Origin of the sequence: Mesorhizobium sp. M0293 (assembly GCF_040321735.1) — a bacterium.
GTDB lineage: Bacteria > Pseudomonadota > Alphaproteobacteria > Rhizobiales > Rhizobiaceae > Mesorhizobium.
Genome location: NZ_JAMYSA010000008.1, coordinates 1 through 54,493, shown reverse-complemented (window position 1 = coordinate 54,493; position 54,493 = coordinate 1). Strand labels below are relative to the sequence as shown.

Annotated in this window: 59 protein-coding genes and 1 tRNA gene (1 of these 60 cut by a window edge); 40 read left to right on the top strand and 20 right to left on the bottom strand. The window is 62.2% G+C overall.

All coding sequences use genetic code 11. The features are described from left to right. Positions 1-410 carry the beginning of a pyridoxal phosphate-dependent aminotransferase gene (locus tag NKJ06_RS05460; protein WP_352626883.1) on the bottom strand. It extends 703 nt beyond the left edge of the window, so only the first 410 of its 1,113 coding nucleotides appear in the window; it begins with the start codon at positions 408-410; its stop codon lies off the left edge, out of view. Between NKJ06_RS05460 and NKJ06_RS05455 the strand changes: the two genes are divergently transcribed. Both NKJ06_RS05455 and NKJ06_RS05450 read left to right on the top strand, forming a co-directional pair. Next, entirely contained in the window at positions 409-693 is a 285-nt protein-coding gene (locus NKJ06_RS05455) for a hypothetical protein (RefSeq protein ID WP_352809320.1), read from the top strand. The genes NKJ06_RS05460 and NKJ06_RS05455 overlap by 2 nt on opposite strands. Before the next feature lie 35 nt (positions 694-728). Then, positions 729-819: transfer RNA gene (locus NKJ06_RS05450), tRNA-Ser, on the top strand. A 259-nt stretch (positions 820-1,078) separates the two neighbouring features. Here NKJ06_RS05450 and NKJ06_RS05445 read toward each other — a convergent pair. Continuing rightward, positions 1,079-1,978, bottom strand: a complete 900-nt coding sequence (locus tag NKJ06_RS05445; RefSeq protein ID WP_352809318.1) for an alpha/beta fold hydrolase — start codon at positions 1,976-1,978, stop codon at positions 1,079-1,081. A 390-nt stretch (positions 1,979-2,368) separates the two neighbouring features. Beyond that, positions 2,369-4,441, bottom strand: a complete 2,073-nt coding sequence (locus tag NKJ06_RS05440) for a lytic transglycosylase domain-containing protein (protein ID WP_352809317.1) — start codon at positions 4,439-4,441, stop codon at positions 2,369-2,371. A gap of 292 nt (positions 4,442-4,733) precedes the next feature. Here NKJ06_RS05440 and dapA point away from each other — a divergent pair, with 292 nt between their 5' ends. The 3 genes from dapA to NKJ06_RS05425 are packed head-to-tail and all read left to right on the top strand — an operon-like array spanning position 4,734 to position 6,863. Continuing rightward, positions 4,734-5,615 (top strand): 4-hydroxy-tetrahydrodipicolinate synthase, encoded by an 882-nt coding sequence (gene dapA, locus NKJ06_RS05435; protein WP_352809316.1) that lies wholly within the window; start codon positions 4,734-4,736, stop codon positions 5,613-5,615. A gap of 25 nt (positions 5,616-5,640) precedes the next feature. Continuing rightward, entirely contained in the window at positions 5,641-6,120 is a 480-nt protein-coding gene (gene smpB, locus NKJ06_RS05430) for an SsrA-binding protein SmpB (protein ID WP_013532594.1), read from the top strand. 32 nt (positions 6,121-6,152) lie between these two features. Beyond that, a complete protein-coding gene (locus NKJ06_RS05425) occupies positions 6,153-6,863 on the top strand; it encodes a glycoside hydrolase family 25 protein (RefSeq protein ID WP_352809314.1) in 711 nt (236 codons plus the stop codon). A 42-nt stretch (positions 6,864-6,905) separates the two neighbouring features. On the opposite strand, the gene NKJ06_RS05420 is transcribed toward NKJ06_RS05425, so the two are convergent. Together NKJ06_RS05420 and NKJ06_RS05415 are read right to left on the bottom strand one after the other, a co-directional pair. After that, on the bottom strand, positions 6,906-7,562 hold the full coding sequence (locus NKJ06_RS05420; RefSeq protein ID WP_352809313.1) for a uracil-DNA glycosylase: 657 nt from the start codon (positions 7,560-7,562) through the stop codon (positions 6,906-6,908). An 11-nt stretch (positions 7,563-7,573) separates the two neighbouring features. Then, on the bottom strand, positions 7,574-8,155 hold the full coding sequence (locus tag NKJ06_RS05415; RefSeq protein WP_023762095.1) for a LabA-like NYN domain-containing protein: 582 nt from the start codon (positions 8,153-8,155) through the stop codon (positions 7,574-7,576). A 329-nt stretch (positions 8,156-8,484) separates the two neighbouring features. Between NKJ06_RS05415 and rpoZ the strand changes: the two genes are divergently transcribed. The 15 genes from rpoZ (at position 8,485) to NKJ06_RS05340 (ending at position 23,574) form a co-directional block, all read left to right on the top strand. Further along, positions 8,485-8,886: a DNA-directed RNA polymerase subunit omega gene (gene rpoZ, locus NKJ06_RS05410; protein ID WP_023762094.1), complete on the top strand. Its 402-nt coding sequence runs from the start codon at positions 8,485-8,487 to the stop codon at positions 8,884-8,886. A gap of 128 nt (positions 8,887-9,014) precedes the next feature. Further along, positions 9,015-11,243 (top strand): RelA/SpoT family protein, encoded by a 2,229-nt coding sequence (locus tag NKJ06_RS05405; protein WP_352626895.1) that lies wholly within the window; start codon positions 9,015-9,017, stop codon positions 11,241-11,243. A 127-nt stretch (positions 11,244-11,370) separates the two neighbouring features. Next, positions 11,371-11,949, top strand: a complete 579-nt coding sequence (gene pyrE, locus NKJ06_RS05400; protein ID WP_352809312.1) for an orotate phosphoribosyltransferase — start codon at positions 11,371-11,373, stop codon at positions 11,947-11,949. A gap of 10 nt (positions 11,950-11,959) precedes the next feature. After that, positions 11,960-12,352 carry a VOC family protein gene (locus NKJ06_RS05395; protein WP_352809310.1) on the top strand — a complete coding sequence of 131 codons (393 nt, stop codon included), beginning with the start codon at positions 11,960-11,962 and terminating at the stop codon, positions 12,350-12,352. A gap of 14 nt (positions 12,353-12,366) precedes the next feature. Then, positions 12,367-12,777: a RidA family protein gene (locus NKJ06_RS05390; RefSeq protein ID WP_352809308.1), complete on the top strand. Its 411-nt coding sequence runs from the start codon at positions 12,367-12,369 to the stop codon at positions 12,775-12,777. A gap of 258 nt (positions 12,778-13,035) precedes the next feature. After that, positions 13,036-13,635 (top strand): DUF2062 domain-containing protein, encoded by a 600-nt coding sequence (locus NKJ06_RS05385; protein WP_352809306.1) that lies wholly within the window; start codon positions 13,036-13,038, stop codon positions 13,633-13,635. Continuing rightward, a complete protein-coding gene (gene acpS, locus NKJ06_RS05380; RefSeq protein WP_352809304.1) occupies positions 13,632-14,045 on the top strand; it encodes a holo-ACP synthase in 414 nt (137 codons plus the stop codon). The genes NKJ06_RS05385 and acpS overlap by 4 nt, the downstream gene beginning before the upstream one ends. Positions 14,046-14,123: 78 nt before the next feature. Beyond that, positions 14,124-14,873 carry a signal peptidase I gene (gene lepB, locus NKJ06_RS05375; RefSeq protein ID WP_352626907.1) on the top strand — a complete coding sequence of 250 codons (750 nt, stop codon included), beginning with the start codon at positions 14,124-14,126 and terminating at the stop codon, positions 14,871-14,873. Beyond that, positions 14,873-15,628: a ribonuclease III gene (gene rnc, locus NKJ06_RS05370; RefSeq protein WP_352626908.1), complete on the top strand. Its 756-nt coding sequence runs from the start codon at positions 14,873-14,875 to the stop codon at positions 15,626-15,628. Before lepB ends, rnc begins: the two co-directional genes overlap by 1 nt. Then, entirely contained in the window at positions 15,625-16,551 is a 927-nt protein-coding gene (era, locus tag NKJ06_RS05365; RefSeq protein ID WP_352626909.1) for a GTPase Era, read from the top strand. Before rnc ends, era begins: the two co-directional genes overlap by 4 nt. Before the next feature lie 87 nt (positions 16,552-16,638). Next, positions 16,639-17,532, top strand: coding sequence for an aminoglycoside phosphotransferase family protein (locus tag NKJ06_RS05360; RefSeq protein ID WP_352626911.1), 894 nt, complete (start codon positions 16,639-16,641; stop codon positions 17,530-17,532). A 670-nt stretch (positions 17,533-18,202) separates the two neighbouring features. Beyond that, complete coding sequence (locus NKJ06_RS05355) at positions 18,203-19,297, top strand: porin (RefSeq protein ID WP_352626912.1); 1,095 nt, start codon at positions 18,203-18,205, stop codon at positions 19,295-19,297. Between the two features lie 136 nt (positions 19,298-19,433). Beyond that, entirely contained in the window at positions 19,434-20,210 is a 777-nt protein-coding gene (gene recO / locus NKJ06_RS05350) for a DNA repair protein RecO (protein WP_352626913.1), read from the top strand. After that, entirely contained in the window at positions 20,207-20,725 is a 519-nt protein-coding gene (locus NKJ06_RS05345) for a PaaI family thioesterase (RefSeq protein WP_352626914.1), read from the top strand. The genes recO and NKJ06_RS05345 overlap by 4 nt, the downstream gene beginning before the upstream one ends. 83 nt (positions 20,726-20,808) lie before the next feature. Continuing rightward, entirely contained in the window at positions 20,809-23,574 is a 2,766-nt protein-coding gene (locus tag NKJ06_RS05340; RefSeq protein ID WP_352626915.1) for a DUF2339 domain-containing protein, read from the top strand. 2 nt (positions 23,575-23,576) lie between these two features. On the opposite strand, the gene NKJ06_RS05335 is transcribed toward NKJ06_RS05340, so the two are convergent. Both NKJ06_RS05335 and NKJ06_RS05330 read right to left on the bottom strand, forming a co-directional pair. After that, a complete protein-coding gene (locus tag NKJ06_RS05335; protein WP_352626916.1) occupies positions 23,577-24,005 on the bottom strand; it encodes a type II toxin-antitoxin system VapC family toxin in 429 nt (142 codons plus the stop codon). Further along, complete coding sequence (locus NKJ06_RS05330; protein WP_023762078.1) at positions 23,995-24,249, bottom strand: type II toxin-antitoxin system VapB family antitoxin; 255 nt, start codon at positions 24,247-24,249, stop codon at positions 23,995-23,997. The genes NKJ06_RS05335 and NKJ06_RS05330 overlap by 11 nt, the downstream gene beginning before the upstream one ends. Positions 24,250-24,539: 290 nt before the next feature. Between NKJ06_RS05330 and NKJ06_RS05325 the strand changes: the two genes are divergently transcribed. The 4 genes from NKJ06_RS05325 (at position 24,540) to NKJ06_RS05310 (ending at position 28,617) form a co-directional block, all read left to right on the top strand. Beyond that, positions 24,540-25,058 (top strand): sigma-70 family RNA polymerase sigma factor, encoded by a 519-nt coding sequence (locus tag NKJ06_RS05325; RefSeq protein ID WP_352626917.1) that lies wholly within the window; start codon positions 24,540-24,542, stop codon positions 25,056-25,058. Further along, positions 25,055-25,846: an anti-sigma factor family protein gene (locus NKJ06_RS05320; RefSeq protein WP_352626919.1), complete on the top strand. Its 792-nt coding sequence runs from the start codon at positions 25,055-25,057 to the stop codon at positions 25,844-25,846. Before NKJ06_RS05325 ends, NKJ06_RS05320 begins: the two co-directional genes overlap by 4 nt. A gap of 204 nt (positions 25,847-26,050) precedes the next feature. Beyond that, positions 26,051-27,148 carry a peptidase C39 family protein gene (locus tag NKJ06_RS05315; RefSeq protein WP_352626921.1) on the top strand — a complete coding sequence of 366 codons (1,098 nt, stop codon included), beginning with the start codon at positions 26,051-26,053 and terminating at the stop codon, positions 27,146-27,148. Positions 27,149-27,153: 5 nt separating this feature from the next. Next, on the top strand, positions 27,154-28,617 hold the full coding sequence (locus NKJ06_RS05310; protein WP_352626923.1) for a RimK family ATP-grasp domain-containing protein: 1,464 nt from the start codon (positions 27,154-27,156) through the stop codon (positions 28,615-28,617). Positions 28,618-28,746: 129 nt separating this feature from the next. On the opposite strand, the gene NKJ06_RS05305 is transcribed toward NKJ06_RS05310, so the two are convergent. Beyond that, positions 28,747-29,658: a LysR substrate-binding domain-containing protein gene (locus NKJ06_RS05305; protein ID WP_352626924.1), complete on the bottom strand. Its 912-nt coding sequence runs from the start codon at positions 29,656-29,658 to the stop codon at positions 28,747-28,749. 111 nt (positions 29,659-29,769) lie between these two features. Between NKJ06_RS05305 and NKJ06_RS05300 the strand changes: the two genes are divergently transcribed. Further along, on the top strand, positions 29,770-30,660 hold the full coding sequence (locus tag NKJ06_RS05300) for a fatty acid desaturase family protein (RefSeq protein ID WP_352626926.1): 891 nt from the start codon (positions 29,770-29,772) through the stop codon (positions 30,658-30,660). A 12-nt stretch (positions 30,661-30,672) separates the two neighbouring features. Here NKJ06_RS05300 and NKJ06_RS05295 read toward each other — a convergent pair whose 3' ends face one another. The 3 genes from NKJ06_RS05295 to ygfZ all read right to left on the bottom strand — a co-directional run bounded on the left by NKJ06_RS05295 (position 30,673) and on the right by ygfZ (position 34,371). Then, positions 30,673-32,814, bottom strand: coding sequence for a putative bifunctional diguanylate cyclase/phosphodiesterase (locus tag NKJ06_RS05295; protein WP_352809298.1), 2,142 nt, complete (start codon positions 32,812-32,814; stop codon positions 30,673-30,675). Positions 32,815-32,878: 64 nt separating this feature from the next. Beyond that, positions 32,879-33,511: an HD domain-containing protein gene (locus NKJ06_RS05290; protein WP_352626928.1), complete on the bottom strand. Its 633-nt coding sequence runs from the start codon at positions 33,509-33,511 to the stop codon at positions 32,879-32,881. After that, positions 33,511-34,371, bottom strand: a complete 861-nt coding sequence (ygfZ, locus tag NKJ06_RS05285) for a CAF17-like 4Fe-4S cluster assembly/insertion protein YgfZ (protein WP_352626930.1) — start codon at positions 34,369-34,371, stop codon at positions 33,511-33,513. The genes NKJ06_RS05290 and ygfZ overlap by 1 nt, the downstream gene beginning before the upstream one ends. A gap of 75 nt (positions 34,372-34,446) precedes the next feature. Between ygfZ and NKJ06_RS05280 the strand changes: the two genes are divergently transcribed. From NKJ06_RS05280 to NKJ06_RS05270, 3 genes are all read left to right on the top strand, one after another. Further along, positions 34,447-35,778 carry a dihydroorotase gene (locus tag NKJ06_RS05280; RefSeq protein WP_352626931.1) on the top strand — a complete coding sequence of 444 codons (1,332 nt, stop codon included), beginning with the start codon at positions 34,447-34,449 and terminating at the stop codon, positions 35,776-35,778. 53 nt (positions 35,779-35,831) lie between these two features. Beyond that, entirely contained in the window at positions 35,832-36,059 is a 228-nt protein-coding gene (locus NKJ06_RS05275) for a hypothetical protein (RefSeq protein ID WP_352626933.1), read from the top strand. Positions 36,060-36,129: 70 nt separating this feature from the next. After that, entirely contained in the window at positions 36,130-36,858 is a 729-nt protein-coding gene (locus NKJ06_RS05270) for a nucleotidyl transferase AbiEii/AbiGii toxin family protein (RefSeq protein ID WP_352626934.1), read from the top strand. Between the two features lie 5 nt (positions 36,859-36,863). Here NKJ06_RS05270 and NKJ06_RS05265 read toward each other — a convergent pair whose 3' ends face one another. The 4 genes from NKJ06_RS05265 to NKJ06_RS05250 all read right to left on the bottom strand — a co-directional run bounded on the left by NKJ06_RS05265 (position 36,864) and on the right by NKJ06_RS05250 (position 39,251). Further along, positions 36,864-37,652 (bottom strand): hypothetical protein, encoded by a 789-nt coding sequence (locus NKJ06_RS05265; RefSeq protein WP_352809297.1) that lies wholly within the window; start codon positions 37,650-37,652, stop codon positions 36,864-36,866. Positions 37,653-37,722: 70 nt separating this feature from the next. Next, positions 37,723-37,980 (bottom strand): hypothetical protein, encoded by a 258-nt coding sequence (locus NKJ06_RS05260; protein ID WP_008874920.1) that lies wholly within the window; start codon positions 37,978-37,980, stop codon positions 37,723-37,725. Positions 37,981-38,341: 361 nt separating this feature from the next. Beyond that, positions 38,342-38,719: a TIGR02301 family protein gene (locus tag NKJ06_RS05255; protein WP_352626937.1), complete on the bottom strand. Its 378-nt coding sequence runs from the start codon at positions 38,717-38,719 to the stop codon at positions 38,342-38,344. Between the two features lie 97 nt (positions 38,720-38,816). Beyond that, a complete protein-coding gene (locus NKJ06_RS05250) occupies positions 38,817-39,251 on the bottom strand; it encodes an NUDIX hydrolase (RefSeq protein WP_352626938.1) in 435 nt (144 codons plus the stop codon). 127 nt (positions 39,252-39,378) lie between these two features. On the opposite strand from NKJ06_RS05250, the gene NKJ06_RS05245 reads away from it, so the two are divergent. Continuing rightward, positions 39,379-40,140, top strand: coding sequence for an SOS response-associated peptidase (locus tag NKJ06_RS05245; RefSeq protein WP_352626939.1), 762 nt, complete (start codon positions 39,379-39,381; stop codon positions 40,138-40,140). 129 nt (positions 40,141-40,269) lie between these two features. Here the strand turns inward: NKJ06_RS05245 and NKJ06_RS05240 are convergent, their stop codons facing one another. Then, positions 40,270-40,425 carry a hypothetical protein gene (locus NKJ06_RS05240; RefSeq protein ID WP_111549195.1) on the bottom strand — a complete coding sequence of 52 codons (156 nt, stop codon included), beginning with the start codon at positions 40,423-40,425 and terminating at the stop codon, positions 40,270-40,272. Positions 40,426-40,812: 387 nt separating this feature from the next. Between NKJ06_RS05240 and cysS the strand changes: the two genes are divergently transcribed. The 9 genes from cysS (at position 40,813) to NKJ06_RS05195 (ending at position 48,776) form a co-directional block, all read left to right on the top strand. Further along, entirely contained in the window at positions 40,813-42,249 is a 1,437-nt protein-coding gene (gene cysS, locus NKJ06_RS05235) for a cysteine--tRNA ligase (RefSeq protein ID WP_352626942.1), read from the top strand. Between the two features lie 298 nt (positions 42,250-42,547). After that, a complete protein-coding gene (locus NKJ06_RS05230; RefSeq protein WP_352626944.1) occupies positions 42,548-42,955 on the top strand; it encodes an endonuclease domain-containing protein in 408 nt (135 codons plus the stop codon). Further along, positions 42,952-43,338: a VOC family protein gene (locus NKJ06_RS05225; RefSeq protein ID WP_352626946.1), complete on the top strand. Its 387-nt coding sequence runs from the start codon at positions 42,952-42,954 to the stop codon at positions 43,336-43,338. Before NKJ06_RS05230 ends, NKJ06_RS05225 begins: the two co-directional genes overlap by 4 nt. 6 nt (positions 43,339-43,344) lie before the next feature. Then, positions 43,345-43,836, top strand: a complete 492-nt coding sequence (locus NKJ06_RS05220; protein ID WP_352626947.1) for a GFA family protein — start codon at positions 43,345-43,347, stop codon at positions 43,834-43,836. Then, positions 43,833-44,309, top strand: a complete 477-nt coding sequence (locus NKJ06_RS05215) for a GFA family protein (protein WP_352626949.1) — start codon at positions 43,833-43,835, stop codon at positions 44,307-44,309. The genes NKJ06_RS05220 and NKJ06_RS05215 overlap by 4 nt, the downstream gene beginning before the upstream one ends. Beyond that, positions 44,306-45,265 carry a prolyl aminopeptidase gene (gene pip / locus NKJ06_RS05210; protein ID WP_352809296.1) on the top strand — a complete coding sequence of 320 codons (960 nt, stop codon included), beginning with the start codon at positions 44,306-44,308 and terminating at the stop codon, positions 45,263-45,265. Before NKJ06_RS05215 ends, pip begins: the two co-directional genes overlap by 4 nt. 197 nt (positions 45,266-45,462) lie before the next feature. Beyond that, positions 45,463-47,079: a citramalate synthase gene (gene cimA, locus NKJ06_RS05205; protein ID WP_352809295.1), complete on the top strand. Its 1,617-nt coding sequence runs from the start codon at positions 45,463-45,465 to the stop codon at positions 47,077-47,079. 83 nt (positions 47,080-47,162) lie between these two features. After that, positions 47,163-48,080 (top strand): EamA family transporter RarD, encoded by a 918-nt coding sequence (gene rarD / locus NKJ06_RS05200; RefSeq protein WP_352809294.1) that lies wholly within the window; start codon positions 47,163-47,165, stop codon positions 48,078-48,080. A gap of 9 nt (positions 48,081-48,089) precedes the next feature. Continuing rightward, positions 48,090-48,776 (top strand): glutathione S-transferase family protein, encoded by a 687-nt coding sequence (locus NKJ06_RS05195; protein ID WP_352809293.1) that lies wholly within the window; start codon positions 48,090-48,092, stop codon positions 48,774-48,776. A 12-nt stretch (positions 48,777-48,788) separates the two neighbouring features. On the opposite strand, the gene NKJ06_RS05190 is transcribed toward NKJ06_RS05195, so the two are convergent. Together NKJ06_RS05190 and NKJ06_RS05185 are read right to left on the bottom strand one after the other, a co-directional pair. Then, positions 48,789-49,787 carry a transporter gene (locus tag NKJ06_RS05190; protein WP_352809292.1) on the bottom strand — a complete coding sequence of 333 codons (999 nt, stop codon included), beginning with the start codon at positions 49,785-49,787 and terminating at the stop codon, positions 48,789-48,791. Positions 49,788-49,965: 178 nt separating this feature from the next. Continuing rightward, the gene (locus NKJ06_RS05185; protein WP_352809290.1) at positions 49,966-50,256 is read right to left on the bottom strand and encodes a hypothetical protein; all 291 of its coding nucleotides are present in this window, start codon (positions 50,254-50,256) and stop codon (positions 49,966-49,968) included. 111 nt (positions 50,257-50,367) lie between these two features. On the opposite strand from NKJ06_RS05185, the gene NKJ06_RS05180 reads away from it, so the two are divergent. Next, on the top strand, positions 50,368-51,261 hold the full coding sequence (locus NKJ06_RS05180; protein WP_352809289.1) for a LysR substrate-binding domain-containing protein: 894 nt from the start codon (positions 50,368-50,370) through the stop codon (positions 51,259-51,261). Positions 51,262-51,541: 280 nt separating this feature from the next. Here the strand turns inward: NKJ06_RS05180 and NKJ06_RS05175 are convergent, their stop codons facing one another. After that, positions 51,542-52,153, bottom strand: coding sequence for an LOG family protein (locus NKJ06_RS05175; RefSeq protein ID WP_352809288.1), 612 nt, complete (start codon positions 52,151-52,153; stop codon positions 51,542-51,544). A 143-nt stretch (positions 52,154-52,296) separates the two neighbouring features. Here NKJ06_RS05175 and NKJ06_RS05170 point away from each other — a divergent pair, with 143 nt between their 5' ends. Next, positions 52,297-53,850, top strand: a complete 1,554-nt coding sequence (locus tag NKJ06_RS05170; protein ID WP_352809287.1) for a LysM peptidoglycan-binding domain-containing protein — start codon at positions 52,297-52,299, stop codon at positions 53,848-53,850. Between the two features lie 46 nt (positions 53,851-53,896). On the opposite strand, the gene NKJ06_RS05165 is transcribed toward NKJ06_RS05170, so the two are convergent. Further along, positions 53,897-54,493 (bottom strand): IS481 family transposase (locus NKJ06_RS05165; RefSeq protein WP_352809286.1); only part of this gene is annotated, 597 nt, incomplete at its 5' end.

Genomic DNA, 54,493 nt, shown 5'->3' with positions numbered 1-54,493 from the left:
GGGACCGTGACGAGCCGTCCGCCGACACCGGCGATGTGGAAGTTGAAGGTGGGATAGGCGCCGAACGACGTGACCACGGCATCGCCGGGCACCACATACATGCGTGCCACCAGGGCGAGCAGGCCGTCTATGCCCTCGCCGACAACGACATTCTCGGCCTTCACCCCATGATGCGCGGCGATCGCCACCTTCAGATCGTGATTGTCGGGATCGCAATACATCCACATGTCGCGGGCAATTCCAGCCATCCGGTCGATGACGCGCGGCGACGGCCCAAAGCTGCTCTCATTGGCACCGATGCGGGCGCGAAAAGCGCGGCCCCGCTCGCGCTCCTGCGCTTCGGGGCCGACAAAAGGTACGGTCGACGGAAGCGCTGAGACGAGAGGCGTGAGGGGAGGGCGCTGGCGCATGGCAAAAAGCTCAGTTGAAAAGGGCCTTCTTGCTAGCGCGCCCGCCGGGCTGGTGCAAGTTGCCGAGCGAACTGCGTTTCGATGCAAAAACCCGGCGGTTGCCCGCCGGGTTTTCGATTTCGATAAGTCGAAATCGTTAGACGCCGAATCCGGCGATCAGCCAACGGAATCATGGCCAGGCCCCGAGTTGCCAGCCAAGGAATTGCCGCAGAACCGCCGCATCGCGGAAAGCCGCGGTTCGGCGTCTTCGTTATTTTTCCATATAATGACGCGGGCTTGTTGATTGTGCCGGCGCTTTTCTTTATCCAGCGGCGCAACGGAGAGGTGGCCGAGTGGTCGAAGGCGCTCCCCTGCTAAGGGAGTAGAGGTCAAAAGCTTCTCGTGGGTTCGAATCCCATCCTCTCCGCCATCCTGCTTCGCGCTGTGCGCTTTGGCGGACCGTCGCGTATATCGGCTTCTCGAATCGAGCCAAGGCGACTTCATTCGGGCGTTATCTCAAATCCAGTTCTTCTCGGCTCCGTTGCGGCCCTGACCGCAGTTTCCGGTGCGCGCGCCGCAAACGTCGCCTGCCACGTGGTGCCTGGCTTCACGGTTACGGCCGAAGTCGACTACTTCAACCTTGGCGATAGCGACTGGCATGATAGCGACGACGGCGTCGGCGGCAGGGTCTACTTCAGGCTACTCTGCCGCTCGGCCCGATCAAGAAAAGTTGCAATGTCGTTGGGCAGGCTGCCGGTCTCGAGGAATGGCGCGTGGCCCTGACCCGCGACGGTGATCGTTTCGATGCCAGGATGGCGCTTTCGCATCTGCTCCAGTGTTCCCGCCGACAGAAGCCTCGAATTGGCGCCGCGAATGGCGAGCAAAGGAACGGTCGCCAATGCCTCGAATTGTGGCCATAGATCAGGCAGCGGCTGCGTCAGATCGAGGCTGGCAACGGTATCGACCAGCTTCGGGTCGAAATCCGGCACCAGGCCACCGTCCGTTTCGCGGTAGAGAGCCCATACCATCCGATCCCAATCCGCCCCGGCAAGGGCAGCGAAGTCCTTGCCATGCACGCTGCGCTGGGCGGCAGTCGCCTGTACGCGGGTCTTCGGTGTCGGATCACGTTCGAGATAAGACTGGATATGGGCAAGCCCAGCCGCCTCGATCACCGGCCCGATGTCGTTGAATACAATGGCTTTCAGAACGGCCGGCCGCATCATCGCGAGCACATGGATGATCAGCCCGCCGCGCGACGTGCCGATGAAGGCAGCGTCCTCGATGTTCAGCGCCGCCAGCCCGGCAAGGACGTCGCCGGCTTCAATGCCGACATTGTAGTGACCGATATCGGGATCCCAGGTGGATTGCCCGCGCCCGCGAAAGTCGAAGGCGATGACCTTTCGCGGATTTGCCGCACGCGTCGACAGATAAAGCGCCAACTCATGAAAATCCCGGGCATTGCGGGTCAGGCCAGGCAGGCAGACGACCGGCCAGTGGCCAGTATTGGCCTCGCCGTAGACGCGCGCATGAAGGCTAAGCCCATCGGGTGCGGCGTAGAAGAAATCGGAAAAGCCTTCGTGGTTTGGCATGCGGACTCCTCCGTCGTGTAGATGGTCTGCGACTGCTACAGGCGGGGGCACGGACGGTCAAATTGAAGGACGCGGCGCGGGAAATTTTGAAATTTGGCGGGACAGTCCCCCCCTCTGGCCTGCCGGCCATCTCCCCCGCAAGGAGGGAGATTGGCAGCGTCGGCGCTCAGCCCATCCTGTTGCGTTGGAGATTGGCGAAGGCCAACGTGACATTCGATTTCCCCCTTGCAGGGGTTGAGGAATGGTCCGCGAAGCGGATGGAAAGCCAATTGCTTGGCTTTCCAAAGGACGAACGCCCGGCAGGGCAGAGGGGGTGTGAAGGGACTTGATTCAAAGATGTCGAGCGCTGTGCAAATACCGCAACAAGAAGGTGGCCACACCTATCATGCCTCAGCTCCGCCCGTTTACCAGATCGCCAACGATGTCGTATTTGCCGGAAATACGCATCTTGTACACCTCGTAATTCTCCATCACGCGCTGCACGTAACTTCTTGTTTCCGTGTAGGGAATCCGCTCGATCCAGTCGACGATCGCGTCGATGTCCTTGCCGCGCGGATCGCCGTACCGGGCCACCCACTGACTGGCCCGGCTGGGGCCGGCATTATAGCCGGCGAAGGTCAGCACATAGGAGCCGTTGAAGCGATCGAGCTGCTCGCCGAGGAAGGCCGAACCAAGCGTCGCGTTATAGCCGGCGTCGGTGGTCAACCGTGCCTGTGAAAACTGCAATCCGGCCTTCTTCGCCAACTGCTTGGCGGTGCCCGGCATCAGCTGCAGCAGCCCGCGCGCGCCTGCGCTGGACACGGCGCCGATGTTGAATTCGCTCTCCTGGCGCGCGATCGCATAGGCCAGCGCCTTGCCTGAGCCGGAAATGTCGGCCGAATCGGGAATGACGCCGAGCGGATGCGACAGCGCACCGACATCGATGCCACGCGCGCCGGCTATCTTGCCGATTTTCAGCGCCATGAAATGGTTGCCTTGCTTTTCCGCAAGGACAGCCAGCAGCGCCAGCTCGCCCGGACTGATTAACTGCCCGGCAAGGTCGCGATAGAGCGTCTCGGCATAGCGGTCGTAGCCCGCTTCTTGCAGCCGCTTGATGGCGCTAACGGCCTCGCGGCCAGCAAAATTCTGCCGGTCGGCGGCACTTGGCGAGGGGTAGACGATGTTCAGCGCCTGCCGGCCGACGCGCTCTGCGGCAAGCTGGCCGTAAAATGTCGTGCCGTAGGCAGCGGCGCGTCCAAAATAGTCCTTGGCATTGCCCGGACCGCCAACTTCGGCGGCACGGCCGAGCCAGTAGTAGGCGCGCGACAGCGTCATCGGCCCCTGCGCTAGGTCGGCGATGCGCTCGAAATGCGTTGCCGCGGTTTTTGGGTCGTTCAGGCCGCGCAGCGCGTACCAGCCGGCGTGGAATTCAGCATCCGCCGCATTGGTGGCACTTTCAGCGGCGTGGGTGGCGACGATCCGGTAGGCCGTCTTCATGTCGCCTTGGTCGACCAGTTCGCGCGAAAGCACCCGGCGCTCGACCCACCAGGCATCCGGATCGACCAGAGCATCGCGATCGGTCGGCGCCTGCATGACAATGGCCGCGGCGCCGGAAAAATTCTGCTGTTTGCGCAGATATTCGGCCTGCGCGAAGAAATAGCCTGCCGAACGTTGGGCTGCCGGCACTGCCTTCAGCAGTTTGGCTATGTTCTTGTCGCCTTTGTCGACCGCTGCCCAGGCATCGGCGAGTTGCTGGGCTCCGGCGAGACCGGCGACGCGCAGTGCGGAATTCGCGCGGTCGGCATAGAACATGCGCTCCATGCGAAAACGGTGATCCGCAGCAGCGATCAGGTTGCCGAATTCCTTGATCAGCGCCGTCTCGTCCTTGGCCTCCAGGATCGCGGTGCGCCAGAACGGCGACAGCACCGAACGCGCCGCCTTGATGTTACCCAACGTCACATAGGCGCGGGCAAGCACCATCACGCCTTCGAATGTCTGCGGCTGGCTGCCGTCGAATGCCGCAACGACGATGTCGGGGGCAGGGTTCTCGCGATAGAGCGCGCGCTCGCTGTTCTTGCGCAGGGCGACGGTGCCCGGCCAGTTGGGCAGCATCTTCGCCGCGGCGGCAATGTCGCCGCTCGGAACCTTGTCGCCGCCGTAGAGCGCGATCGCCCAGGCGAGGATGTGCTGGTCGAGCGAATGGGCGGGAAGGGCATCGCGCACGGCACGGGCGCCGGGACTGTCGCCAGCCGCCAGCGCGTCCAGTCCACTCTTCAACAGAGCGACGCTGGGTGAGGTATCCTGTTGCGCCTTGTCCTGCAGGCCGGGCACCGGGATATCCGAGCCTGGCATCGCGATGGCCGAGCCTGGCATCGGGATGGCCGAAGTGACCTGTACATCGACGCTGCCGCCAGTCGCCATGCCCGGCATCAGCGCGAGCGTGGCGCCAAGCAGCGCGAAGAGGTGAGGCCGACTGCCCGGCATGATCTTTACGTCTTCCCCTATCCTGGCATTGTACCAGCAGGCCGAGAAGCCTCGAAGCCTAAACTTAGGTCGTGAAGAGCCCGTAAACAAAGAGTTAGCGAGGTCGTTCGAATTGCGCTTGCTGGCACCATGGCAATGCTTGCCGCGCAACAATGTCGAGACTATGGTGCGCCGCTTCGCTTTCGGCTAGAAGGCGCGCACGACAAAACACCGATGCATGTCGCCCAAAAGTGGGTACCGGTTTTGGGACGACGACTTGCATGAACAAAGAAGTCCCAAGGAGTTGGACGATATGCTGAGAGGCTCGCTTACTGCGCTCGTGACACCGTTCGAAAAGAGCGGGCGTTTCGACGAGAAAGCTTTTCGCGCGTTCGTCGAATGGCAACTCGCCGAGGGCACGACGGGACTGGTTCCCGTGGGCACGACCGGCGAGTCGCCGACGCTGTCGCATGACGAGCATCGCCAAGTCGTCAAGGTCTGCATCGAGGTTGCCAAGGGACGCGTTCCAGTCGTCGCCGGCGCCGGTTCCAACAACACCGAGGAAGCCGTTGGCCTCGTGCAGTATGCCGAGAAGGCCGGCGCCGATGCTGCCCTGGTCGTCACGCCCTATTACAACAGGCCGACACAACGCGGCCTGTACGAGCACTTCGCGACCGTCGCCAGGGCAACCAAGCTGCCGATCATTATCTATAATATCCCGCCGCGCTCGGTGATCGACATGATGCCGGAGACGATGGGCCGGCTCGTGCACGACTTCAAGAACATCGTCGGCGTCAAGGATGCCACCGGCAAGGTCGAACGGGTCTCCGAGCAGCGCGCCACTTGCGGCAAGGATTTCATCCAGCTTTCGGGCGAGGATGCTTCGGCACTTGGTTTCAATGCGCATGGCGGCGTCGGCTGCATCTCGGTGACCTCGAATGTCGCGCCGCGTCTGTGCGCCGAATTCCAGGAGGCGACGTTGTCCGGCGACAGCGCCAAGGCACTGGAATTGCAGGACCGTCTGCTGCCGCTGCACAAGGCGATCTTCGTCGAGCCTGGCGTTTCGGGCGCGAAATATGCGCTGTCGCAGCTGGGCAAGGTCGAGAATGTGCTGCGCTCGCCGCTGGTCACGATCGAACAGTCGACCGCCGAAAAGATCGATGCGGCGATGAAGCACGCCGGCTTGATTAATTAGCGATGAGGCGCCACCTCTCCACATCATGAATCAAGTCAGAAAAGCCGATCCCAACAACAAGACCGTTTCGGAAAACCGCAAGGCGCGGTTTTCCTACGAGGTGCTCGACACGGTCGAGGCCGGCCTGGTGCTGACCGGCACCGAGGTCAAGTCGCTGCGCCAGGGCCAGGCCAACATCCAGGACAGCTATGCCTCGGTCGAAGGCGGCGAGATCTGGCTGATCAATTCCTATCTGCCGGAATATCTGCAGGCCAACCGCTTCAACCATGAGCCGCGACGTCGCCGCAAACTGCTGCTCAACAAGCGCGAGATGGCAAAACTGTCGCAGAGCGTCGACCGCGAAGGCATGACGCTGGTGCCGCTGAAAATCTATTTCAACGACCAGGGCCGTGCCAAGCTGTTGCTCGCGGTCGGCCGCGGCAAGAAGCTGCACGACAAGCGTGAATCCGAGAAGCAGCGCGACTGGTCGCGCGAGAAGGGTCGGCTCCTAAAAGAGCGTGGATAGGTAAAGAGCGTGGGTAGGCTGGGGCCATTCGTTTGAAGAACCGGATTGTCCTCTTTGGTTTGGCCAGCCTGGTCTTGGTATGTTTCGTTGCAGCAGGCGGATATCTCTATTTCAGATCGTTCTCGCCGGACCGCAATAAGTATCCCGTCAGAGGCATCGACGTCTCCCATCATCAGGGCCAGATCGACTGGCGGCGTGTAGCCGCCGATGATATCGCCTTTGCCGTCATCAAGGCGACCGAAGGCGGCGATCATGTCGATGATGCCTTTTCCACCAATCTGCGTGAGGCTCGCGCCGCCGGTCTGGCTGTCGGCGCCTATCATTTTTTCACCTTTTGCCGGCCTGGCGCCGACCAGGCCAAGAATTTCATCTCGGTGGTGCCGCACGATCAGCCGCTGCTGCCGCCGGTCGTCGACATCGAGTTCGGCGGCAACTGTCCGCAGCGACCAACGCCCGAGCAACTGAACGCCGAACTGGCCGCATTCCTCGGCCCCGTCGAGGCGGCGTTCGGCAAGCCGGCGATTGTCTATCTGACCGACGAGGCGGCACAGATCTTTGCCGGGCGCATTGCTGCCCGCCGGCTCTGGCTTCGCTCCTTGCTTCTGGAGCCGGACCGCGACGACTGGGTCTACTGGCAATACCACAACAGGGGCCGTGTCGACGGCATCAGCGGCGATGTCGATCTGAATGTGCTGCAGGGTGGGCCGGCCGTTTTGGCCGCGCTGTCTGCGCCGCCACGCTGACAAGCCTGCCGACACCCGTCTCTATTTCTGCAGAAACAGCCTCTATGTCCGAAGGAACGTCGCTATCTGGCTGAAAACGCTGACGAACATCGCTTCGGTCAGCACACCGGTATTGGTGTTGTAGCGTGAGCAGTGATAGCTCGAAAACAGCGTGATGCCGTCGGCCGGCAATTGTCCGCCATGCTTGAACGGATAGGCGGCGACGCGACCGCCCAGCGCCCGCACGGTCGACTGGTGCGCGATCGATCCCAGTGTCAGCACGGCGCGCAGGTTGGGGAACCGGGCGATCGTCGGCACCAGGAACGTCCGGCACGTGGCAATCTCGGCGCCTACAGGCTTGTTCTCAGGCGGCACGCAGCGCACCGCATTGGTGATCGCCGTGCCGACAAGCTCCAATCCGTCGTCGGGTCTGGCCTTGAATTCACCGCGCGCAAACCCGTGCGAAATCAGCGTCGAGTAGAGCAGGTCGCCGGCAAAGTCGCCGGTGAAGGGACGCCCTGTGCGGTTCGCCCCGCGCAGCCCAGGCGCCAGCCCGACGATCAGCAATTGAACCGCGGCGTCGCCCTCCGGCGGCAAAAAAGTCGGCACCGGCGCGTTGAACCAGGATGGTTCGCGCTGCCGCCACTCGGCGATGAAGTCATGCAGCCGTGGGCAGAGCGGGCAGTCGCGATCGGGTTCGGAGGCGGAAAGGGCGGTCAAGGCGACCGGCCTCAATAGTCGTCCTCGTCGACTTCGGCGGGCTCGGGCCTGCGCACCGGCCGCTCGGATGGATCGCGGCCAACCTCGTTCTTCAGTGTTGTCAGGTCGATGAAATGGTCGGCCTGGCGGCGCAGATCGTCGGAGATCATCGGCGGCTGCGAGGCCATCGTCGAGACGATCGAAACCTTGCGGCCGCGCCGCTGCAGCGCCTCGACCAGCGTGCGGAAATCGCCGTCGCCGGAAAAGATGACGTAGTGGTCGACGACATCGGCGAGTTCCAGCGCATCCACCGTGAGCTCGATGTCCATATTGCCCTTGATCTTGCGGCGGCCGGTCGAGTCGGTGAATTCCTTGGCCGGCTTGGTGACCACCTTGAAACCGTTATAGTCGAGCCAGTCGATCAGCGGGCGGATCGAGGAGTATTCCTGATCCTCGACAAGTGCCGTGTAATAATAGGCGCGCAGCAGATAACCGCGCTTCTGGAAGCTCGCCAGAAGCTTGCGATAATCGATGTCGAAGCCGAGCGCGCGCGACGTCGCGTAGAGATTGGCGCCGTCGATGAATAGGGCGATTTTTTCACGAGGGTCGAACATGGAAAATATTCCTTCTCGAAATAAACGGCCGTCTAAACGAAATGCGATAGCGACGTTCGGTCAGGCTCATAATAAACCGGCTGACCTCAAACGCCATTCGAGATAGCGCCAGTTTCGCGGCAATCCAAGGGCGTGTTGCGGCACCGCAAGCAATTGTGATCGGAACACCGAATGCGTAAAGCACAGGCTGGTTTTGCGGAATCGGGTGTTTGACCGAGAGATTGGGCGCCCTGCAGCCCAGCCATTGCCATGATGCTTGTATTTTGGCGGCGTTCGGGTTATGGACCGCGCCTGTTTTCCATCAAATCCATCGTATGAAAGGGGCATCCATGGCCCGCGTAACCGTTGAAGATTGCATCGACAAGGTCGACAACCGCTTCGAGCTGGTGCTGTTGGCCGGCCACCGCGCCCGGCAGATCAGCCAGGGCGCGCCGATCACCGTGCCGCGCGACAACGACAAGAACCCGGTCGTGGCGCTGCGCGAGATCGCCGACGAGACGTTATCGCCCGACGACCTCAAGGAAGATCTGATCCATTCGCTGCAGAAGCATGTCGAGGTCGACGAGCCCGAGGCCGATGGCGAGGCGATTGCCGATCAGACCGGCGCCGCCGTTGCGGCCACCGACGCCGATGACACCGAGGAGAACATCACCTTCGACCGGATGACCGAGGAAGACCTCCTGGCCGGCATCGAGGGTCTGGTGCCGCCGGAAAAGAGCGACGACTACTAAGCGAGCGCTCTGGACCTGCCTGGAATACGTTTCCGGCACTTCCGTCCAGTCAGTTTCGTGGCTATCTATGAGGTGCGCCGTACGCTAGTGCGGCGCATCAATCATTTCAGCACCGCGAGATTCCGCCCATGATGCGTCAGTATGAGCTTGTCGAGCGCGTCCAGCGCTACAAGCCTGACGTCAACGAGGCGCTGCTCAACAAGGCCTATGTCTATGCCATGCAGAAGCATGGCCATCAGAAGCGTGCTTCCGGCGATCCCTATTTCTCGCATCCGCTCGAAGTCGCTGCCATCCTCACCGAAATGCATATGGACGAGGCGACGATCGCGGTCGCCCTGCTGCACGACACCATTGAGGACACCACGGCGACGCGGGCGGAGATCGACGATCTGTTCGGCCCCGAAATGGGCAAGCTGGTGGAGGGCCTGACCAAGCTGAAGAAGCTTGACCTCGTATCGAAGAAGGCCGAGCAGGCGGAAAACCTGAGAAAGCTTCTGCTGGCGATTTCGGAAGATGTCCGCGTGCTTCTTGTCAAGCTCGCCGACCGCCTGCACAACATGCGCACCCTCGACCATATGCCGGAGGCCAAGCGCCTGCGCATCGCCGAGGAGACGATGGACATCTATGCGCCGCTGGCCGGGCGCATGGGTATGCAAGGCATGCGCGAGGAGCTGGAGGAGATCGCCTTCCGCTTCATCAATCCTGAAGCCTATCGCGCCGTCACTGCACGGCTTGTCGAAATCTTCGAGCGCAACAAGGGGGTGCTGACGGACATTGAAAAGGCGCTGTCCACGCTGTTCGAGAAGCATGCGATCAACGCCAGCGTTAAGAGCCGCCAGAAGAAGCCGTGGTCGGTCTTTCGCAAGATGGAGGCGAAGGCGCTGTCCTTTGAGCAGCTGTCCGACATTTTCGGCTTCCGCGTCGTCGTCGATACGGTCGAGGACTGCTACCGGGCGCTTGGCGCCATCCACACCGCGTGGTCGATGGTGCCGGGCCGCTTCAAGGATTACATCTCGACGCCGAAGCAGAATGACTACCGATCGATCCACACCACCATCGTCGGGCCGTCGCGCCAGCGCGTCGAACTGCAAATCCGCACCCGAGAGATGAACAAGATTGCCGAATACGGCGTTGCCGCCCATTCGATCTACAAGGATACCGGCGGCAAGACGAACGGTGCCGCCCACGCGATCTCGAAAGAGACCAACGCCTACGCCTGGCTGCGGCGCACCATCGAGCAGCTTGCCGAGGGCGACAATCCGGAAGACTTTCTCGAAAACACCAAGCTGGAACTGTTCCAGGACCAGGTGTTCTGCTTCACCCCGAAAGGCATGCTGATTGCGCTGCCGCGCGGCGCGACACCGATCGACTTTGCCTATGCGGTGCACACCGATGTCGGCGATACCTGCGTCGGTGCCAAGGTCAACGGCCGCATCATGCCGCTGATGACGGAGCTGAAGAACGGCGACGAGGTCGAAATCATCCGCTCCAAGGCGCAGGTGCCGCCGGCGGCGTGGGAATCGGTCGTCGTCACCGGCAAGGCGCGCTCGGCCATCCGCCGCGCCACCAAGAACGCCATCCGCAAGCAGTATTCGGGTCTCGGCATCCGCATCCTGGAACGCGCCTTCGAGCGCGCCGGCAAGACTTTCACCAAGGAGAGCCTGAAGCAGGTGCTGCACCGGCTGGCGCGCAAGGACATCGAGGATGTGCTGGCCTCAGTCGGGCGGGGCGAGCTTGCCTCCGCCGACGTCATGAAGGCGGTATTCCCCGACTACAAGGACGAGCGCGTCACCACGGCCGCACCCAAGCCGCGCGAGGAGGGCTGGTCGAAGATCCGCAATGCCGCCGGCATGCTGTTCCAGATTCCGGGCCGCGCCGCGCGCAAGGACAAGGATCAGCCGCGCGACGGCGCCGTGCCGATCCGCGGCGTGCGTGGCGACTTGCCGGTGCGTTTCGCGCCGGAAGGGGCAGTGCCTGGCGACCGCATCGTCGGCATCGTCCAGCCGGGCACCGGCATCACCATCTATCCGATCCAGTCGCCGGCGTTGCAGGCTTTCGACGACCAGCCCGAGCGCTGGATCGACGTGCGCTGGGACATTGACGAGCGCACCAAGGAGCGCTTTCCGGCGCGCGTCTCGGTCACCGCCATCAATGCGCCGGGTTCGCTCGCCGATATCGCCCAGGTGGTTGCGTCGAACGACGCCAACATTCACACGCTGTCGATGGTTCGCACCGCGCCCGACTTCACCGAAATGCTGATCGATCTCGAAGTCTGGGATCTGAAGCACCTCAACCGGCTGCTGTCGCAGCTCAAGGACAATTCGAGCGTCAGCGATGCACGGCGTGTGAACGGGTGAATAGTGAATAGTGAATAGTGAATAGTGAATAGTGAATAGTGAATAGTGAATAGTGAAAGAAGGTGCTCACTACCATTCACCATTCACCATTCACCATTCACCATTCACCATGGTCATGGAGAAAACAATGAACACTGATGAAGTGCTGGGCATTTTCCGTGAGGCCGGTGCTGTTCTAGAAGGGCATTTCATTTTAACCTCGGGCCTGCGCAGTCCGGTCTTCCTGCAGAAGGCGCGCGTGTTCATGCATGCCGACAAGACCGAGCGTCTGTGCAAGGCGCTGGCCGAGAAGATCCGCGCTGGCGTGCCCGGCAAGATCGACTACGTCGTCGGCCCGGCGATCGGCGGGCTGATCCCGGCTTACGAGACCTCGCGCCATCTCGGCGTGCCGGCGATCTGGGTCGAGCGGGAAGGGGGCGAGTTCCGGCTGCGCCGTTTCGAGATCGCCAGGGGCGCGCGTGTCGTCATCGTCGAGGACATCGTCACCACCGGCCTGTCGATCCGCGAGACCATCGAGTGCCTGCGCGAGCTTGGCGCCGAAGTGGCTGCCGCCGCCTGCATCATCGACCGTTCGGCGGGCAAGACTGATGTCGGCGTGCCGCTGATCGCACTCGCCGAATATGAGGTTCCGGCCTATCCGGCCGACCGGCTGCCGCCGGAGCTGGCCGCCATCCCGGCGATCAAGCCCGGCAGCCGCAACATCTGACGGGGAGGCGGTGATGATCGCCGGCATCGATCATTTCGTGCTGACGGTCGCTTCGCTGGAAGTGACCTGCGCTTTTTATCAGCGCGTGCTGGGCTTTGAACGCATCGATACGCCGGGCCGGCCGACGGCGCTGGCTTTCGGCAATCAGAAGATCAACGTGCATGAGATCGGCCGCACCTTCGAACCGAAGGCGAAGGTACCAACGCCCGGCTCGGGCGACTTCTGCCTGGTCACCGACCGGCCGCTGGACGAAGTCAGCACCCGTCTCGCGACTAACGGTGTGGCGGTGGAACTCGGTCCGGTCGAACGTGTCGGCGCCCGTGGCCCGATGATGTCGATCTATTTTCGCGACCCGGACGGCAATCTCGTCGAGGTCAGCGAATACGAACGCGGCAAGACCTGAAGGTCTGATCTCGAATGGCAACAAGTTTCAATCCACCCGGGATCTGGCAGCCTTTCGGTGCATTTTCGATGCTGAAAATCCAGGGGTCAGGTCAGATCGTTCATCTCAAGGGACAGGTTTCTCTCGACAGAGAGGGCCAGATCGTTGGCAAGAACGACATGCGCGCTCAGGTCCGTAAGACATTGGAAAACATTCAAGCGATTCTCGTATCCGTCGGTGGCACGATGGCCGACATCGTCTCTTTGACCCAGCATGCCACCGATATAGATCAGTTCTTGGCCGCGGCTGACATTCGCAAGCAGTTTTTCGCCGAACCGTTTCCGGTCACCACCACCGTGCAGGTGGTACGCCTCTATCACCCTGACTTGCTGATCGAGATCACGGCGATTGCGGAAATTCCTCGCGACCGGTTCAGGCAGCCGTAGAACATTCACAATCTGCGGGATGGTTACGTGGCCTTCCTCAAATCCGCCGTGATTGTACTATGTTGGGCAGCCCAACGCCGATCTCGAGTGCCGCAAGCGACCCAGCGCCGCCAGCCCGTCGGTTGTTCTTCGGCCGGCCCGTCGCTATATCAAAGTCGTTGTTGCCTTTAGGCGACCGTAAAGCGCAGGATATGGCTGTCGTACCCCGGCTTGGAATGGCTGGGGTAGTGGTGTTGGTGAACCAGGAATTGGACCAGAGTGCTTTTTCGACGCCGCAAGCCTGATGGCCTTTTCGACCGGGTGCGCACCTATCTTTGGCCGCGCCGCTCGTTTTCACGCTCGCTTCAATATTTTTCCAAGCGCATCCTGCGGCTGAAGGCCACACCGCATGCGGTGGCGGCCGGCGTCGCTGCCGGTGTCTTTGCTTCGTTCTTTCCCGTCGGTTTCCATTTCATCATCGCTGCCGTCCTGTGCTGGGTGATCGCCGGCAATCTGGTGGCGGCGGCGCTTGGCGCGGTGTTCTTTGGCAATCCACTGACATTTCCGCTGCTATGGGGTGCCTCCTGGGAAACAGGCAAGCTCATCCTGCATGACCGCCTGCCGCAGCACGGCCCGCCGGCACATCTGGGCGAAATGCTGCACAACCTGTCCTTTGCGCAATTGTGGAAACCTATCCTTGAGCCGATGCTGATCGGAGCGGTGCCGCTCGGACTGGTCTTCGGGCTCTTGTTTTACGCCATCACGCGATGGGGCATGAACGCTTTCCGCGAGCAGCGGCGCAAGCGCCTGGCCGAGCGCGCAAGCCGGCATCAGCAATCGTCTCATCCCAGCGCAAGCATCGGTTCCGCCGCACGATGATCATCGGCATCGGCAGCGACCTGATCGATATCAGACGCATCGAGAGGTCGCTGGAGCGTCACGGTCAGCGTTTCATCCAGAGAATCTACACCGACGTCGAACAGGCCCGCTCCGAGAACCGCCGGGCGCGTGCGGCGTCCTACGCCAAGCGCTTCGCTGCCAAGGAGGCCTGCGCCAAGGCGCTGGGCACCGGTCTGGCGCAGGGCGTGTTCTGGCGCGACATGGGTGTCGTCAACCTGCCCAGCGGTGCGCCGACCATGGCGCTGACCGGAGGGGCACAGGCGCGGCTGGCCAAAATCCTGCCAAAGGGCCATCGGGTGGCGATCCACCTCACCATCACGGACGATTTCCCGCTCGCTCAAGCCTTTGTGATCATCGAGGCGTTGCCCGTCGAAGAAGCGCCACATTGATTGCATCTGACGACCGGCATTGACGTTGCCCAGCGCGCGCCGAGACTCTATACCATCCAACGCACAATCGAGGACGACATGAGCGTGGCTGAAAAAACTGAGAAGAAATCCGGCGGCCTTGGCGAGACCGTCAGCGTCATCGTCCAGGCGCTTTTGCTCGCCCTGGTCATCCGCACGCTCTTGTTCCAACCCTTTTCGATCCCATCGGGATCGATGCGGCCGACGCTTCTGGAGGGCGACTATTTGTTCGTCACCAAATGGTCCTACGGCTATTCGCGCTATTCGCTGCCCTTCGGCCCCGACATTTTTTCGGGCCGCATCTGGGGCTCCGAGCCCAAGCGCGGCGACGTGGTGGTGTTCAAGTTCCCGCCTGATCCGTCCATCGACTACATCAAGCGCGTGGTCGGCCTGCCGGGCGACAAGATCCAGGTCAAGGACGGCCAGCTGTTCATCAACGGCGTCGGCGTGCCGCGCGTGAAAACTGGCCAGATCGACAATCCTGACATCACCGAGGAATCGCGACCTATCGACGTCTATCGCGAGACCTTGCCCAACGGCGTCAGCTACGACACGCTCGACCTGAATTCGAACTCGATCGGCGACAACACGCGCGAATTCGACGTGCCGCCTGGCCATTATTTCATGATGGGCGACAACAGGGACAATTCCGCCGACAGCCGTTTCACCGTCGGCTACGTCCCCGAGGAAAATCTGGTTGGCCGCGCCAATCTTGTTTTCTTCTCGATCGCCGGCAAGGCGAGCCCGCTCGAAATCTGGAAGTGGCCGTCGCTGATGCGTGCTTCGCGCCTGTTCCACTTCGTCAATTGATGGCTTTGAAGCGCCCGACAGGCGAAACACTGGCCGGTTTGGTGAAGGCCAAGACCGGCCATGTCTTCCAAGACATCCGCTTGCTCGAAACCGCCTTGACGCATTCCAGTGCGGTCAAGGCGGCAAGCAACAATCAGCGTCTCGAATTCCTTGGCGACCGCGTGCTCGGGCTTGTCGTCGCCGATATGCTTTTTGAAAAGTTCCCTGACGCGCCGGAGGGTGAAATCGCGCCACGCTTCAATGCGCTGGTCGATGCGAAGACATGCTCCGAGATCGGCATCGAAATGCAGTTGGAGGATCTGGTCCGGGCCGACGCTGCCTTGAAGATGCGGTCGCGTGGCTCGGGCGGAAACTATCTGGCGGATGCGGTCGAAGCTCTGATCGCGGCGGTTTACGTCGATGGTGGCATCGACGCCGCGCGGCGCTTCGTCCTGCGTTATTGGGAACCGCGCTCGCGGACGGTCGTGGCAAAGCCGCTCAATCCGAAATCCGATTTGCAGGAATGGATTGCCAAGACCAGCGATGCGCGCCCCGAATATGTAATCGAAAAGCGCGAAGGGCCGGACCATCAGCCTATCTTCACGGTTTCCTTGCAGGTCCGCGGCTTTGCGCCGATAAGCGGCACCGGCGGCTCGCGCAGGGCCGCCGAAGAAGCGGCGGCTTCGGCATTTCTTTTGCGCGAAGGCGTCTGGGCCACCGCACCGGCCCAAAAAACGGAGGGCGCGCGGCGCTCTAATGAAGGGAGCGCGGCATGACCGCCACCGAAGAACCGGCAACGGAAGCTGCCCCCACGCATTCCGGCTTCGTCGCGCTGATCGGCGCGCCCAATGCGGGCAAGTCGACGCTGGTCAACCAGTTGGTCGGCGCCAAGGTGTCGATCGTCACTCACAAGGTGCAGACGACCCGCGCCATCGTGCGCGGCATCGCCACGCATGACAATGCGCAGATCGTTTTCGTCGACACGCCTGGCATTTTCAAGCCGAGGCGGCGGCTCGATACGGCGATGGTAACCACCGCCTGGGGCGGCGCCAAGGACGCCGATATCGTGCTGCTTCTGATCGATGCCGAGCGCGGCATCAGGGGCGACGCCGACGCCATCCTCGAACGGCTAAAGGATGTGCGCCAGCCGATGGTGCTGATCCTCAACAAGGTCGACCGCGTCAAGCACGAGGCGCTGCTGGCCTTGTCGGCGGCAGCGAACGAAAGGGTGCCGTTCAAGCGCACCTTCATGGTTTCGGCGCTCACCGGTTCCGGTTGCAAGGACGTGCTCGACTATCTCGCTGAAACGCTACCCGTCGGTCCCTGGTACTATCCCGAGGACCAGATTTCGGACCTGCCGATGCGCCAGCTGGCCGCCGAGATCACCCGCGAAAAACTTTATCTCAGGCTGCATCAGGAACTGCCCTATTCCTCGCATATCGAAACCGAGAAATGGGAAGAGAAGCCGGACGGCTCGGTGCGCATCGACCAGACCATCTATGTCGAGCGCGACAGCCAGAAGAAGATCGTGCTTGGCCACAAGGGCGAAACCATCCGCGCCATCGGCCAGGCGGCGCGCATGGAAATAGCCGGCATTCTCGAACAAAAGGTGCACCTGTTCCTGTTCGTCAAGGTGCGCGAGAACTGGGGCGACGACCCCGAGCGCTACCGCGAGATGGGGCTCGAGTTTCCGCGCTAAAGCAGGATCCCGAGCCGAAGGTCCGCGCAGCGAAAAGCGGAACCGGTTTTCGGAAAAGACCATGCTCAACAAATCCGCTCCCGATCCATGGACAGCAAGCTGAACATCGACACAGCGCTTGTCAGCCGATTGATCGCCACGCAATTCCCCCGCTGGAAGGATCTTGCGGTCAGGCCGGTCGAGTTTGGCGGCTGGGACAACAGGACCTTTCATCTCGGTGACGAGATGACCGTGCGGTTGCCGAGCGCCGCGGCCTATTCCCTACAAGTGGAAAAGGAGCATCGCTGGCTGCCAAGGCTGGCGGCTCTGTTGCCGCTGCCGATCCCCGTGCCGCTGGCGATGGGAGTTCCGGCTGAAAACTATCCCTGGCATTGGTCCGTCTACCGCTGGATCGAAGGCGAGACGGCAAAGCGCGAGCGTATCGCCGGCCTGTCGCAATTCGCGGCGGATTTGGCCGCGTTCCTGGTTGACTTGCAGCGTATCGATCCCACCGGCGGACCGGCGCCGGGACAGCACAACTTCTTTCGCGGCGGACCGCTCAGCGTCTACGATGGCGAAACCCGGGAGGCGATCGCCGCCCTCGACGGCAAGATCGATACCGACGCCGCAAGTGCGGTGTGGGAAGCAGCGCTTGCCGCGACATGGCACGGTGCGCCGGTCTGGTTCCACGGTGACGTCAGTTGGGGAAACCTGCTGGTCAGGCAAGGCCGGCTGAGCGCGGTGATCGACTTCGGAACTTCGGGCATCGGTGATCCCGCCTGCGATCTGGCGATTGCATGGACGCTGTTCGAAGGCAAAAGCCGGGAGATGTTTCGCGCTGGTCTTTCGGCTGACGAGGCCATGTGGGCACGGGGTCGTGGCTGGACGCTGTGGAAGGCGCTGATCACGATGGCCGGACACATCGGCGTGAATCCCGTCGAGGTTGAAAAATCCCGACATGTAATCGATGAAGTGCTTGTCGATCACGCTCAGCGGGCTTGAGGCGCCTGGTCGATGCGGCCAAAAACCCCGAGCGGTTTCTGAAAGATTTCGGATAGCTCCATAGGGCATATTGTTCGGCGGCCTCGCCGTTGCGGGCACGATCTGCCTCCATTCGCGCAGCCAACTCACATAGATCGTCTTCGGCGCTTGGCCGCTGTCACAATCGGCAACGCGACAGCGCTTTGGGAGTTTCGATCGCCTCGGCAAAATGGCGGTTGGCCTGGCGGGCACCATCGATGCTTCATCACGACGATAGAGCGCGATCATTCAGATGAATGTCATCTGGCGATGGAGAGCAGCGGCAGGAATCAGTTCGATTTCCACGAAAACGAGGTAGATATTGCGAATTTGACCGCCATAGCGGAAATTTGATGCGTTGAAGTATAATTAGCCGCGAAAGAATCCGCGTATATATTGAATATATGACGTTGTGCCGATTGTGCCATTCGCAGCGTGCATAAGTGTTATTTGTGCAACACAGCGTTATTCTGTTATCTGAATCGGAGTTATTTCAAAAATCGTCATTGAAGGCGGAAGACCGATGGGTATGTTCGCGACCGAAAAGGGGGAGCGGTGCGAGCCCTTTTCACTGTGGGGGTGAGGCGGGAAAACATTGCCGCCAGCCACAAATCCGAAGCCATTTTAAAACTATGACTGGAGAGGTCAGCAAATGAATATCAAGAGCCTCCTTCTCGGCTCAGCCGCGGCACTGATCGCGGTGTCCGGCGCTCGTGCCGCGGACGCTGTCGTCGTCGCCGAACCGGAACCGGCCGAATACGTCAAGATCTGCGACGTCTACGGCGCTGGCTACTTCTACATTCCGGGCACCGAGACCTGCCTGCGCATCGGCGGCTACATCCGCTATGACGCCAGCTTCGGCGACGGCAATCGCGTGCTGGACGGCACCAAAGCCATCGATTCCCAGGATGGCGGCATCAACGATACCTGGAACAAGAACGCGCGCTTCACGCTGAAGACCTGGACGGGCCAGGAAACCGAACTCGGCACGTTGAAGACCTACACCGAGACGCGCTTCAACTTCGGTAGCGTTACCACGGCCAAGGGCGCAGATGGCTTCGCGATCGACAGCGAAGCCGGCAACAAGGCTGCCGATCTGCATTTCGCCTGGATCCAGCTTGGCGGGTTGCGCGTCGGCAAGGACGAAACGGCCTATGACTCCTTTATCGGTTATGCCGGCAACGTCGTCCAGGACACGATCATTCCTTACGGCCTCAAGGACACCAACCTGATCAGCTACTACTTCGATGCCGGCAACGGCTTCTCGGCGGTGGCCTCGCTCGAAGAAGGTTCGGGCGCCGAGACCATCGACAGCTACGTTCCGCATGTCGTGGGCGGTGTAAAGTACAAGGGCGACTGGGGTGCGGTCACCGCGGTCGGCGCTTACAACAGCAACTGGGAAGAATGGGCTGGCAAGGCTCGCCTCGACATCAAGGCGACCTCGGATCTGACCCTGTTCGCCATGGTGGGCTACGGCACCGACGATAACAAGGCGACCAACTTCTACAAGCCATGGACTGGCAACTTCGCCGTCTGGGGCGGCGGCACCTACACCGTCAACAAGAAGGTCCAGCTCAACGCCCAGGTCTCCTACACCGACTTCCAGGACTTCGCGGTTGCCGCGAACGTCGCCTACACCATCGTCCCCGGCTACACGATCACGGCCGAAGTCGATTATTTCAAAAATTTCGACGACAAGTTCGAGGATGGCGTCGGCGGCATCGTTCGCTTCCAGCGCTCGTTCTAACGGATCGACCGACCTTACCAAACCACCCGCAGCACATCGCTGCGGGTGGTTTTTGTATGCTGATGTGAGATGTCGGCTTTCCGGGCGCCAAACCCAACCCTTGATTTCGCCATCCAACAGGTGAAATGCTCTTGGCATGGAATGGCGCGACGAGGGAATCATTCTCGGCACCCGCAAGCATGGCGAAACCAGCGCCATTCTCGAGGTGATGACACGCGCGCATGGCCGTCATCTCGGCCTTGTTCGTGGCGGCCGTTCGCGCAAACAGCAGCCCGTGCTCCAGCCCGGCAATCGCGTCGACCTGTTATGGCGGGCGCGGCTTGACGAGCATCTCGGCACGTTCCAGGCCGAGGCGATCGAGATGAATGCCGCCCGGCTGATGGACAGCGCCGTCGCCGTCTATGGACTGCAGACCATGGCGGCGCATTTGCGCTTGTTGCCCGAGCGCGACGCGCATGAAGGTCTCTACCAAACGCTTGCCGTGATGATCGCCCATCTCGACGATGCCGATGCGGCCGGCGAACTGGTGGCGCGATTCGAGCTTCTGGTGCTGGACGAACTCGGCTTTGGTCTCGATCTCACTCAATGCGCCGCCACCGGCACGCGCAAGGACCTGGCCTATGTCTCGCCGAAGTCGGGTCGCGCGGTATCGCGCGAAGCAGGCTTGCCATGGCGCGACAAGATGCTGGCCTTGCCGGCCTTTCTGCAGCGCGGCTCCGGCCTGCGCGCCGATCCGGCAGCGGTCGACGATGCCTTCCGGCTGACCGGTTTCTTCTTAACCCGCCACGTCTATGAGCCGCGCGGCATAGAGCCGCCCGACGCTCGCGCCGGCTTCCTCGCCGCATTGCGCAAACACGACGCGCGCGGCAAGGCCATTGTCGGCGAGGACGCTGCCAGAGAAATCATCACATGAGCGAGGTCGAACTTTATCCGGGCCGGGTCTCGCCGCTCGGCCTCGGCACCATTCCGCATGCCGATATCCTGAAATACAGCGGCTTGGAGCTGCTGCAGCGCATCATCGACGGCAAGTATCCGGCGCCGCCGATCTCTTTCCAGCTCAGCTTCGCGCTGACTGAAGTGTCGGAAGGCCGTGCCGTGTTCCGCGGCGTGCCCAATGAGCGCCACCTCAACCCGCTGGGCGGCGTGCATGGCGGCTGGGCGGCGACGCTACTCGATTCGGCACTGGCCTGCGCCGTGCAGACGCTGCTCGTCAGGGGTGAGGCCTATACGACGGCCGAGTTCAAGGTGAATTTAACGCGGCCCATCACACCGAAAACCGGCGAGGTGGTCTGCGAGGGCAAAGTCGTCCACAAAGGCCGCACGTTGGCCGTCTCGGAAGCTACGTTGAAGGATGCCGGCGGCAAGCTGCTGGCTTTCGGCACCGAAACATGCTCGATCTTTCCAGCGGCCAATCTGGCGGCACGTTGAGTTTTGCGGCCGTTTGGCCGCCGCATTTGAGTGTCAGTGAGACTGAACGTCAGTGAAAACTGGCCTGGTTTGGGGGAACCGCCATGTTTGAAAGCCTGATCGGCCTTGTCGCCATCATCGCCTTGTTCGTCATCATTTCGCGTCAGCAAAGCCGCATTGGCCTTATCGAGCGCGAGCTTGGCGCGCTGCGCAGCCTGGTTCTTTCCGGCGCCGTGCCGCCCGCGGCCAAGCCGTCCGAACAGGCCGCGCCCGATAGTGCGCCCGCTGATGTGGCTCCGGCCGCTGTGGCAGCGGCCGACATTCCCTCGCCCGTGATAAGCGAGCCGGTCTCCGCACAGGCGCCAGCTATGGAAGCGGAAGCCTCGACTGGTGAGGTCGTGTCCGGGCCATGGACGCCAAGCGAGGCGGCGCCGAAGGCAGCGGAACCCGCCGTAGCGGCGAAAGCCGCGCGCCAGTCGGATGTCGAAACCGCGCTTGGCATCCGCTGGGCGGTCTGGGTCGGCGGCATCGCCCTGGCGCTGGGCGGCCTGTTCCTGATCCGCTACACCATCGAGGCCGGCATTTTCGGTCCGGGCGTGCGGCTGACCATGGCTGGGGTGCTCGGCCTTGTGCTGGTCGCCGGCGGCGAATTCATCCGCCGCACCGGCTTCAAGGTGCCGGTGCAAGACGCTGCCGGCGCCTATATTCCAGCGATCCTGACGGCTGCCGGTGCCTTCATCCTGTTCGGCACCGTCTATGCCGCGCATGGCATTTACGGCTTCATCGGCCCGGCACTTGCCTTCACGCTGCTCGGCGCCATCGGCGTGGCGACGATCGCAGCCGCCCTTGTCCATGGTCAGGCGCTGGCCGGCATCGGCCTCGTCGGCGCCATGGTGACGCCGGTGCTGGTCGCCTCGCAGGCGCCCAATCCCTGGGCGCTGTTCGGTTATCTCGTGATCGTGCTCACCGCCACCGGCATCATCGCCCGCATGCGCGACTGGAAGGCGCTGATGGCGGCTGCCTTTTTCGGCACCGGTGCCTGGACCATCCTCTACATGACCGATGCACCGGGGGCGAACCTCTCCGCCATCCTGTTCATCGACGCCGTCACGCTCGCCGTGCTTGCTTTTGTCTGGCTCGCTCGCCGTGGCGATGAAGCCGGCCCAGCCACGGTTTTCGATTGGCCGTCCATCGTGCCTGGGCTGTTCGTCGCATTCTCGGCGCTGGGCCTGTCGGTCGACCCGGTCTTCGCCGCCGCCGGCTATGCCTTGCAGGGCGCGGTGGTGATAGCCGCGATGGTGGCCGTCGCGCTCTATCGCCGGCTGGCGCTGCCGCTGCTTTATGCAGCCGGACTGGTCACGGTGCTGATCTATCTCGGCATCATCCCGCCAACGTTGATCGCTTCCGATTTTTCGGGCGGTGCCCTGGGCGTCGATGGACTGCCCGTGGCCACGTCCAATGCGCTGACATTGCGCATCGGCATCGCACTTGGCCTGGTCTTCATCGGCGCCGGCTTCTGGGCCGCGCGCAGGTCCGCCGGCGAGACGCAGATCCGCGCGGCCTCATGGGCAGCGTGGGGCGTCATCGTCCCGCTGGTCATCCTGCTGGCACTCTGGTTCACCTTCGGCAATCTCGACCTTGACTTTGTCTACGCCGCCGTCGCGGCATTGCTGGTCGTGGTTTTCGCCGCTGGCGGCGAGTGGATCGCGCGGGCCGAAGAACCGCCGCTCAAGGGCGGCGTCGCGGTGTCGTTTGCCTTGGGCGGTGCGGCCGTCGCCGGCCTGCTGCTAATGCATATGGCTTTCGATTCCGGCTGGACCACCATCCTGCTCGGTGCGGCGGCCATCGTGCCGGCGCTGGCCACGCGCTGGCGCTCCTATCCGGTGCTCGGCTGGATTTCGGTCGGCGCGGTGATCGCCGTGCTTGGCCGCGTCGCCTTCGACCCGACCATCGTCGGTGCGGAGTTCCTCTCCACGACACCGGTGTTCAACTGGCTGTTGCCGGGCTACGGTGTGCCGGCCCTGGCCTTCGGCTTCGCCGCCTGGCAACTCGCGCGCACCACCCCCACACCACCAATGGCTGGCAATGGCCGGCCGCGCCTCGCCATGGAAGCGGCGGCGGCACTGTTTGCGCTGCTCACGCTCGCCATGCTGGTGCGCCATGCCATGCATGGCGGCGTCATCGACACGGGTGCCATGACGCTGGCTGAACAGGCGATCTACACGCTGATCGCCATCGGCGCCGGCGCCATCCTGGTCGCCATCGATATGCGTTCGCCAAGCTCGGTGCTGCGCTATGGTTCGATGGCCGCCGGTGTGATCTCGGTCGCCTTCATCGTTGTCCGGCATTTCGTGGTGCTGAACCCTTTATTCACAGACGAATCAACAGGCCGGATCCCGGTGTTCAACCTGTTGTTCCTCGCCTATCTCTTGCCGGCGGTCGCCGCCGGCGGGCTAGCGCTCTATGCCAGGGACAAGCGGCCGAAATGGTATGCGCAGATGCTGGCCGTGGTGGCGGCCGTGCTTGCCCTGGCCTATGCCACACTGTCGGTCAGGCGGCTGTTCAAGGGCGAGTTCATCGGCTTGTGGAGCGGGCTCGGCCAGTTGGAGACCTACACATATTCGGCGCTCTGGCTGATCATCGGCGTCGCGCTGCTCACCGCCGGCGTCTGGCTGAAGTCGCAGGTGCTGCGCATTGCCTCCGCCGCGCTGATCGCGATCGCCGTGCTGAAGGTCTTCATCTTCGACATGTCGGAGCTGGAAGGCGTGCTCAGGGCACTGTCCTTCATCGGCCTCGGTGCGGTGTTGATCGGCATCGGTCTGTTCTACCAGCGGCTTTTGACGCGGGCGGCTAAGTCCGAGATTGGGTAGGTTCAAGCCAGGTCGGTCTGCGAAAAATCGTTGCCCTTGTAGAGCAGCGGTATCCGGTGAGCCTTAGCACACGCGTAACTGAAGCAATCTCCGAAATTCAGCTTGGCGGGATGGCCCAAATATCGACCATAGTCGCGGGCGGCTTTGATGGCGAGTTCGCGGATGCGTGCATCTATTGGTATCTCTACAGCCCTAAGCTCGGCCAGGAAGCCTACAACGATCGTTTGGCACCGATCGATTAAGACTGCTGGTGTCAGGGCTTGGTCGCCGTTTTCCGCCAGGGATGTACTGCGGGCTATCCCAACGATCGCTTCGAATGCGGAGCTCGGAGAAAAATAGAGCTTGTCGGCACTTTCAGCTTTTTTTAGCAGACTGTCCGCATCTGCCTCCTGCAGGAGGATCGCGATGATAGCCGAAGCATCAAGGAACATCAGGTTCTCCCCATCCTTCGTCCATGAATTTTTTCATGTCGAAGTTCGGGTCACGAGGACCAAGTGCGCTTGCAGCGTCCTGAAACTTCTTGATGCGCTCACTCAATGGAAGGACGGCGTTCGTCCGTTCAAGCTCGCGCTTGAGAGCAATCCGGACCGCTTCCGTCTTTGTCGGCGCCTTGATCGCAGACTGTAACTGGCGAGCCAGCGCGTCGACCTCGTCATCACGGATGTAAAGAGACATACTCGGGTTCCTCGTCAGAGGTATATCTTAAATTGAATATACGGAATATACGATTTTGAATATACATTCTCCCGGGCGGATTTTCAATTCTGCCGGACGCGTTTTCGTCTATCGTGCGGAAAAGACGAGATACCCTCTCCGTTTTCTGCCGGGGAATAAAACGGTCGGTCATGTCGTTATCTCATTGCTTGGGTGACCGGGGCGGCGGACCGCTTCGCGCTGGCCGCTTGCGCCGCGCCGAGAAGACGCGTTCAATCGAGATCAACAAGGCGACCCCAGAAACAGCGGTCATGGACGAAAAGAAGGCTGCAATCCTTGGCGAAATACCGCGCCTGCGCCGCTACGCACGCTCGCTTTTGCGCGACGGCGACGCTGCCGACGACCTCGTCCAGGATTGCCTCGAGCGGGCGCTTGTGCGGCTCGACAATTGGCAGACAGGAGAAAGCCCCCGGAGGTGGCTGTTTACGATCATGCATCATTTGTTCATCGACCAGATGCGCAAGGTGAACCGTCGCGGCGAAGCGGCGATGCTGCCGTTGGAAGCCGGCGAGGCCGTTGCCCAGCCGGCCGAGCAGATGGAGAGCATCGCCTCGCGCGAGATCATCGACGCGTTGCAGGCGATCAGCCCCGACCGCCGCGCAGCCCTTGTCATGGTTGCCATCGAAGGTTTTTCCTATGCCGAAGCCGCCAACATTCTAGGCGTGCCTGCCGGCACGCTGATGTCGCGCATTGCGCGCGGGCGCGAGGAATTGCGCGGGTTGCTGGACGACACAGCGCGGCGCCGTGCGATAAGGATCGTCGAGAAATGATCCGTCGTGACTTCTCCGAACGTGACATCCACATGGCGCTCGATGGCGAGTTGCCCAGCGACGAGCGCGCCGCTTACGATGCCTGGCTCGACGCCAATCCCGAGATGAAGGCCAAGAGCGCTCGCTTCACTGCCGATCGGACGGCGTTGCGGACCGCCTTCGCCGGCGTGTTGGACGAACCCGTGCCGGCGCGGTTGCGCAAGGTCGTGCTTGGCGAGCCATCGGCCAGGGCAGCTATGCCACGCTCACGCTGGTGGTTTGCCGCTGCAGCTGCAGTGCTTCTGGTCGCCGGCGGGCTTGGCGGTTACCTTGCCGGCATCGACGGCATCGGGCAGGAAGACCCTGCGGAAGATCGGCTGGCCGAGCAGGCAATCGCGGCCCATGTCATCTTTGCCGCCGAAAAGCGGCATGCGGTCGAAGTGCCGGCCAGCGACAAGGACCATCTGCAAACCTGGCTGTCCAACCGGGTCGGGCTGAAGCTGGTGGCGCCGGACCTGACCGCGAACGGTTTCCAGTTGATCGGCGGCCGGCTGTTGCCGGCGGGCGAGAGCAAGGCCGCCATGCTGCTATACGAGGACGGCAATGGACAGCGCATATCTCTCTACGTCACGGCGGAATCGGCGGAAAATGCCAAGGGAACCTATGCATCGGCGCAAGACGGTCCCCGGGCCGTCTACTGGCTGGACAAGGGCTATGGCTGCGCCGTCGTCGGCTCGCTGCCGCGCGAGCAATTGGCCGTTGTGGCAAAGAGCGCCTATGGCCAGCTTTTGGCCGGCCTGGCCGGTTGAACAGCCGCCGCTTTTGATGGCAACACCGATCTATATTGGTGATCTGGTTCAACGCGTTTTTACATCGCCGACTGCCGTCGAATCTGTCACAATTCGGCCCTATTCGAGGTGCGATAGCGCTTTCTGGCCGTCAGTATTTCGGCTGATGTCTTGAACGTTTTCGAGTAGGGCATTTCCCCACCAATCGAGGTTTTCTCAAGCCGCATGCCTGCCGAGATCCGCACGGCCCGCGCATCTGACGTCGATGACCTCGCCGCCATCGAGAAAGCTGTTTTCTCAAGCGACCGCATTTCCCGTCGCTCCTTCCGCCTGTTCATCGAGCGCGAAACCGCCGAGACACTGGTCGCGGAAGTCGATGGCCGCCTGGCCGGCTATGCGATCGTGCTGTTTCGCAAGGGCAGTGGCGTGGCGCGCCTCTACTCGATCGCTACCAGTCCGTTTTTCGGTGGGCTGGGTGTTGGCCGCGTGCTGCTCGGATCCGCCGAAGACGCCGCCTTCGAGCATGACCGCATGATGCTGCGTCTCGAGGTGCGCGAGGACAACAGCCGCGCGATCCGGATCTACGAACAGGCCGGCTATCGCAAGATCGGCCGCGAACCCGGCTACTATGAGGATGGCGAGACGGCACTGCGCTATGAAAAAACCCTGCGCGGCGACATTCCGATCGGCACCAAGGTGCCGTTCTATCAGCAGACCTGCGAATTCACCTGCGGCCCGTGCTGCCTGATGATGGCCATGGCCAATTTCGATCGTGGCTTCGTGCCGGATCCGATCATGGAAATCCGCCTGTGGCGTGAGGCGACGACCGTCTTCATGATGTCGGGCCCCGGTGGTTGCGAACCGTTCGGTCTCGCTGTCTCGGGGTACGAAAGCGGGCTTGCGGCGGAGATCTACGTTTCCTTCTACGGCGCGCTGTTCCTGCAATCGGTGCGCAGCGAGGACAAGCGCCGGGTGATGGAACTGGCCCAGGTCGACTTTCGCCGGCGCGCGGAACTTTACGGCATCCCGGTGAATTACCGTGCATTCACCATCGACGATATCAGGGCCGCGATCGCTCAGGGGAAACTGGTGCTGGTGCTGATCAGCGGCTTCCTGATGTTCGGCAAGAAGGTGCCGCATTGGGTGCTGGCGATCGGCGATGACGGCGACCATATCCTGATCCACGATCCTTGGGTCGAGGACGAAAGGCAGGAGACCATCCTTGATGCCGCCAACATTCCCGTGCCTTACGGCATCTTCATGAACATGGCGCAGTTCGGCCGCGACGGACTGCGTGCCGCCATCACTCTGGGAAAGCGCTGATAACAATGACCTGGGTTATTCTTACAGGCAGGCAGAGCGATCTCGACCAGGTGGCGACGCCACACAAGATCATCACCAATCGCGACTATCTCGCGCATCCGTCGCTGTTTCGCGGCCAGCGGCCGAAGGTCATCAACCTGTCGAACAATTACGCCTACCAGAGCCGCGGCTACTATGCCTCGCTGCTGGCAAGCTCGCGCGGGCACAAGGTGATCCCGACCGTCGAGACGATAATCGACCTGTCGGAGCGCAAGCTCTATGAGCACGCGTTGCCGGAACTGGAACTGGCGCTCAACAAATGCCGTAAGGATCTTGGCGGCCCCTTTCCGCAAAAGGTCTGCATCTTCTTCGGCATCGGACCGTCGAAAATCTGGGACCGCTTCGCCAAACTGTTGTTCGACTGGTTCCGCGCACCCGCGCTCGAAGTCCACATCAAGGACAGCGCAGAATGGGCCTCGATCCGCAAGATCGGCTTCCATCCGCTGGCGCGGATGACCGAGGACGAGGAAAAAAGCTTCATCCAGTGCCTGGAGACCTACACCAACCGCGAATGGCGCGACACCAAGGGCCGCACGCCGGCACGCTACACCTTCGCCACGCTGGTCGATCCGCATGAGGAATTGCCGCCGTCGGAGATATCGTCGCTGCGTTACTGGGCCAAGATCGCCGAGAAGATGGGCGTCGAAATCGAGCCGATCACCAAGCGGGACCTTGCCAAACTGGCAAACTACGACGCGCTGTTCATCCGCGAGACCACCTCGATCTCCAACCACACCTACCGTTTCGCCCGCCGCGCCCAGCAGGAAGGCATGCCGGTCATCGACGATCCGCTGTCGATGATCCGCTGTACCAACAAGGTCTATCTCAACGAGCTGATGGCCTACAACAAGGTGCCGGTGCCGCCGACGGTGATGATCGCCGGCACTTCGGACCTCGAACTTGCGGCGCAGACACTGGGCTTTCCGCTGGTGCTGAAAATCCCGGATTCGTCGTTCTCGCGCGGCGTCAAGAAATGCGCCAATTTCGAGGAACTGAAGACGCTTGCCACCGAATGGCTGGAGGATTCCGATCTTCTGATCGCGCAGAAATTCATCCCGACCGAGTATGACTGGCGCGTCGGCGTGCTTGGCGGCCAGCCATTATTTGCCGTCCACTATCTGATGGCCAAGAAGCACTGGCAGATCGTCAATCACAAGGCCAGCGGCAAGCCCGACCAGGGCGGCATCAAGACCTTTACGCTGAAGGAAACGCCGGCGCATGTCGTCGAGACGGCGGTGAAGGCGGCGCGCTGCATCGGTGACGGGCTCTATGGCGTCGACCTCAAGGAAACCAAGGACGGCGTCTTCGTCATCGAGGTCAACGACAATCCCAACCTCGACCATGGCTGGGAGGATTCCGGCGAAAAGGACGAAGTCTGGGTGCGGTTGACGCAATGGTTCCTGGAGCGGCTGGATCGACCCGGGCGGTAATTTGATGTCACGCGGCGTTGGGTCATTCGAATGGGCGGATCCGGTGGAATTCGAGATCGTTCCGTGGCGACAAACAAGGACGTGGCAGAGGCATTGAGCGAGCACCTCTGACCATCGTCGCCTGTCAGGTCAACGGAGTGCCGGCGAGCTCACTGCGCGCTGGCATTCGTCGATCAGCCACTGGCGAAACGCCGCCACGACATCGCGCCTCGCGCTGCGCTCCGGGATCGTCAGGCAATAGGGCTGGCGCAGCTCCAGCGCCCGGGCAACGGGCCTGACAAGCCGACCGTCCTCCAGCGCCGCGGCACAGTAGATCCCTTGCGCCAGCGCTACGCCCAATCCCGAAATGCCAAGGTCGAGTGCCGCGCGCGACGAGTTGGCCGAGAGGCCGCGCTGCGCTGCCCGGCCGGGCTCGATGCCGGCCGCCTCGAACCAGTTGTTCCAGGACGGAAAGAACGCACCGGTCGGTCCCCAGCCGGTATGGATGAGCGGCAGGCCGGCGAGGCCGTCGGGCTTGATCATGTCGGCCAGCCCGGGCGCACACACGGGATAGACTGCGTCCTGGACGATATCCTCGGTCGGGTGCTCGCGATAATGCGGGCCATAAGTGAGCCTGATGTCGATCAGCTCACGGTCGAACGGCACCGGGTCGTCGTCGCCTCTGAGCGATATGTCGACGGCGCCACGGCTTGCGACAAAACCGGCGAGACGCTGCGAAAGCCAACCCATGGCCATGGATGGCGGTACCGATACGACCAGGCGCGGGCGGAATGCATCGCCGCCCAGTTCGCGCGAGACGCTGCCGATCTCCTGGAAGGCCATGGTCAGCCTGGGCAGCATCTCGACGCCGGCCTCGGTGAGGACGACGCGCCGGTTGACGCGGTGGAACAGCTTGCGGCCCATCTGCTCCTCGACGGTCCGGATGAGCTGGCTGACGGCGGCGGCCGATACCGAAAGCTCTTCCGCCGCCGCGGCAAAGCTGCCAGCACGCGCCGCAGCCTCGAAGGCCTGAAGTCCTTTGAGAGATGGAAGTGTGACCATGACCGCCAGATAGATAAGCTTAGCTTATCTAAATTGCAGAAATCGTCGTTTTTGGAAAGTTTTTTCATTGACTACAGTGGATTTCGTCAACCCCAGCATGGATCGAAGCCCGTGGATCATCGCGACATTATTGCATCCTTGACGCAGGAAGAGCGCAACCGCCTGACCACCAAGTCCGATGTTATGGGTCTCGTCCAACTCGGCGCTCATTGGGGCGCGATCATGATGATCGGATCGCTGATCGCAGCCAAGGTGCCGTTCTGGCCGCTGCTGATGCTGCCGCAAGGCATCCTCATCGTGTTCCTGTTCACGTTGCTGCACGAAACGGTCCATCGCACGGCTTTCGAAACGCAATGGCTGAACGATGCCGTGGCACGGGTGTGCAGCCTGGCGATCGCGCTGCCGGCGGACTGGTTTCGCTACTTCCATTTCGCCCACCATCGATACACGCAGGATCCGCAAAACGACCCGGAGCTGGCCTTCCCCAAACCGGAGACATGGCGGCAATATCTCGTCCATGTCTCTGGTATCCCGTTGTGGTGCGGCCACCTCAAGACGCTTTATGCCAACGCGATTGACCGAGGCCGGGGAAGCTACGTTCCGTCAAAAGGCTATGACAAGGTGCGCATCGAGGCGCGCGCCATGATTGCCTTTTATGTCGTGGTCATTCTGCTGGCCGTTTATTTCCGGCTCTCGGTGCTTCTCTATGTCTGGATATTGCCCGCTCTGTTGGGACAGCCGTTTCTGCGCCTCTATCTCTTGGCCGAGCACGGTCGTTGTCCGTTCGTCGCCAACATGCTGGAGAACACCAGGACCACACTGACCAACTGGCTGGTCCGCAAGCTGGCGTGGAACATGCCGTTCCATGCCGAGCATCATGCCTATCCCGGTGTGCCGTTTCATCAACTGCCGCGGTTTCATGCGCTGATCGAGCGGCATTTGAAGGTGGTCGAGCCGGGCTATGTCAGCTTCCACGGCAAATACATCGAGACACTGCATTGATGATGGCCGACTTCAACCGGTCTGGCTGTGCAACGCGCGGGATTTCAGCAGACGCTGAATGTCCGCCGCCTTTGACGGCACGCCGATCAGATAGCCCTGCGCCTCGACACAACCATTGCCGCGCAGGATGTCGAGCTGCATTTCGGTCTCGACACCCTCCGCGGTGACGGTGATGCCAAGCTCGGCGCCCAGTCCGATGATGGTGCGAACGATCGCCGCAGTGTCGCGATTGCCGATGTCGCGAATGAACGAACGGTCGATCTTGATCTTGTCGACGGGAAAACGCCTGAGGTAGCCGAGCGAGGAATAGCCGGTGCCGAAATCGTCCAGCGCGATCCGGATGCCCAGTTCGCGCAACTGTCGCAGTGTCTTCAACACCGCCTTGCTCTCGTCCATCAGCACCGTTTCGGTGATTTCCAGCTCCAGCTGGGCAGCGGGCACGCCGGAAAAGGCGAGAGCCGAGATGACGCTGCGGGCAAAGCCGCCGCTTTTGAGCTGCACGGCCGAGACATTGACCGCGATGCGCAGGCCGGCAGGCCAGCTTGCCGCCGCAGTGCAGGCTTTCCTCAGCGCCCACTCGCCAAGCGGCACGATCAGTCCGGTTTCTTCGGCGACCGGAATGAAGCTGTCCGGCGCCACCGTACCGCGCTCCGGCGAATGCCAGCGCATCAAGGCTTCCGCGCCGACAATCGAGCCGGTGGCTATGTTCATGATGGGCTGGAAATCGAGATCGAATTCCTGGCGCGGCAGCGCAGCCTCGAGATCGGTCTCAAGTGCGCGCCGTGCCAGCACCATGGCGTCCATTCCGGGCTCGAAGAAGCGGTACAGGTTGCGCCCTTCGCTCTTCGCCCTGTACAGCGCCGTATCGGCGTTTTTCAACAGCGTGTCGGCGTCCCTGCCATCTTCTGGAAAAACGGCGATGCCCAGGCTGATGCCGACATGAATATCCCGGTTTTTGTCGCGGAACGGTTTTGTAATCGCCTCGACGATCCGCTTTGCCAGTTTTTCGGCATCGGCGATGCTTTTGAAATCGAACTTGATGATGACGAATTCGTCGCCGCCGAAGCGGGCGACGATGTCTGTCTCATCACGCAGGCAACGTTGCAGCCTTTCGGCCACGCTTTTCAGCAGCCAGTCGCCGGCCGGATGCCCCCAAGTGTCGTTGACGGCCTTGAAGCGGTCGAGATCGAGCGAGAAGATTGCCAGAGGCGTGGCCGCCGGGTCTTCCAGCGCAAGGTCCAGCCGTTCGCGAAACATCTGGCGGTTGGGCAACCCGGTCAGCGTGTCATGATGCGCAAGATGCGCCATGCGCTCTTCGGTGCGGCGGCGTTCGGTGACATCGTCGAAAGTCGCTACCCAGCCGCCGCCGCTCATCGGCTGGCGTGTGACCAGAACCGTCCTGCCGTCGGTAAGATGCCGATACGCCGAATGCATTTTTCCCGCCACCAGGCAGGCTTCGGTTTTGGCGACTTCGCTGTCGACGTCGATCTTCGTATAGATGCCGAGCTCCAGCAATCGTTCGAGCGCGTCGCGGTGCGTCGTTCCGAGCGGGAAGTCCGCTGCGGTGACGTTGTAGAGTTCCAGAAAACGCCCATTGCGCACGATCATCTTGCCGTCGGCATCATACATCAGCAGGCCTTGCGACATGTTGGCAAGTGCTGCGTCGAAGCGGCGGTGCTGCTCCTTGAGATCCTGTTCGGCGCGCCGCTGTACGGTGATGTCTTCGTAGATCGAAACCCAGCCGCCCAAGGCCAGCGGACGATGCGAGATGTTGATGATGCGGCCATCCGACAACGTTTCCTCATAGGTCGAGGGTCTCGCCTGGTCGATATAGGGCTTGCGGATGGCGTAGAGTTCGTCGGCGCTTTGCGACGCGATGCCGATGTCGACGCTGTGCCGCAGGATGTCGATTAAATGGATGCCCGGCCGCACCAATTTGGCGTCGAGACAGAAGATGTTGATGTAGTTGCCGTTACAGATGATCATCCGCTCGTCGGCGTCGAACATGCACAGCCCATGCGACATGTTCTCGACCGCGGCCGAAAAGCGTTCATTCTGTTCGCGCAGTTCGTTTTCCATGTGGCGGGAGCGATCCATGCCTTCGGCGTCCCGTTCCGGGACGGCCGAACCATCCTTGGCATCAGCGACGGGCATGAGGCGCGCCTGCGGATCGTGATCGAACGAGCTACTGTGATCGCCGCCGGTTAATTTAGCGTTTTTAGCCGATTGCGGCCGCCGAAACCTGATGCCGCGCCTTCTCGATCGCGGAAAACCGCTTCAGGAACGCATTCTGCGCCCAGGTCACCGAGCGTGGCGTGAAATCGAAGCGGTCGGCATTGAAGCCGCGCGGACGGCCGAAGAACTCGGTCGCCTCGGCGGTCGAAAAACCGGCAAGCAGCGTTGCTTCGAAATAGGCGGCGATCTGGTCGGCGCGCTTGATCTCCTTGCGCAGTGCGGCACTTGGTTCCGGCAGCGAGAAACGCAGATGGATGGCGCGCTGCAACCGCAACTCACAGTCCTTGTAGCTGCCGCCCATCACCGATTTGAACGGCGAGATCATGTCGCCGATGACATATTCGGGGGCGTCGTGCAGCAGTGCCGCCAGCCGGGTATCGGCCGAAGCCTCGGGCACCAGTTCGCAGAACAACGCCTCGACCAACAGCGAGTGCTGGGCAACCGAAAAGGCATGTTCGCCGCTGGTCTGGCCGTTCCAGCGGGCAACGCGGGCGAGCCCATGCGCGATGTCCGAAATCTCGATGTCGAGCGGCGAGGGATCGAGCAGGTCGAGCCGGCGGCCCGACAGCATGCGCTGCCAGGCGCGTGCCGGCGCGCCGACGCGGTCGGCCGCCATCAGGCCTCCTCCGCGCTGACGGCTTCCTGCGGGAAGGCGAATTTTGCCCAGGCCGGGATGGCAAGTGAAACGGCGGCGTCCCCGGCCATAATCGGTTGGCTGGCGTCGAGTGCCGCCTTGACCCTGTCGATGCGGGCAATGGCCAGACCGGTCATGCCGACGCTCGAGCCGAGCGTGCCAACCGGCCGTCCCGCGACGGTTAGCTCGGTGCCCGGCGCGGGTAGGGGGCCATCGGCCGACGCAATCAGCACGCGCCGCCTGGCCGTGCCGCGATGCTGCATGCGTGAGACGACCTCCTGGCCGACATAGCAGCCCTTCTTGAAGCCGACACCGCCGGTTTCGTCCAGCAGCACGTCATGGGGGAAAGCGTCTCCAAGCTGGTAGTCGCTGCCGCTTTCGGCAATACCGCCGGCGATGCGGAAGGCTTGCCACGCGGCAAGGTCACCGCGCTCATCTGTTTCACCATAGGAACGCGTGACGGCACCCTTCGGAAAGCGCGTGTCGGCGGCCGCCGTTGATTCAGATTGTGAGAGCGTTGATTCATGTCCCCACGCGACGGTGACAAGTGCCTGATCCGCCTTGGCAATCTCGACTTTGGCGCGCAGTTTGTAGAGCGTCAGCCGGCGTATGAAATCGTCCGAGATATCGGCACGGCATTCGAGCCGGAATGCATTCTCGCCGGCACGCGAGATCAGGAAATCGAACAAGATCTTGCCTTGCGGCGTCAGCAGCGCGCCGGGCTTGGCTTCGCCGGGAGCCAATACGTCGAGATCGGTGGTCAGGATGTTCTGCAAAAAATGCTCGGCATCCGGGCCTGACACGGAGATGAGCGCGCGGTCTTTGAGCTGGGCAAAGGGCATGGGCGGAAAAGCAGCCTGATCTTGCAAAACGGTCGGCCTTTACGTAAGCCGCTGACACTCCCCCCGCAAGAGAGCATGGCCATGATCTACGACCTCATCCTGACAGGCGGCACCGTGGTCAACCATGACGGCGAAGGGGCTCGCGACATCGGCGTGAAGGACGGGCGCATCGCCGCCATCGGCGATCTCCGCCAGGCCTCGGCCGGCGAGACGATCGATTGCCGCGGCCTGCATATCCTGCCGGGTGTCATCGACAGCCAGGTGCATTTTCGTGAGCCGGGACTGGAGCACAAGGAAGATCTGGAGACCGGTTCGCGCGCGGCGGTGCTGGGCGGTGTCACCGCCGTGTTCGAAATGCCCAACACCAATCCGCTGACCACCAGCGAGGCAGCCCTTGCCGACAAGGTGCGGCGCGGCAGCGGTCGCATGCATTGCGATTTCGCCTTCTGGGTTGGCGGCACCCGTGAGAACGCGAAACACGTCGGCGAGCTTGAGCGGCTACCGGGTGCTGCGGGGATCAAGGTGTTCATGGGCTCGTCCACCGGCGATCTGCTGGTTGAGGATGACGAAGGCGTGGCATCGATCCTTAGAAACACACGCCGCCGTGCCGCCTTCCATTCCGAGGACGAGTTCCGGCTGCGCGAGCGTCTGGGCATGCGCATCGAGGGCGATCCGTCATCGCACCCGGTATGGCGCGACGAGATCGCCGCCTTGCGCTGCACGGAACGGCTTGTGCGCATCGCTCGGCAAGCGCGTGCCCGGATCCATGTCCTGCACATCTCGACCGCCGAGGAGATCTTGCTCCTCGAACAGCACAAGGATGTCGCGACCTGCGAAGCGACGCCGCATCATTTGACGCTGAGCGCCGACGACTATGCGCGGCTCGGTACCCTGATCCAGATGAACCCGCCGGTGCGCACCGCGCGCCATCGCGATGGCGTCTGGCACGGCATCGCGCAAGGCATCGTCGATGTGCTCGGCTCCGACCACGCCCCGCACACGCTGGCCGAGAAGGCCAAGCCCTATCCGGTCTCGCCCTCGGGGATGACCGGCGTGCAGACGTTGGTGCCGATCATGCTCGACCACGTCAATGCCGGCCGGCTGACGCTGCAGCGCTTTGTCGACCTGTCCAGCCACGGCCCGCAACGCATCTTCGGCATGGCGAGAAAGGGTCGCATCGCCGCCGGCTACGACGCCGACTTCACCGTCGTCGATATGAAGCGGCGCGAAACCATCACCAACGCGCAGGCCGGCTCGAAAGCCGGCTGGACGCCTTACGACGGCAGGGAAGTGACCGGCTGGCCTGTCGGCACCTTCATTCGCGGCCTGCGTGTGATGTGGGAAGGGGAGATTACCACGCCGAGCCAGGGCAAAGCGGTGGAATTCTCCGAAGCATTGGCGGGGTAGCTGTTGCTACGGCGTTGGATTTTTTAAGGACAATCCACTAAGTTAATTGGGATATGAACGCCGATCTCGCGCCCACGATTGTCCCTGCTGAGTTCCCGGAACTCCAAGCGCTTGCCTGGAACCGCGATGCAGCACGCCCAATTCCGGCCGAGGAGGCATTTGCGCTATACGAGCGGAATTGGCGTTTTGTCGATCAAAAGCGGCTTACGACGCGTGAAAAGCTGCTTATCCAGACTCTGGCAGACAAGTTTGGTCACGGCATCCTTTTGACCACTGTCTGAAGTTTGTTCCCCTCTTCTGATCTTCACCTCGCAGCTGGAACATCAACGGGACACACCGCGAGCGGAAATCATGACGAAATTCAAGAAGCCTGAACATCGGATCATTGCCGAAGCCCTCGGATTGATGGATCACCGTTTCCTGACCGCAAACCAATGCTGGTTCGGTGGCGGCACGGCGATCGTCATGAAATTCGGCGAATACCGACGGTCGCTGGATGTCGACTTCCTGTGTGCCGACGCCGACGGTTATCGCGAACTGCGGACCTGGGCGGCCGAAAGAGGAGTTAGGGCGTTCTTTCCCGCGCCCGTGGAGGCCGTTCGGGATTTCCAGATCGACCAGTATGGCTTGAGGACGATTGTACGATTGAAAGGGCAATCGATCAGATTCGAAGTCATCCGCGAAGGCCGCATCAGACTGCAAGGTCATTTCGACAACGATCTGAATGTATCGATCCTCGTCCCCGCAGACATGTTTGCCGAGAAGTTGCTGGCCAATGCCGATCGATGCCAGGACCGCGCAACCGCATATCGCGATGCTATCGATCTTGGAATGTTGATTGACGCGTATGGCGAAATCCCGATCGAAGCGCTCGGCAAGGCGCAAACTGCTTACGGGCCAGACATTCAGCACAAGGTCGCATGGGTGGTGAACAAGCTTCAGGACAAGGACGAGCTACGCAACGCAGCCGATATCCTGCAAATGGACTCCAGCGTGGCGGCGGATACTATTTCGCTTCTTCGAGGGGAAGCCGCTCGCATATGGCCGGATGCCGGAATCGACGAGGGACCACGTCGATAGCTGGCTCAATCCCCGGCGACGAAGAAGGTCCATTGCCCTGAGGGCGTGATGCCAACGCGATAGAAAATATAGGCGCCGAACTGCTTCATGTCGTCGAAATCGCCCGCGGTGACGATCTTGAACAGTTCGACCCGCTGCTTGGCGTCCAACTTGTCCAACGGCAGGGCGAAAAAGTACGGCCACACATAGAGCTCTTCCGGCTTGCCGGCATCGAGATGGACATAACCGGCATTGAGCACCTCTTCCAGAATGGCCAGAATCTCCTGCCCATCCGGATCACTGGAGAGACCCTTGAGGAAGGCGATGGCATCACCGTCTATGTCGGTCAGCGATATCTGCGTCATGCTGTCGCCCTGGCCGATCAAGGGCCGCAGCTTTTCGATGTCACCGCCCTTGCAAGCCTCGACGATCAGATCGTGCATGCGCCGAACCGGTTCCGGCAGCTTGCCGAGATCGTAGACAACCTCGGGCACCGGCGTGTCCGGATCGACGCGCGGCCTGGTCACGCCGCCATCCGCCGGACTGTCGGGCTCGGATTCGGCCGGAGGAACCGGCTGGCTGGTCGGAGGCGGCGTTCCGACCGGATTGGGCATTGGCACGGTGCTTCCCGGCGGCGAGATGTCGCCGTCGGCCGCCGGCGTGGCTGGTGGGGGAAGCTCTTCGCGCTTGATCTCGCGCAGCGCATAGGCGGGGCTGCTCACGAAACATACGATCAGGGGAATCGCGGCACAGCAAGCGGCGAAGCAGATGCAAAGGGCCAGGCCACGCGGCTTGCCTGACATCGAAAAACTCACTGCCCGTTTCTCCCTGCTTCCGGGCATGACGCCCGAGCGGCATTCCGTCGTCAAAGAACCGGAGGTCGGTTCAGTGCCGCAGCCGTTCAGGTTCGAAGGCGCCAGCAATCACCTTTTCACGCATACGGTCGAGCAGGGCAAGGGCCGAGGTCTCGCCATTGGCACGCAACATCTCGCCGAAGGCGGTTTCGAGCGCTGCTTCGGCAATGATCTCGGGCTCTATGCCGGCGGAGAGACCTTCCGCCCATGCCTCGCTGTGGCTTTCCACGGCGGTCAGGCGCTTCTCTTCCCTGACCAGCGCGTCGATGTCGTTGACACCATGTTCCATAAGCGAATGTCCACCCTTTCAAGCAGCGATCCGTCAATGTGGATCAGGCTTGATCTGTTCATTTCACACGCAGGGTCAATTAAGTATTTGTAAATACGACATTTTTTTGATCGTCTTTTACAAAGCCCGATTGCCTTGCGCGAAGCTGCATTCAACTCGAGTCAAACTTAGCCGATTAGGGCTGCCTGCGGGGCGAAAACCTTCAGTTTGAGTTAATTCCGCATTCTCGCGGTAAGGTTTCGTTAATACTGTTGCAGAAGTGCCACATGAGGATTGCACCAAGATGTCGCCTGGCACAAGTCGGATATATCGGCTGTCGCCGGCAATTGTCCGGATAGTTGTTGATGAGCAACCGAAATGCCTAATTTCCGTAACGCGAGGCAATGTCGCGCGACAGCGTCTCGCCTTCCTTCATATAGCGGCTGATGGCCTCGGTCGCCGAAGGGGTGCACTGCGTATAGATGCCGCCGAAGGAGCGGTAGCCGCGATTGAAGCTGGCGATGAAGCGGGCGCGCCGCTCGGCGTCCGGATTTTCCGAATCGAGCAGCTTCTCCATCTCGACACGCCACTGGTCGCCTTTCTCGCCGCACAAATTGCGCAGGAAATGCAGCGACCCCAGAACCTCCGCCAGCCGCATCAACCCGGGCTCGAACGGCGAATCGGCGCTGAGCGCGGGTCGCGTCGAGATAGCCGTGCTGGCAACAAGACATATGGCAAGGAGCAGGGATGGACGGTTCATATCATAAGGTTCTCTGCCGAACGGCATAAGCCGTTCTGGCTCTGCCAAACAGCATAAGCCTTTGTGGCGAAACAATTTGTCGCCCGCAAGGCGATTTTCAGGGCTGCGGCCCGCCGCTTCCGCCGGAATTCAACAAGTCTTCGGCGACCGCGAACACCGAGCCGGCAAGCGGCAGTGCCGCCATCTCGCTGAGCGTATAGAAGGCGGCTGTCTCGGCGTCGTCGTTGGCCACCGCCTCGCCGCCGGCATAGGCGGCGCCGAAGACCGTGAGGAGATAATCGACCGGGTGGCTGTCGTCCCTGCCGTCGATGTGGATTTCCCGAAGCGGTCGATAATCGGTGGCTCGCAGGCCGGTCTCTTCCAGCAGTTCACGGGCGGCAGCCTGCTCCAGCGTTTCGCCGGGCTCGACCTTGCCGCCCGGAAAGGCATAGAGCCCTTGTGAGGGTTGCCGGGCTCGCTTGACCAGTAGCACGGTATTCGCGCGCACGATGGCGACCGAGACTGCCGGGAGTGTCTTGCGCGCTTCGTTCATGGATTCCCGATCAGGCATTGAAGGCAGGTCTGTTGTGGACCGCTCAGCATGCGGAAGGTTTAGCGGTTGCGCAACGCCGGTTCCATCGCCACTTTCAAACAGAACCATTCGAGGGCACCAATCGACCATGTGCGGACGTTTTGCCTTGACCGCGACGCCGGACCAGACCGCCGCCTTGCTAGGCTTGGCCGAACTGGAGGATTTTCCAGCGCGCTACAACATCGCGCCGACGCAGCCGGTCCTGATGGCGATCGCCGCCGCTCCGCGGGCGCCGGGCTCGAATCTGCCGGACCGGCAGCCGATGCTGGTGCGCTGGGGGCTGATCCCGACCTGGGTCAAAGACACCAGGGAGTTTCCACTGCTGTTCAACGCGCGCTCTGAGGGCGCTGCCGAAAAGGCCTCGTTCAAAGCCGCCATGCGCCATCGCCGCGCGCTGGTGCCGGCGTCAGGCTTTTACGAGTGGCGGCAAACCGGTGGCAAGAAGGGGCAGCCCTACTGGATACGCCCAAGGCACGGCGGGTTGGTCGCCTTTGCCGGCCTGATCGAGACCTATGCCGAGCCGGGCGGTTCGGAGATGGACACCGGTGCCATACTGACAGTCAACGCCAATGCCGATATCGCGCATATCCACGACCGCATGCCGGTCGTGATCGATCCCAGGGATTTCGCCCGCTGGCTGGATTGCCGCACGCTCGAGCCGCGCGATGTGGCCGATCTGTTGCGGCCGGCACAGCTCGATTTCTTCGAGGCAATTCCCATCTCCGACCTCGTCAACAAGGTCGCCAACACCGGACCGGAGATTCAGGAGCGGGGCGAGATCGGGCCGGAGCCCGAGAAGGTCAAGCGCCGGAAGCCCGGCGCGGACGACAGTCAGATGACGCTGTTTTAGAGCATGATCCTGAAAGTGGCCCCGGTTTTCGGGAAAGATCATGCTCAAACAAAGGACCGAAGCTATTGCTTCAAGGTGCGCATTGGCGCCTTCATTTCCGGCGCCTTGGCGCCAGGCCGCACACCGCTTTCAGGCAGCGCGGGGCGATACGATCTTCTGTGCCGGCTTCTTCTTCTTCGCGGTATGGAGAAGGGCGGCGACGATCGCGGCCGGGCCGATTGCGCGGTAGTGGTTGGCCAGCGCTGGTTGCTTGGCGCGGTTGGATTCCTGCTTCGTTCGGGGCATGTCTCTCTTCCCAGGTAACATTTCCGTGTCTGCGTTTGATGGCCGATTCTGACCAAATCGTGACGCCTGCTGATCTAGCCGACGAATGTTTCATGACTGTGCCGACATGTTTAATAAAATGTTTCAGTGCATCATTACCTGTGATCCGGCGACGTTTTTGCCGAAACTAGCGACTTGACGGCAACACAAGCCAAGGCGATAAAGCCGCCTATGAAAACGTTTTTCGCCATTTGTGGCATTTGCATTATTGGCTAGCCTCGCGCTGGTCCGGACGTTTTCGCCTCATCTTTCCCCAGATTGGACAAACGCCCCGGCCAGCAGGCTGGAATCCGGTTTGCGCCTCGGCGCTAGGCGGACTCCTGAACACAACAGATCGGGAAGGCACGAATGTCTGACGCATCGCAGGGCCTGCGCCTCTACAACACGCTGACGCGGATGAAAGAGGATTTCGTCCCGATCGATGCGCACAACGTGCGCATGTATGTCTGCGGCCCGACCGTCTATGACTTTGCCCATATCGGCAATGCCAGGCCGGTGATCGTCTTCGACGTGCTGTTCCGCTTGCTACGTCATGTCTATGGGCAGACGCACGTCACCTATGTGCGCAACATCACCGACGTCGACGACAAGATCAACGCGCGCGCCTTGCGGGATTTCGGCGGCGAGATCGCTTCAGGCACGCTTTCGCTCAACGAAGCGATCCGGCGGGTCACCGAAAAGACCGCCGATCAGTTCCACAAGGATGTGGCGGTTCTCGGCTGCCTGGAGCCGACGGTCGAGCCGCGCGCCACCGAATTCGTCGAACCTCGCGCCGACGGCAAGGTCGACATGATCACCTTGATTCAAAGCCTGATCGAACGCGGCCATGCCTATGTTGCGGCAGGCGAAGTCCTGTTCGACACGGCGTCGATGCCTGACTACGGCCAACTGTCGAAGCGCAATCTCGACGAGCAGCAGGCCGGCGCTCGCGTCGCCGTCGACGCGCACAAGAAAAATCCCGGCGATTTTGTCCTCTGGAAGCTGTCGTCACCGGAGGAGCCGGGCTGGAATTCGCCATGGGGCAGGGGCCGGCCGGGCTGGCACATCGAATGCTCGGCAATGTCGGCGGCCTATCTCGGCGAGGTCTTCGACATCCATGGCGGCGGCCTCGACCTGATCTTCCCGCATCATGAAAACGAGATCGCCCAGTCGCGCTGCGCCCACGGCACCGACGTCATGGCCAACATCTGGATGCACAATGGCTTCCTGCAGGTCGAAGGCCAGAAAATGTCGAAGAGCCTCGGCAATTTCTATTCGATCAACGAGTTGCTGGAGACCGAGACCTTTGGCGGCCGCAAATGGCCGGGCGAGGTGCTGCGGCTGGCGATGCTGATGACGCACTATCGCGAGCCGATCGACTTTTCCGTGCGCAAGCTGGAAGAGGCTGAGAACACGCTGCGCAAATGGAAGCGGGGGGCGGACCTCGCGCCGTCGGCGGCAGGGCAGTTGCCAGTGGAGGTCATCGATGCCTTGTCGGACGATCTCGCCACCTATGCCGCCTTCCAGGTTTTGACGCAGTTGGCCGGCGAGGCAGCGGACGGCAACGATGCCGCTGCGTCGCTGAAGGCGTCGCTGGTGTTCCTCGGCTTCGATGTCGCGTCGGCCAAGGTTGACGAAGACCGCGTCGCAAAGGCCATCGCCAAGCGCCTCGCATTCATCGCCGCTAAGAACTGGGCCGAGGCCGACCGCATCCGCGACGAACTGCTGGCACAAGGTATACAGTTGAAGGACGGCAAGGACCCGGTCACAGGCGAACGCATCACCACTTGGGAGGTGAAGCGGTGAAGGTGGTGCGAAACACTTTTGCAAGGTTGGCGGAGACGCTGGCGACGGCCAATCTCCCCCCTTGCGGGGGAGATGTCCGGCAGGACAGAGGGGGGTGTGAAGGAACGCCATCGTTTCTGATTGCTTACCCTCGTTTCGACCGTTTCTCGAGAAGGCAGCGGTCTCCAGTTAATAGGTCGGCGGGACAGCACCCTCCTCTGTCCTGCCGGACATCTCCCCCGCAAGTGGGGAGATTGGCAGCTCCGCCGAGTAGACCTGTTCTGCAACGTTTAGCAGCCTTCTCGTACGAAGGTGCCTGATGGGTCACGACCTCGTCCCATCACGCCAGCGCAAGAACGCAAAATCCATGCGTCGTGTGATGACCGACGCCGAGCTGAAGCTCTGGAACGAGCTTCGCGCGCATCGGCTAGTGGGCATAAGCTTCCGCCGGCAGGTGCCAATCGGCCCTTATATCGTTGATTTTGCCTGCTCGGAAAAAAAGCTGATTATTGAGGTTGATGGTAGCCAGCACGCAGACGCTGAGCACGTCGTGCGCGATGCAGAACGCAGCGCATATTTGAAGAGCAGTGGCTGGACCATCCTGCGCTTCTGGAACGACGACGTCATTCGCGATATCGACAATGCCTGCCAGCACGTCGTGATCGAGGCCGGCCTGGTCGGCCTCGAAATGCCGGCGAGCGAACCAGTAAGGGAGTCCGTTCAATGATCGACCATCTCGGTATCACCGTTGCCGATTTCGACGCTTCGAAGGCGTTCTATGACAAGGCAATGGCGCCGTTGGGTGCCGCGCTCCTCTACATGGTGCCGCTGGAATACACCGGCGGCGCCAAGGTCGGTGGCTATGGCCGCGACCGGCCGGTGTTCTGGCTGAGTGCCGGCAAGGACAAGCCCAAGGATCACCAGCACGTCGCCTTCACCGCGCGCAGCCGCGCCGAGGTCGATGCCTTCCATGCCGCGGCCCTTGCCGCCGGCGGCAAGGACAATGGCGGGCCAGGGCTGCGCCCGCACTATCATCCGAACTATTACGGCGCTTTCGTCTTCGATCCCGACGGCAACAATGTCGAAGCCGTCTGCCATGCCCCGGAGTGAGCGGCGATGAGCCTCGACAACCGGCCGATCTACACCGGCGGCTGCCAATGCGGCGCGGTGCGCTTTCGCGTCGAAGGCGCGTTGGGAGACGCTTCGATCTGCCATTGCCGCATGTGCCAGAAGGCGTTCGGCTCGTTCTACGCGCCGCTGGTTTCGGTGCGCGGCGCGAAGCTCGACTGGACTCGTGGTGAGCCGAAATATTTTCGCTCGTCCAACCATGTCGATCGTGGTTTTTGTGCCGATTGCGGTACGCCGCTGACCTTCACCGCGCCGGATGGCGTCGGCCTCGCCATCGGTGCGTTCGACAATCCGGCGGAGATCGTGCCGCTGATTCAGTGGGGCACCGAGGCAAAGCTGCCCTATGTCGACACCATTCCGCAATTGCCGGGCGAGGAGACGATGGCCGATATGTCTTCGGCCCCCTATCTGGCCGATCTCGTCTCCTACCAGCATCCCGACCACGACACCGAACAATGGCCGCCAAAGGAAAAGCCATGACCGATCAGGTAAGAACTGGTGGCTGCCAATGCGGCGCCGTCCGTTTCCGCATTCATGGGGCGCTCGGCCGTCCGTCCATCTGCCATTGCCGCATGTGCCAGAAGCAATTCGGCTCGTTCTTCGGCGCGCTGGTCACGGTACCCAAGGATGGCGTCGAATGGACCCATGAAGAGCCGAGCTATTTCCAGTCGTCGGTCAACATCGATCGTGGTTTCTGCGCCCGCTGCGGGACGCCGCTGACCTATCGGCAGCCAGGCGGACTTGAGATCGCCATCGGCGCCTTCGACGACCGTTCGGATCTGGCACCGCAGATCCAGGTCAACTACGCCGCGCGGCTGCCCTGGGTGGAGACGATCTTCGATCAGCCCGTCCACCAGGATCCCGACTATTACGCCCGGCAGGAATCCATCATCTCCTTCCAGCACCCCGACCATGAAACAGCGGACTGGCCGACCAAAGGTTTGCAGCTATGAGCAGTCAATTGCGTACTCTTTATCCAGAAATCGAAGCGTTCGATTCCGGCGTGCTCGATGTCGGCGACGGCCATCAGGTCTACTGGGAGCGTTCCGGCACCAAGGGCGCCAAGCCGGCGGTGTTCCTGCATGGCGGGCCGGGCGGTACCATCTCGCCGAAACACAGGCGGCTGTTCGACCCGAAGCTCTACGATGTCATCCTGTTCGACCAGCGCGGCTGCGGAAAATCGACCCCCAATGCCTCGCTCGAAGCCAACACCACCTGGCATCTGGTCGCCGACATCGAACGGCTGCGCGAGATGGCCGGCTTCGACAAATGGCTGGTATTCGGCGGCTCCTGGGGCTCCACGCTTGCGCTTGCCTATGCCGAAACGCACCCCGAACGCGTCAGTGAACTGGTGGTGCGCGGCATCTACACGCTGACGCGCGCCGAACTCGAATGGTATTACCAGTTCGGCGTCTCCGAAATGTTCCCGGACAAATGGGAGCGGTTCCTGGCGCCGATCCCTGAGGCCGAGCGCGGCGACATGATGGCCGCCTACCGCAAGCGGCTGGTCGGCAGCGATCGCAAGGCGCAGATCGAGGCGGCCCGCGCCTGGAGCCTGTGGGAAGGCGAGACCATCACACTGTTGCCGGAGCCGGAGACCAGCGGACCGTTTGGGCAGGACGACTATGCCGTCGCCTTCGCCCGCATCGAAAACCACTATTTCGTCCATGCCGGCTGGCTGGAGGAAGGGCAACTGCTGCGCGACGCACACAAGCTTGCGGATATCCCCGGCACCATCGTCCACGGCCGCTACGACATGCCGTGCCCGGCGCGCTATGCCTGGGCGCTGCACAAGGCCTGGCCGAAGGCGGATTTCCACCTGATCGAGGGCGCCGGTCATGCGTATTCGGAGCCAGGCATTCTGGATCAACTGATCCGGGCGACGGATCGGTTTGCAGGGAAGATATAGGCGATGCACGGCGATCCTTCACACCCCCCTCTGTCCTGCCGGACATCTCCCCCGCAAGGGGGGAGATTGGATGTCGCCTTCGCTTTCGCCAATCGCCGACATTGCAGGACCAGCGCTGTCGTCAAAGCTGCCGATCTCCCCCTTTGCGGGGGAGATGGCCGGCAGGCCAGAGGGGGGTGCTCAAGCACCTTGCTGTCATGAAAAAGGAAAGACTGTTCCTCTTCGACACCACCTTGCGCGATGGCCAGCAGACGCCGGGCATTGACTTTTCCGTCGAGGATAAGATCGCCATCGCCAAACTGCTTGACACCTTCGGCCTCGACTATGTCGAGGGCGGCTATCCCGGCGCCAACCCGACCGACACCGCCTTCTTCCAGGAGAAACGGACGGCGCGGGCCAAATTCGTCGCCTTCGGCATGACCAAGCGGGCAGGGGTGTCGGCGTCCAACGATCCCGGCCTTGCGTCACTGGTGCAATCGAAGTCGGATGCCATCTGCTTCGTTGCCAAGAGCTGGGACTATCATGTCCGTGTCGCGCTCGGCTGCACCAACGAGGAGAACCTCGACGCCATCAAGGCCTCCGTCGAGGCGGCGATTGCCACCGGCAAGGAGGCGCTGGTCGACTGCGAGCATTTCTTCGACGGCTTCAAGGCCAACCCCGACTATGCGCTGGCCTGTGCCAGGACCGCTTATGATGCCGGCGCGCGCTGGGTGGTGCTGTGCGACACCAATGGCGGCACGCAGCCGTCGGAAGTCCGCGCCATTGTCGAGAGCGTCATCGCCTTCGGTATGTCAGGCGATCATCTCGGCATCCATGCCCATGACGACACTGGCCAGGCCGTGGCCAATTCGCTGGCTGCGGTCGAGGCCGGCGTGCGCCAGATCCAGGGCACGCTCAACGGCATCGGCGAGCGCTGCGGCAACGCCAATCTCATCTCGATCGTGCCGACGCTGGCGCTGAAGCCGGCCTTCGCCGACCGTTTTGAGACGGGCATTTCGACTGAAGCGCTGACCGGCATTTCGCGCCTGTCGCGCGCCTTTGACGAACTCTTGAACCGCGCGCCGGAAGCGCAGGCGCCCTATGTCGGCGCTTCCGCCTTCGCGACCAAGGCTGGCATCCATGCTTCGGCGCTGGCCAAGGAGCCGGCGACCTATGAGCATGTGCCTCCGGAAACGGTCGGCAACCGCCGCCGCGTCATGGTTTCGGACCAGGGCGGCAAGGCCAATTTCCTCGCCGAACTGAAGCGGCGCGGCATCGCCGTGCCGAAGGACGATCACCGGCTCGACGCGCTGATATCGGTAGTCAAGGAACGCGAGGCCGAGGGCTATGCCTATGAGGGCGCCGACGCCAGCTTCGAGCTTCTGGCGCGCAAGATGCTGCACGGCCTGCCGGAATTCTTCAACGTCACCTCGTTCCGCTGCATGGTCGAGCGCCGCTTCGACGCCAACGGCCAGTTGAAGACGGTCTCCGAAGCGATCGTCAAAGTGCTGGTCGACGGCGAGGAGAAGATGTCGGTGGCCGAGGGGCATGGCCCGGTCAACGCACTCGACATCGCGCTGCGCAAGGATCTCGGCAAATTCCAGGGCGAGATCGCCGACATGGAGCTTGCCGACTTCAAGGTGCGTATCCTCAATGGCGGCACCGAGGCGATCACCCGCGTTCTGATCGAATCGCATGACGGCACCGGCGCGCGCTGGTGGACGGTCGGCGTTTCCGAAAACATCATCGACGCCTCGTTCCAGGCGCTGATGGATTCGATCGTCTACAAGCTGATGAAGAACCGCGAAATGGCGGGACTGGTGGCGGCCGAGTAGGGTTGAACCATCAGCGAAAGTCCATTGATCCATCAGAACTTTGCGATGGTCTTGGCAAGATGGCTGGGCCATAGCCTTGGGCCATGGCCACTGAAGCAATTACCCTGGACGCTGATTCCAAGGCCCGTCGCGGATTCCTGCTTGCACTGGGCGCTTATTTGCTGTGGGGAATGCTGCCCTTCTACATGAAGGCCGTGGCGCATCTGCCGCTCGCCGAAGTCATTGCCCACCGCATCGTCTGGTCGGTGCCGATCGCCGCCGCCGTTCTGGTCTGGGCCGGCCGCACAACCGACTTCAAGGCGGCACTGCGCTCACCCCGCACCATCGCCATGGCCGCGCTGACGGCGGCGCTGATCTCGGTCAATTGGGGTATCTATGTCTGGGCGATCGCCGTCGACCGCACCGTCGAGACCGCGCTCGGCTATTACATCAACCCGCTGGTCAGCGTCGTCGTCGGCGCGCTGTTGCTGGGCGAGCGGCTCGATCGTCTGCAGATCGCAGCCGTGGTGCTGGCGGCGGTCGCCGTCGCCGTGCTGACCATAGAGGGCGGCAAGCTGCCTTGGGTGTCGCTGGCGCTGGCGTTTTCCTTCGCCGCCTACGGCTTCTTCCGCAAGACGTTGCCGATCGGCCCGAGTCAGGGCTTTTTGCTCGAAGTTCTCCTGCTGTCGGTGCCGGCCCTTGGCTACATCATCTACTTGATCGCGACCGGACAGGACCACATCGTATCCAGCAGCGGTGCCGATACGGCGTTGCTGATCGGCTGCGGTCCGATCACATCGGTACCGCTGCTGTTGTTCGCCTTCGGCGCCAAGCTGTTGCGCCTCTCCACCATCGGCATCATGCAATATATCGCGCCGACCATGGTTTTCCTGATCGCCGTGCTGATTTTCAACGAGCCTTTCGGCACCACTCAGGCGGTTGCGTTCGCGCTGATCTGGGCGGCACTGGCGGTCTATTCCTGGTCGATGCTGACGACAGCGCGCAAGGCTTCTGCCCGGTAAGGAGTTTCGATGTACCTGTTGCACATCGCCAACAAGAACTATTCCTCATGGTCGCTGCGGCCCTGGGTGCTGATGCGAGAGCTGGATATCCCATTTGAGGAGCAACTGACGCCATTCCCGACCGGATCGAGCTGGGAACTCTACCGGTCGTTCTCGCCCAGCGGCCGGGTGCCGTGCCTGATCGACGACGGTTGGGCGGTCTGGGACTCGCTCGCCATCGCCGAATATCTGGCGGAGCGCCACCATGGCGTTTGGCCCGTCGAGGCAAAGGCACGCGCCTGGGCACGCTCGGCCGCCGCCGAGATGCATTCGAGCTTCACCGCACTGCGCGGTTCATGCCCAATGAGTTGCGGCCTGCGCGTGAAGCCGTTTCCGATGTCCGATGCGCTGAAGCAGGATCTCTTTCGCCTCGGCGATCTCTGGAACGATGGTCTTGCCCGTTTCGGCGGACCGTTTCTCGCCGGCCCTCATTTCACCGCCGTCGACGCCTTCTTTGCCCCAGTGGCGTTTCGAGCACAGTCCTACGGGCTCGTTTTCGGAGGGGCCGCCACCGCCTATCCGGCGCAATTGCTTGCTCTGCCGGCGATGCGCGAATGGTATGCGGCGGGCCTTGCCGAGACCTGGCGCGAGCCCGACCACGAAGCGGAAGTCGCCGCCGCCGGCACCGTCCTCGAGGATTTTCGCGCTTCGGCGTGAAAGGCACTGACGTTACATCCCCCGGCCGAGCCGTCGGACGAACAGATAGGTAGCCGCGGCGATAATAGCCGATACCGCGGTTACCACCCAGAAGCCCATGGGCGTGTCGACCAGCGGCAGCCCGCCGACATTCATGCCGAACAGGCCCGAGATGATGGTCATCGGCAACAGCACCGCTGTCATGACAGAGAGGACATAGAGGAGCTGGTTCGACTGCATGGTCAGCTTGGCCATCAGCTCGTCCTGCAACAGCCTTGTGCGCGCCTGCAACTGCTCGCCGTCATGATAGAGCGTATGCGCCCGTTGCGAGAGCCTGACCGCCATGTCGTTGATCGGGTCAGGCAGCTCGTTGCGATGCGAATGATCGAGATGCCGGAACAGATTGGTGATCGTCGCCATCTGCCGATGGATCACCACCAATTGTCGGCGCGCCTCGACCAGCGCTTGTCGTTCATTGTGCCATGCATCGCGCACGACACGGTCCTCGATGCCGTCGAGCGTGTCGCCCAGCTTGCGGAGCTCGGCCGACATGCCGTCGAGCGACTGGCCCGTGACCGCCTCGATCAGTTCCGCCGGCGAGCGGAATTTCCGCGATCCATTTTCCACCGCCTTGCGGACGGCGTCGATCGATTCCAGCGGCTGCTTGCGAGCGCCGATCAGCATCGTGTCGTTGAAGGCGAAGCGGAAATGGACGAGTCCGCGCGCCTCCGAAAAGTCGTGCCTGAGATCCGGCAGATCGCCATAGAGCCAGCCATCCTCGAAGTCGATGTGGCAACCATGGCTCGGGGCAAGGAAGGCGTCGCGCACCGGCCCCGGCAAAGCCCTTTCGGCGCCGATCTCCTGGCGTGCGTGCAAGTCGGTGATCTGATAGCTGCGCCATGTCCAGTGCGCGGCGGCTGCGTCCCTGGTTCGCACGCCCTCTGCGGTGAAGTGATAGATGAAGAACAACCCGTGCTCATCGGGCATGTAAGGCGACAGGTCGGTGCCTTCCGGGGCGAGAGCGATATCCATGGGCGCGGTGCCAGATGCAGGTTTCGAACATGGCACCGCATGGCGGCCGCCTGACCCTTGATGTCTAGCACGGGCGAACCCGGTTTCGTGTGACGGTTTCTTGACGGCCGATCAGAGTCTGTCGATCACCCACGTCAATCCGGTGGTGACGCCTTCGCCGCCACCGGATTGCGCCCTCTCAACGCTTCGGGCCGAACCCAGGGTAAGGGTTAAGCGGCACGATGGCAGCGATGTCCATCATCCCTGCCTTCACCAGCGGCAAGGTGGCGAGATGACCGCGCACGTCGGCGTCGCTGCCGGCTTCGAACATCATGCCGCTGCCCGGGATGTCGCCTCGGTTCCAAACCTGGCGGACCGCGCCTTCGGCGTAGAGCGTGCGCCGCTGTTCGGCCTCGCTGGGCAGAAGTGGGGCGAAATCGGCATCGGCAAACTCAGCGGTGTTGCGGGTGAGAAGGGCAAAGAACTGCATGGCGGTCTCCTTTGGTTGGGATGGCCGAGTATCACCTCCGCTGGTCAGACTGTCCAAGACTGGTTAGGCTAAAGTTAAGATCGAAAAGGACTTGAGACTCGGAGAGCAAAGATGTTCGACCTACGCCAACTCCGCTATTTCGTCACCGTCGCCGAAACCGGCAATGTCGGGCGCGCCGCCGAAATGCTGCATATCTCGCAGTCGCCACTCAGCCGGCAGATCATGCAGCTCGAGAAGCAACTCGGCGTCTCCCTCTTTGAAAGGTCGAAGCAACGGGTCCATCTCAACGCCGAGGGTCGCGCCTTCCTCACCGAGGCCCGCTCGCTGCTGTCCAACGCGCGACGCCTGGAGGAGTTCGGCCGCAACCTGGCCAGCGGCGCAGTCGGCCGGCTCGCCATCGGCTATGTCGAAGGGGCTGTGCATGCCGGGCTTGTCGCAGGCATGCTGCGCCAGTTCCGCCGCGACCGGCCGGACTTTCACCTGCAACTGAGAAGCCTGCGTTCGGCGGCGCAGCTGGAGGGGCTGCGCCAGCGGGTGCTCGATCTGGGCTTTGTCTATTCGCAGCCAACCGACGATGACCCGGATATCGCCGCCATCGCGCTGCGGCATGAGCCGCTGGTGCTGGCGATCCCCGAAGATGATCCGCTTGTCCAAATATCAGAGATCGGGCCGCATCACCTCGACGGCCGCATCTGGATCACGGTCGTGCGCCAGCCCGACGACACCAATCGCGGGCAATTCCTTGCCGCCTGCGCCAAAGCCGGCTTTCTGCCCGACATCGCCTATGAGACGGCGGACCCGCTGACCTCGCTCGGTCTGGTCAGCGCCGGTCTCGGCCTGGCGACGGTGCAGGCCAGCCTGCGTGCCGCCGCACCGTCGCGGATCGTGTTTCGCGACCTGCCATGGTTCGAGCGCACGGTTTCCATCTATCTTGCCTGGCGGCGTCACGACCGCCGCGCGGTGATCGCTGATCTGCGGCAGGCAGCTGCAGGCAGTAGGCAGTAGGCAGTAGGCAGTAGGCAGTAGGATAGGGCTCCGCACCGGCTTTTGTGCCGGTAATAGGAATTTTTTCTTGATTCCGTGCCCTCAGCTATGGTATATATTCATCCATGGTGCTGATTTGCGCCAGTGACCCGCCGCACAGGCGGGTTTTTCGTTTGATGCTCCCTCAGCCAATGCGCAGGCGAAGGCTCCGAAGGAACCCGTTAACCCGAGTTCGTTGCCCTGGGCAGTAGGCAGTAGGATTGCCGTCCCCCGGCATTCACACTGCCTATTCTCTACTGCCTCACATCTTGTCTATCACCGACTGCACGCCCTCGGTCGGGGCGTCGACGGAGGACCCAGCCACCATGATGGCGGCGACGATTGCTTCGGGGTCGTCGACAACCAGCGGCCTGACTCGCTGCGCGGTGTGGATGAAGCCCTCGGCGGCCATGTGATCGAGCAACGCCAGCATCGGGTCCCAGAATCCTCCTACATTGCCGAAGACGATCGGCTTGCGGTGATGTCCAAGCTGCGCCCAGGTCATGACCTCGACAATCTCCTCGACCGTGCCGATGCCGCCCGGCAGCGCCACAAAGGCGTCGGATTTCTCGAACATCTTGTGTTTACGCTCATGCATGTTGTCGGTGATCACGAGTTCGTCGAGCCGATCAAGCGCGGTTTCCGTCGCCTCCTTGTTGATCAGGAAGCGCGGAATGATGCCCGTCACCTTGCCGCCGGCGCGCAGGACGCCTTCGGCGACGGCGCCCATGATGCCTTTGGTGCCGCCGCCATAGATTAGCCGCAGGCCCGCTTTGGCGATCGAGCGCCCGAGCAGGTGCCCGGCCTTGATATAAATTTCATCGCGGCCCGGAGACGAGCCGCAATAGACGCAAACGGATCGAATCGTGTTCATGCTGATGATTGGTGATTGGGTCTGAAAGCGCGGTCAAGCCCCAAGGGTCAACAAGCTCGGGCTTTTTCTTGTCGGTCCCTCTTTCTTGTCGACATGGGCAAAACAGGCTAGACCGGCGTTAGGTGGCTAAGGGGTAGAGAAATATGGTGATTAATCCATTGAAGGCGTTCCTGTTCGTGGCGGGTGGGACCGTTGCGGCCGCGGGGACCGCCTATGTATCGGGTGCGCTCGACCCGTATCTTAATCCGACACCGCCGCCGCAAGTGGCGGCCTTGACGCCGCCCGCGGCGCCGAAACCGGCTGATCCCGGCACGGAAGCGCGGCTGCCGCCAGCGGCTGTGCCGGCCGCGCCTGCCGCGGTGCCCCAGACAACGGCGCCGGCCGCACCGGCAACGGGTGCAGCGGTTCCGGCAGCGCCGGCTGCGGCCGGTCCGATCGCACCGTCCTTCGATGTCGTGCGAGTCGAGAGCAATGGCTCCATTGTGATTGCCGGCAACGCAGCGCCCAACGCGAAGGTCGAGATCCTCAACGGCGCGCCCGTGCTCGGTTCGACGGTCGCCGGTCCCGACGGCGCCTTTGTCATCGTGCTCGACGATCCGTTGAAGCCTGGCGACTATACGATTGCCCTGCGCGCGACCACCGGCGGTGTCGTGACGCCGTCGGTGCAGACCGCTGTGGTCTCGGTTCCCAAGGATGCGGCTGGCCAGGTGCTGGCGATGGTCGAGGAGCCCGGCAAGCCGGCCGAACTGCTCACCGTTCCCGCGCCCGAGGCTAAGCCGGCCGCCCCGGCTGCCGGCGACCAGGCCGCCGCGCCGGCGGCTCCCGCGGCGGAAGCGCCCGCAACTGCTTCGGCACCAGCCGCGCCGGCGGCTCCGGCGCCGGCCGTGGCTGAAGCGTCACCTGCTCCGGCAGCCCCATCGGCGGCTGCGCCAGACGTGTCCGAACCCAAGATCGTCGTCGAGGCAGTGGAGATCGACGGCAACAAGATATTTGTTGCCGGCCTCTCAGATCCGGGCCGCAAGGTGCGCGCCTATGCCAATGATATTCTGCTCGGTGACGCTCAGACGTCGCCGAACGGCCATTTCCTCGTCGAGGCGACGCGCGACATTCCGGTCGGCAGCTATACCATCCATGTCGACGGTCTCGATGCCGACGGCGTGAAAGTGGTGGCACGCGCCGCCGTGCCATTCGAGCGCGAGCCGGGTGAATCGATCGCCGCCGTGGCGCCCGCAGAGCCCAAGCCCGCCGAGGCAAAACCCTCGGACCCGAAGCCTGCGGCTCCCGCTGCCGCCGAAGCGCCCGCAACTCCTGCAGCGCCAGCCGCCGAGGCGCCAGCCGTTGCCGCCGCACCGGCCGAAACGGCACCGGCCACGACGCCTGCTCCCGCCGCCGAAGCCCCGGCCATTGTGGCGGAGACCACGCCGCCGAGCGATGTGCCCGAGACCGTGGCGCCCAAACTCGAACATGCCGATGGCGCCGTCATCATCCACCGCAACGACACGCTGTGGCGGATTTCGCGGCGTGTTTACGGTCATGGCGTGCGCTATTCGACCATCTACCTCGCCAACCAGGATCAGATCAGCGATCCTGATCGCATCTGGCCGGGACAGGTGTTCAAGGTCCCGGAAAAATCCAAGGAAGGCGAAGCCGCCGACCTCAAGGCGATGGGCAAGCAGGCGACGACAAAGACCAACTAGAGACAAGGCTTTCCGGAGGTCGAAGTCAGCTAGCTCATTGAGTCGCTTAGGTGTGGAGCCTCAACAGGTTGTCGTCGGTTAAGGCGAGGCGACTGATGGGCGGTTTTGACTTTAGGCTGCCGTGGGGGCGATGCCAATTATATCGGTGCAGCCAGACCGGCAGTTCGGCGGCGCGGTGGTCGGATGTCGGGTAGGCAATGGCGTAGGCCCACTCCCTGAGCGCGGTCTGGATGAAGCGCTCGGCCTTGCCGTTGGTCTTGGGCGTATAGGGCCTTGTCGTGACGTGCTTGAGGCCGAGATCGCGGCAGGCCTTGGCGAAGACCTTCGACCTGTAGCAGGAGCCGTTGTCGGTCATGACGCGGGCGATCGCGACGCCGAGGCTGGCGTAGTAGGCAACCGCCGCCTTGAGGAAGGCGATGGCGCTTTCTTTTTTCTCGTCGGGCAGTATCTGCGAGAAGGCAATGCGCGAGGCGTCGTCGATGCAGACATGGACGAACTCCCAGCCGGCGCCGCGCGACTTGCCCTTTTGCGGATCGCCGGTGATGCGATGGCCGACCTGGCTGAAGCGGCCGAGCTTCTTGATGTCGATGTGGATCATCTCGCCGGGGTGCTCGCGCTCGTAGCGCCGGACCGGTTCGGCCGG

Excerpts from the sequence above, each read along its gene's own strand:
- NKJ06_RS05355 (WP_352626912.1), top strand. The coding sequence starts at position 18,203 with ATGAATATCAAGAGCCTCCTTCTCGGCTCAGCCGCGGCACTGATCGCG.
- NKJ06_RS05405 (WP_352626895.1), top strand. The coding sequence starts at position 9,015 with ATGATGCGTCAGTATGAGCTTGTCGAGCGCGTCCAGCGCTACAAGCCT.
- NKJ06_RS05360 (WP_352626911.1), top strand. The coding sequence starts at position 16,639 with ATGGACAGCAAGCTGAACATCGACACAGCGCTTGTCAGCCGATTGATC.
- NKJ06_RS05345 (WP_352626914.1), top strand. The coding sequence starts at position 20,207 with ATGAGCGAGGTCGAACTTTATCCGGGCCGGGTCTCGCCGCTCGGCCTC.
- NKJ06_RS05180 (WP_352809289.1), top strand. The coding sequence starts at position 50,368 with ATGTTCGACCTACGCCAACTCCGCTATTTCGTCACCGTCGCCGAAACC.
- NKJ06_RS05325 (WP_352626917.1), top strand. The coding sequence starts at position 24,540 with ATGGACGAAAAGAAGGCTGCAATCCTTGGCGAAATACCGCGCCTGCGC.
- lepB (WP_352626907.1), top strand. The coding sequence starts at position 14,124 with ATGAGCGTGGCTGAAAAAACTGAGAAGAAATCCGGCGGCCTTGGCGAG.
- ygfZ (WP_352626930.1), bottom strand. The coding sequence starts at position 34,371 with ATGCCCTTTGCCCAGCTCAAAGACCGCGCGCTCATCTCCGTGTCAGGC.
- NKJ06_RS05215 (WP_352626949.1), top strand. The coding sequence starts at position 43,833 with ATGACCGATCAGGTAAGAACTGGTGGCTGCCAATGCGGCGCCGTCCGT.
- NKJ06_RS05230 (WP_352626944.1), top strand. The coding sequence starts at position 42,548 with ATGGGTCACGACCTCGTCCCATCACGCCAGCGCAAGAACGCAAAATCC.
- rpoZ (WP_023762094.1), top strand. The coding sequence starts at position 8,485 with ATGGCCCGCGTAACCGTTGAAGATTGCATCGACAAGGTCGACAACCGC.
- NKJ06_RS05175 (WP_352809288.1), bottom strand. The coding sequence starts at position 52,153 with ATGAACACGATTCGATCCGTTTGCGTCTATTGCGGCTCGTCTCCGGGC.
- smpB (WP_013532594.1), top strand. The coding sequence starts at position 5,641 with ATGAATCAAGTCAGAAAAGCCGATCCCAACAACAAGACCGTTTCGGAA.
- NKJ06_RS05245 (WP_352626939.1), top strand. The coding sequence starts at position 39,379 with ATGTGCGGACGTTTTGCCTTGACCGCGACGCCGGACCAGACCGCCGCC.
- NKJ06_RS05415 (WP_023762095.1), bottom strand. The coding sequence starts at position 8,155 with ATGTTCGACCCTCGTGAAAAAATCGCCCTATTCATCGACGGCGCCAAT.
- NKJ06_RS05220 (WP_352626947.1), top strand. The coding sequence starts at position 43,345 with ATGAGCCTCGACAACCGGCCGATCTACACCGGCGGCTGCCAATGCGGC.
- NKJ06_RS05390 (WP_352809308.1), top strand. The coding sequence starts at position 12,367 with ATGGCAACAAGTTTCAATCCACCCGGGATCTGGCAGCCTTTCGGTGCA.
- NKJ06_RS05315 (WP_352626921.1), top strand. The coding sequence starts at position 26,051 with ATGCCTGCCGAGATCCGCACGGCCCGCGCATCTGACGTCGATGACCTC.
- NKJ06_RS05340 (WP_352626915.1), top strand. The coding sequence starts at position 20,809 with ATGTTTGAAAGCCTGATCGGCCTTGTCGCCATCATCGCCTTGTTCGTC.
- pyrE (WP_352809312.1), top strand. The coding sequence starts at position 11,371 with ATGAACACTGATGAAGTGCTGGGCATTTTCCGTGAGGCCGGTGCTGTT.
- NKJ06_RS05190 (WP_352809292.1), bottom strand. The coding sequence starts at position 49,787 with ATGGATATCGCTCTCGCCCCGGAAGGCACCGACCTGTCGCCTTACATG.
- rnc (WP_352626908.1), top strand. The coding sequence starts at position 14,873 with ATGGCTTTGAAGCGCCCGACAGGCGAAACACTGGCCGGTTTGGTGAAG.
- cimA (WP_352809295.1), top strand. The coding sequence starts at position 45,463 with ATGAAAAAGGAAAGACTGTTCCTCTTCGACACCACCTTGCGCGATGGC.
- recO (WP_352626913.1), top strand. The coding sequence starts at position 19,434 with ATGGAATGGCGCGACGAGGGAATCATTCTCGGCACCCGCAAGCATGGC.
- NKJ06_RS05335 (WP_352626916.1), bottom strand. The coding sequence starts at position 24,005 with ATGTTCCTTGATGCTTCGGCTATCATCGCGATCCTCCTGCAGGAGGCA.
- NKJ06_RS05290 (WP_352626928.1), bottom strand. The coding sequence starts at position 33,511 with ATGGCGGCCGACCGCGTCGGCGCGCCGGCACGCGCCTGGCAGCGCATG.
- NKJ06_RS05250 (WP_352626938.1), bottom strand. The coding sequence starts at position 39,251 with ATGAACGAAGCGCGCAAGACACTCCCGGCAGTCTCGGTCGCCATCGTG.
- NKJ06_RS05170 (WP_352809287.1), top strand. The coding sequence starts at position 52,297 with ATGGTGATTAATCCATTGAAGGCGTTCCTGTTCGTGGCGGGTGGGACC.
- NKJ06_RS05225 (WP_352626946.1), top strand. The coding sequence starts at position 42,952 with ATGATCGACCATCTCGGTATCACCGTTGCCGATTTCGACGCTTCGAAG.
- acpS (WP_352809304.1), top strand. The coding sequence starts at position 13,632 with ATGATCATCGGCATCGGCAGCGACCTGATCGATATCAGACGCATCGAG.
- NKJ06_RS05310 (WP_352626923.1), top strand. The coding sequence starts at position 27,154 with ATGACCTGGGTTATTCTTACAGGCAGGCAGAGCGATCTCGACCAGGTG.
- NKJ06_RS05330 (WP_023762078.1), bottom strand. The coding sequence starts at position 24,249 with ATGTCTCTTTACATCCGTGATGACGAGGTCGACGCGCTGGCTCGCCAG.
- NKJ06_RS05240 (WP_111549195.1), bottom strand. The coding sequence starts at position 40,425 with ATGCCCCGAACGAAGCAGGAATCCAACCGCGCCAAGCAACCAGCGCTG.
- NKJ06_RS05185 (WP_352809290.1), bottom strand. The coding sequence starts at position 50,256 with ATGCAGTTCTTTGCCCTTCTCACCCGCAACACCGCTGAGTTTGCCGAT.
- NKJ06_RS05195 (WP_352809293.1), top strand. The coding sequence starts at position 48,090 with ATGTACCTGTTGCACATCGCCAACAAGAACTATTCCTCATGGTCGCTG.
- NKJ06_RS05260 (WP_008874920.1), bottom strand. The coding sequence starts at position 37,980 with ATGGAACATGGTGTCAACGACATCGACGCGCTGGTCAGGGAAGAGAAG.
- NKJ06_RS05320 (WP_352626919.1), top strand. The coding sequence starts at position 25,055 with ATGATCCGTCGTGACTTCTCCGAACGTGACATCCACATGGCGCTCGAT.
- NKJ06_RS05455 (WP_352809320.1), top strand. The coding sequence starts at position 409 with ATGGCAAAAAGCTCAGTTGAAAAGGGCCTTCTTGCTAGCGCGCCCGCC.
- NKJ06_RS05275 (WP_352626933.1), top strand. The coding sequence starts at position 35,832 with ATGAACGCCGATCTCGCGCCCACGATTGTCCCTGCTGAGTTCCCGGAA.
- pip (WP_352809296.1), top strand. The coding sequence starts at position 44,306 with ATGAGCAGTCAATTGCGTACTCTTTATCCAGAAATCGAAGCGTTCGAT.
- rarD (WP_352809294.1), top strand. The coding sequence starts at position 47,163 with ATGGCCACTGAAGCAATTACCCTGGACGCTGATTCCAAGGCCCGTCGC.
- cysS (WP_352626942.1), top strand. The coding sequence starts at position 40,813 with ATGTCTGACGCATCGCAGGGCCTGCGCCTCTACAACACGCTGACGCGG.
- NKJ06_RS05255 (WP_352626937.1), bottom strand. The coding sequence starts at position 38,719 with ATGAACCGTCCATCCCTGCTCCTTGCCATATGTCTTGTTGCCAGCACG.
- NKJ06_RS05305 (WP_352626924.1), bottom strand. The coding sequence starts at position 29,658 with ATGGTCACACTTCCATCTCTCAAAGGACTTCAGGCCTTCGAGGCTGCG.
- NKJ06_RS05445 (WP_352809318.1), bottom strand. The coding sequence starts at position 1,978 with ATGCCAAACCACGAAGGCTTTTCCGATTTCTTCTACGCCGCACCCGAT.
- NKJ06_RS05440 (WP_352809317.1), bottom strand. The coding sequence starts at position 4,441 with ATGCCGGGCAGTCGGCCTCACCTCTTCGCGCTGCTTGGCGCCACGCTC.
- NKJ06_RS05295 (WP_352809298.1), bottom strand. The coding sequence starts at position 32,814 with ATGCCCGTCGCTGATGCCAAGGATGGTTCGGCCGTCCCGGAACGGGAC.
- era (WP_352626909.1), top strand. The coding sequence starts at position 15,625 with ATGACCGCCACCGAAGAACCGGCAACGGAAGCTGCCCCCACGCATTCC.
- NKJ06_RS05280 (WP_352626931.1), top strand. The coding sequence starts at position 34,447 with ATGGCCATGATCTACGACCTCATCCTGACAGGCGGCACCGTGGTCAAC.
- dapA (WP_352809316.1), top strand. The coding sequence starts at position 4,734 with ATGCTGAGAGGCTCGCTTACTGCGCTCGTGACACCGTTCGAAAAGAGC.
- NKJ06_RS05270 (WP_352626934.1), top strand. The coding sequence starts at position 36,130 with ATGACGAAATTCAAGAAGCCTGAACATCGGATCATTGCCGAAGCCCTC.